This window comes from Spirosoma knui (genome assembly GCF_054780635.1).
In genome coordinates this window covers 1-57,671 of the sequence record NZ_BAAGVY010000023.1, presented here as the reverse complement: position 1 = coordinate 57,671, position 57,671 = coordinate 1, and the positions used below count along the sequence as shown (strand labels likewise).

Genomic DNA, 57,671 nt, shown 5'->3' with positions numbered 1-57,671 from the left:
ATCCGGCTTTGTTTGTCTAAATGCCATTTTTATACCAGTTAAAAAATACGCAAGAACCTACTCTAGGTACGTGAAGTTGACAGCATACATCTTCCGATTACAAAGTAATTACAAATTAAGTGTCACCTATAAGTATTCTACCTTCATGAATTATAGCTTGCCTGGCTATAAAGGAATTTGTTTAGCATAGTACTTCCAAATCGCAGTGATCCAAAGTGAATAAGCGGTAGATATAGCCAAAAGCCCTAACTCAAAAGTCGGGGCTTTTGGCTATATACACTTATGTATGCTCATAACTCGAACGTAATACCCTGCGCCAGGGGCATGGTGGTGCCGTAGTTGATGGTGTTGGTTTGTCGGCGCATGTAGGCTTTCCAGGCATCGGAGCCGGATTCACGGCCGCCACCTGTTTCTTTTTCGCCCCCAAACGCACCGCCTATTTCCGCACCAGACGTACCGATGTTGACGTTGGCAATGCCACAGTCGGAACCAACCATCGACAGGAAGCGCTCAGCCTCCCGCAGATTCAGCGTGAAAATGGCGGACGACAGACCCTGGGGCACGGCGTTCTGCTGCGCAATGGCGTCCTCTAACGTAGTGTACTTCAACAAATACAGAATTGGCGCGAACGTCTCCCGCTGCACTACCGGCCACTGGTTCTCGGCTTCGGCAATGCATGGCTTTACGTAACAGCCCGATTCAAACCCCAACCCATCTAGCACACCCGGCTCCACCACAAACCGCCCCCCCGCCTGCCTGATCTCGTCAACGGCCTGCTGGTAATTCCTGACCGCAGCCTGATCGATCAGCGGACCAACGTGGAAGGATTCATCCAGCGGATTGCCAATACGTAGCTGGGCGTAGGCTTTCGTGAGTCGATTCTTTACGTCGTCGTAAATACGTTCCTGCACAATCACCCGGCGGGTCGTGGTGCAGCGCTGCCCGGCCGTACCCACCGCCCCGAATACCATCGCCGGAATAGCCAGCTCCAGGTCGGCATGTTCCGAAACGATGATGGCGTTGTTACCGCCTAATTCCAGCAGACTCTTTCCCAGTCGACCGGCCACAGTTTCGGCAACCGCCTTCCCCATGCGCGTACTACCGGTAGCCGATACCAGCGCGATACGCGGGTCGCGGGCGAGCCATTCTCCCGCATCGCGCCCACCCGTAACCAGGCACGATACACCTTCGGGAATGTCGTTATTACGTAGTACGTCGCCAATAATCTGCTGACAGGCCAGGGCGGTCAGTGGCGTTTTTTCCGACGGTTTCCAGATGCAGACATCGCCACAGACCCAGGCAATCATGGCGTTCCACGACCAGACCGCTACGGGAAAATTAAAGGCTGAAATGATGCCGACGATCCCCAGCGGGTGCCACTGCTCGAGCATACGGTGGGCCGGACGTTCGGAGTGCATCGACAGGCCATACAACTGACGCGACTGCCCTACGGCAAAATCGCAGATGTCGATAATTTCCTGCACTTCGCCCAGACCTTCCTGTAGTGACTTACCCATTTCGTAGCTCACGAGTGTGCCTAGTTCGCGTTTGTAGCGCCGGAACTGATCGCCCATCTGCCGCACAATTTCACCCCGTCGCGGAGCCGGAACCTGCCGCCATTCGGCAAACGCGGCTTGCGCCGTTTCCACAACGCGGTCATAATCAGCCCGCGTCGATACGTGAACACGGGCAATCAACTGACCGTCGGCGGGTGAGTAGGAGTCAATTGTTTTTTTATCACCGGCCGATTCAAGCGGCCAGAACTGCTGACCGGTGCTGGTACCCGGTTTTACAGGTTGCGTTGGTAACGGAAGAATGGACTGCATATCGCCAAATTGAGGTTTGTTGAGAATCAGCAAATCTACCGGCTCAGCCGAAACTCTGCGCTTCTTATACTAAACTTTTTAGATAAAATGCGGTTAAACGAGGACAACTCAGTAGGCCACTAACGATACAACGTCATGAAAATCAAGCAAATTATTGTCCCACTAGCGCTACAGGTTGGCCTGTTTACAACAGTCAGCTGGGCGCAGACAACGCCACCCGGCACGGCAACGCCATCGAGTTACCCCATTGGTGCCGTAGCCCCAGATTCTGCATCCGGCGCAAAGGCATCCCGGAGTCAGAAACGAGCGATGAAACGCGAACAGAATCGTATGAAACAAAACGCACGGGGTACAAGTGCTTCCAGTACGTCCCCATCTGATGGTCAGTACCGAGAGAGTGCAACCAGCAATGGTACGGCCGTTAACAACAGCAATACAACGAATTATAACAGCAACAACGTCACCAATGCGCCAACGGGAGCGGGCAGTAACCCGAATGCTACGGCAACGCCAGGCGATAGCGGATCAGGTACCAGCGTTAGCACCTCGGGCACTACAACCCGAAGCGACATCAACAGCGGAGCCCCTAAAACTGGTACTGCCGCAGCCGTTACGGGTGCCCGCACGACCGAAGAACCTGCCGTTAAAGCGGGTACGACGGTACGTAACACAAGCATCGGCGACTTTATCGCGTCGTCGCCTAACTACGTAACGCTGCAAAACGCCCTGCAGTCGGCAGAGTTGGATCAAACGTTGAAGGGAACCGGTCCTTATACTTTGTTTGCCCCATCTAACAGTGCGTTCAAAAAGCTACCGGCCACCGTGCAGGGAGGTCTGCTGGAAGGCCGCAACCGCGACGCGTTGAAACAGTTGTTGTCGTATCATGTCGTGAATGGGATGGTGAGCGCAGCGGAGTTAACCCAGCAAATCAAAGCTGGCAATGGCAAAGCGCAGTTGAAAACGCTCGCGGGTACAACCTTAACGGCCCAACTCGGGTCTAACAATCGCGTTATGTTGACCGATGAGCAGGGTAACACCGCCACCGTTGAGGATACCGATCTAAAACAGATGAACGGCGTAGTACATGGTATAAGCAGTGTGCTGATGCCCAAGGGGGGCACTTCCGCTTTTCGTTAACCAACGAATTTGTTAACCAAGTAGACTGACACGTTGACGCTGTTTCTTCCGTACATGCAGCCCTTGTTCTAAACGGAGTGACCGATTGCGTGTTAGGCGCAAGTTACGGTCACTCCGAACTGGTTTATGAATTTCACGAAGTTATGTGTAGTATCGACTCCTCGTTATCTATCCAAATTGGGCGGCCATCGGGGTCGGCTTTTACTTCTTTGAATTTCTAGTATATTTGGCTCACTTAACACCGCCGTTTGCGTGAAACGCCAGTCTTCTCTAGTTTCGGAAAGTGTTCTGATCGAAAAGCTTCATCGGCGCGATCAACAGGCTTTTCAGTGGCTCTACGACCAATATTCACCCGCTCTTTACGGGGTTGTTCTGCGCATCGTCCGCGATGAAGAACAGGCCCAGGATCTGCTGCAGGATATTTTTGTTAAAATCTGGAAGAATCTGGATGCTTATGACTCCTCAAAAGGCCGTTTGTTTACCTGGATGCTCAATGTAGCCCGGAACACGGCTATCGATGCTTTACGCGCCCGCAAAACGCAACCCTCTGGTGCAATCCGAACCGACGAAGATAACGTACATATAGTTGACCGCCAGCATCACACTGAGCAACCCAACCCTGACCACATTGGCATTCAGGAAGTGGTTGGTCAGTTGAGGCCCGAACGGAAACAGCTAATTGATCTGGTTTATTTCGGAGGATACACCCACGAAGAGGCCGCCGAAGAGTTGAATCTGCCGCTGGGAACCGTAAAAACCCGGATTCGGGCCGCGTTGCAGGAGTTAAAGCAATTATTCAAATCATGAACGTAACAGAATATATAGCGTCTGGTATCTTAGAGTCCTACGTTATGGGAGCGGTGAGCGACCAAGAACGGCGGGAGGTCGAGTGCCTGTCGTCTATTTATCCTGACATACGGCACGAACTCGATCAGTTAGCAATAGCGCTCGAATCATATACTCAATTGTATAGCGTTGAGCCACCCGCATCCGTGAAAGAAAAGCTGTTGAAGCAACTCGACTTTCACGAGCCTGAGCAGACTGTTGTTCGGCCCATGCCAGTTAGTCTTCCTTCGTCCTCAACCTTCCGCACCACCTGGATGGTGGCGGCTTCGGTGGGATTATTGTTATTGATCTTCTCATTTTTCCTGCTTTCCCGACTGCGCAGCAGCCAGGAAACGCTGGCTACGCTTCGGACGGCCAACGGCTCGATGCAATCCGAGCTTCGTCAGATGCGCGATCGTCAGACCCAGACAGACCAGGCGCTGGCGCTGTTGAGTCAGCCCGGCACCCGTACTCTGGAATTGCACGGCAATGAAAAGGCACCCCAAGGCAACATGCTGGTCTTCTGGAACGCCCGTACGCACGAGGTAGCCGTTGAGGTTAAATCACTGCCTCCGCTGCCCGCAAACCAACAGTACCAGCTTTGGTCTCTAGTGGGCGGCAAGCCGGTAGATGCGGGTGTATTCGAAGCAAGCGCTGCCAATGCCTTGATTCAGCGGCTAAACCGACCGATCGACCACGCAGATGCGTTTGCGGTAACCATCGAAAAACGCGGTGGAAGCCCCACCCCTACGCTCTCGACCCTGCTAGCGATGGCTTCGGTCGACGCCTGAACGTAACCCCGATTTTTCTTGTTTTCATTACGTCGGCTGATCACTAAATAAAGCTGGTCAAATCTTCTGTATACGCTGGCAAATATGAATTGCCTGACCGATGTCATTAACATTCATTGAATTTTCTGAGACCAAACTATGAAACATACCCTGTTTTTGCTGTTGCCCGTCTGGTTAATTTCTGGTATTGCCTTGATGGGTGGCCGGCCTTCAACAGCGCCAGATCATGCTGTTGCTCCGTCAGAACGCATCACCGACGACACGCCCCCGAAGGGTCGGCGCGTGGTTAAAACCAATGCCGAGTGGAAGAAGATTTTGACCGCCGACCAATACGCTGTACTTCGCGAACATGGCACCGAACGGGCATTTACCAGCCCGCTGAACGATATTCATGAGCATGGCGTGTTTTACTGTGCCGGCTGTCGCAACCCGCTTTTCTCGTCAGATACTAAATTTAACTCGGGAACCGGCTGGCCAAGTTTCTACGCGCCGATCGCCAAGAATGCCGTTCGGGAAAACAGTGACAAATCCTACGGTATGGTACGCACCGAAGTTCTCTGCAATGTCTGCGGAGGTCACCTTGGTCATGTATTTGATGACGGTCCAAAACCGACGGGACTGCGCTACTGCATGAATGGCGTAGCAATGACCTTCGAGAAAAAATAGCAATGCGGATACGATTGAGAGGACCCTCCTGATCGTAAGTGGTTTTTACTTATTTTCTGTTGACCCAATCCGTATAATTTAAGAGCCGGGCAGTATACGCTGTCCGGCTTTTGTATATCAGATCGGCCGAAAATACGTTATATTTGACGCCCGGCGCATATTCGCCCGGTCAGTCAGCCAGGGGGCCATACCCATCAGGCTGATGCCACTGTGCTGATCACGGTGTTAACGTTGTATTCGCCGACAGTTAACTCCGCTGAGCAGTACCAGACGTAACGACTAAGATCTTGACTAAAAACGCATGAGTCAATACAGGGAGCGATTCCGCGCTGTCCGGCACGCTTTTGGAGCGTTTCGGCAACGAATCCGACAACGCCGAACGCAACTCGGCAGCGTTAGGCGCGGAGTTGGCCGACAAATCTATCGGCAAACCGCTCGAATCGCCGGTGAGGAACGCGTCAGTTCCTGGGCCCAGACGTACCAGCAGTACCGCAATCGTCTTCGCTCGTTTGTTCATCAGTACGTAGACCCCGAATCCTGGTACTACCCGTACCTCAAGAATGGCATTAAAGGTCTACTGTTTAGCTTGTTAGCTTTAGGCATTTATGTCTTTATTCTGAATAACAATTTCCTGTACCTAACCGGCGAAATGCCCAGCGTAGAGGAACTTCGTAATCCAAAACTCAATCAGTCTTCAGAAATTTACTCGCAGGATGGGGTAATGATTGGCAAGTTTTACGCGGAAAACCGAACGCCGATCAAGTACGAGAATATTCCAAAGCAGCTGATCAATGCGTTGATTGCGACCGAAGACGCCCGTTTCTACGAACACAATGGCGTTGATCCACGCGCCATCGGCCGGGCCGTCATTAACCTCGGCAGCGAAGGGGGCGGCTCAACCATCACGCAGCAGCTCGCCAAAAACCTGTTCAAAACTCGCCGTAAGAACAATTCCGGCCTGTTGAACCGAATTCCGTTCATTCGGAAAATCATCTATAAATCGAAGGAATGGCTTATGGCCATTAAACTGGAGCGCAACTTCTCGAAAGAAGAAATCATTACGTATTACTTCAATACCGTTGACTTCGGCAGTAATGCGTTCGGCTTAAAAACGGCGGCCCGGACGTTCTTCAACAAACTACCCGATAGTCTGAACATTCAGGAGGGGGCGGTACTCGTGGGTCTGCAAAAAGCAACCACGAACTACAATCCGCTGAAAAACCCCAAGCGGTCGAAAGAACGACGGAATGTGGTGTTAAGCCAGATGGCCAAGTATAAATTCCTGACGGCTGCTCAGGCTGATTCGATCAGCGCCTTACCGTTAGTCACCGAATTTACGCCCGAAAATCCGTACTCAGGTCCGGCCAGTTACCTGAAGAACGTAGTACAGGACTACGTTAAAAAATGGGGTGAAGAAAATGGCTACGACCTCTACACGGATGGTTTACGGATTGTAACGACTATCGACTCGCGGATGCAGACGTACGCCGAACAGGCTACCAGCGAGAAAATGAAGCAGCTTCAGCGGACATTTGATAACCACTGGCGCGGGCGTAACCCCTGGACCGACGAGGATGGCAACGAACTCCCCGGTTTTATTGATTCGGTTGCTCGTCGTACCGAACGCTATAAAACCCTGAGCCGCCGATTCTTACCACTTTACCCGGATTCGATCATGTACTACATGAAAAATGTCAAGTACAAGATGCGGGTGTTTAGCTGGACGAATAAGCGCGGCTACGATTCTACGCGCATGACGCCCTATGATTCAATTGCCTATTACAAGCACTTCCTGCAATCGGGTATGGTGGCGATGGACCCCCATACCGGCTATATCAGGGCCTGGGTCGGCGGTCTCAACTACGACTACTTTAAGTACGATCACGTTAAACAAGGTAAGCGACAGCCTGGATCAACGTTCAAACCCTTCGTATACACCGCAGCCATTGACGATAGCCTGGTAAACCTCAGCCCCTGCGACCGGATTCAGGATCGGCCATTCCGCAAAGAATACCGGGAGAACGGGGAAGATAAAGTTTGGGAACCCCGCAATTCAACCGGGTACTACTCCTACTCGAACATGACCCTGCGCCGGGCGCTGGCGCGGTCGGTTAACTCCATAACCGCCCAGTTGACTGACCGGGTTACGCCGGAACGCGTGGTCGAATACGCCCATCGTCTGGGCATTAAGAGTCGTCTGGATGCGGTTCCGTCCATTGGATTAGGGTCTTCGGACGTATCGCTTTATGAGTTGGTGGCGTCGTACTGCACCTTTGTTAACGACGGTGAAGCGATTGAACCGCTCATTGTACAACGTATCGAAGACCGCGATGGCAACGTAATCGAAACCTTTACGACGCAGCGTAAGCGGGCTATTAGCGCGGAAACCGCGTTTCTAATGCGCTACATGCTGCAGGGTGGCTTGCAGGAATCCGGTGGTACCTCCCAAAATCTGTGGTCGTTCAACCTGTTCAAGAACCGGCACGAAATGGGCGGTAAAACCGGAACAACCTCGAATAACTCCGACGGCTGGTTTGTGGGTGTATCGAACAACCTGGTGGTCGGGGCCTGGGTCGGTGGCGATGATCGGAGTATTCACTTCCGCTCAACGGACCTCGGCGAAGGGGCCAAAACAGCCCTGCCGATTGTCGGTACGTTCCTTGAAAAAGTATATGCCGACACTAAATTCAAAAACCTACAGGGTCCCTTTCCAAAACCGACGATTCCGATCAGCAAGGAATATTTAAACTGTGGTTATTCAGGCGATGAAGAAAGCAGCAGCGAATCGGATTCAACCGAAGTGTCGAGCGAAGTAGGTGATTCAACATTTGTTCCTACGGCACCGGCCCCAGATCCCACAACGCCCCCTGACACAACAAATACCCAGTAAATAATGGGTGCGGATATATAAAAAGCTCCTGGTCCGATAAACCAGGAGCTTTTTACGTTTTGTCTATTTGCCAGCGGCCTGTTTAATGGCCGCGACTTCAGCCGGATCGACCGGCGTTAGGTCCTGCTTAAATACTTCATGGAACCAGACGGATGGCTCACGGCCGTTGACATATGGCTTCTGCCAACTGTCCCAGGGCAGAAAGGTCTGCGTTTTTCCGGCCACAAAGCCCCAGTTAATCATACCTACTTTTGCTTTTTTCGCGATGGGCAAGTGCGTCTGAAACTTGCTGTTGACACCCCTGGCCATGTATTCCGTACAGATGACGGGACGACCCATTTTCTGTAATACCGGAATAACTGCTTCTAAATCCGTCGGCTTCGAGTACTGATGGAACGTAATAATGTCGGAGTTCTCAAACTGTGCCTTTTCCATCGGTGTCCACTTAGCCGGGTTGCCCCAGTCTTCGGGTCCCCGATAGATCCAGACGCCACACGTCAGCGGCTGGCTGGCACCGGCGGCTCTCGCCCACTGAAAAACCTGCGGCAATAGACTGGTTATTATGGCGATCTTCCGCTCCTTGGGCAATTCCGTTTTAATCGTATGGTTCTGCCCGTAGCTATTGTCATTCGCATTGTCGGGCTCATTCCAGATGTCCCAGGCCAAAATCCGCCGATCGTTTTTAAACGCACTCACCACACCCTTTACGTAGGCCTCCAACCGTGGGTACTGCGATACGTCCGACAAGGCATCAGCGCCGGGGCTTTGCAACCAGCCGGAATTATGGATTCCCGGAGTTGGCTCATGCTGTTTGCCCAGCTTCGGCAGCGGGTCCCAGCAGGAATCGAACAGAACGAGCATCGGCCGAATCTTGTGCTTCGCACAGATTGCCAGAAACTGATCGAGCCGTTTGGTGAAGCCGGTGGCATCCTGCCAGAGCAGATCGTGCAAAAACACGCGCATGGTGTTCATGCCAATGCTTTCGGCCAACGCCAATTCCTTATCAATAGCCTGCGGATCGAACGTATCGGCCTGAAACATTTCCAGCTCGTTAATCGCGTATGCGGGGGCGTAATTCGCTCCAATCAGGAATGGTTCTTTGGCGTACCAGGCATTGGCTTTAGCAGCCGACCAACGCCCATTTTGAGCGAAGGTATTCGGAATAATAAACGCAATGAGAAGCAGGCATAGCGCTGCACAGGATCGCAGTTGGGGTTTAGAAATCATAGATGAAAAACGTGAAATACGAACAAAACAACGAACGCCAGATTCGACGTAGCGGTACCAGGCGTCAACAAACTATGGACTGCAAATCAGAACTACTGAGCTAAGGCTTACTTGACAACCGAAAAGCGGTATTCTGTAGTCTGTCGATACGTTTGGCCCGGTTTCAGAATTGTATTTGGATAGGTTGGATGATTAGGCGCATCGGGATAGTGCTGGGCTTCGAGCGCGAAGGCTTCGCGGAAGTTGGTGGCTTTGCCATATTTTCCTATATCATTTCCTTTGAAAAAGTTACCGCCGTAAAACTGCAAAGCTGGTTCGGTGGTCAGAACTTCCATTTTAATACCCAACTTGTCGCCCGTTATTTCGGCTACCTTCGCCAGTCCATTTCCGCCCTTATTAAGGACCCAGTTGTGGTCGTATCCTCCACCAAAGGTTAACTGTTCGTTCTTCTCATCGACCCGTGCGCCAATCGCCGTGGGCTTCCGAAAATCGAATGGAGTCCCTGCTACGGAGGTCGGCTCTCCCTGCGGAATCAGCCCTTTATCCACAACCGAATACCGATCGGCGTTAATCATGAGCACGTGGTTGTTGATCGTTCCACTAGCCTCACCATTCAGGTTGAAGAAACCATGACTGGTCGGATTGTAGGGCGTAGCCTTATCCGTCGTCGCTGTATAATCGATTTTCAGCCCGCTATCATCGGTTAAGGTATACGTCACTTTCGTTGTTACGGTACCGGGAAACCCTCCTTCGCCATCTTTGGCTACATACGTTAATTCGAGGGTCTGGTCGTTCGTCTGGTTAGCGTCCCAAACCTGCGTATGAAAGCCCGTCGGGCCGCTGTGGAGTGTATTGCCGTTGTTGTTTAGTTCAAGTTGGTACGACTTACCATCGAGCATAAATTTTCCCTGCGCAATTCGATTACCGAACCGGCCAACGATGGGTCCGTAGAAAGGTTCATTCGCCTGCTCGTAGGCCTTGAGTGAAGTAAATCCTAGAGCTACGTCGGTTATTTTACCAGTTTTGTCGGGAACCAGCAGGCCAACGATACGAGCGCCATAGTTGGTGATTGCGACCTGAACGGTCTTATTTTTCAGTATATACAGCGCAGTTCGCTTGCCTTTAACCGTGCCTTCAAAGGCGGTCGGATCAGGCAGTTTCGCGGTTAGCATGGCTGTTGTATCCCCAGTTGCAACAGCAATTGAATCAGCGGCTTTCTGTTCGGTTTTATTGGCTTGCTTGCAGCCATTGAGACTAGCCAAAGCGGCCAGTCCGACCGAAAAAACAATAAATTTCAGCATTGACATGAAGGCGGTTAATAAACGGGTAACTAGACTGCTGACCGTTCGACCAGCGACTGATTAACTACGTAGCAGCAGCTTGTGTTATTCTTCGCCAGGAACTGGCATCGGCGTTTTAGGCATAGGCTTACCGAAGTTAGGTGATCCGTCGGCATTCCACGTAAACGGCTGAATGTGGGGTGCCCGCTTATTTCCGCATCCATCCGTCGCGGACGAATTGGCGTGATAAATCATCCAGTCTTGCCGACCGTCGGCAGAGCGAAAAAATCCTCCATGACCGGGTGCCCATACACCGTTTTCGGGTGCCTGTACAAACACCGGCTGCGGACTTTTTGTCCAGCTTTTTGGGTCAAGCAAATCGCCCCGCCCATTGTACGTAAGCAGGCCCAGGCAGTAATCCAGCCAGCAAGCATTGGCCGAATAGACAATAAACAGCTTACCATTATGCTGCAGGAATTGGGGGCCTTCGTTCACGTAAACTTTAGGGACCTCACCGTTACGTTGCCAGGCCTGAGGCACATCGCCGTGCATCTCCCAGGGCAGATCAGGTTTTGAGATTCGTACGCGATCGCCGTCCAGAGTCCAGGGATTTTTCAGCCGGGCCAGATAAATATCCTGCCGCCCGTTCGTGGTACCCTCCCACCCCGACCAAGCCGCATACAACTGCCCGTTATACTCCATCACCGACATATCGATTTCCCAGCGATCTGCTTTGTCCGCGACTTTTCCTTTTAGGGTCCATTCTCCCTGCATGGGGTCCGGGGATTCGTTTTCGATCACCCACACGCGATGCGACAGGTTGTTGAGCGAGTCGGCAGAAAAATACACGTACCAGTTTCCGTTGAACGAATGAATTTCGGGTGCCCATAAGTCCCTTGAATAGGCCTGTCCAGGTGGTGGTGTGTAGATGACCTTTTGTTCGGCGGTAGCCAGATCGGCCATATTCCGGGTTCGCCAGAGCGTCAGGTTTCTACCGGTCGTATTCATGTAGTAATACCAGCCATCTTTTTGCAATACCCACGGATCGGGACCTGATTCCTTAATGGGGTTTGTAAACAGCCGTTGTGCCCACAAAGCAGGGCTACCAATCAACCAGAAGAAAAGCAGGAAACGGATCATTCGATACGGCATACTACGCAGGATTGGGGAAGAGTAACGGATCAACAGTTACAAAACGTAAAGACTGAAACTATCAATTTTACCCTTATTTGGCCTCTTACAAGCTAAACAATCAAGTCAACAGAGCGGCTGTTACGTCCCCAAATACCGTTAACGGCTGCTCGTCGTGAACGTAGAAATGGTGTTGGGAGCGGGATCATCCGCCGATTTGGCTGGCGTTAAGCCAGGGGTGATCCGTTTGCCGCCAAAAAGCCGGTTGAACGAACGTGTGTAGAGAAAACTGAGCCCTCCACCAGTTGCAATGGTACTGTTGACGCTGTACTGACTCAGGATACTTTGCTGGTTCCGGTTATACACCTTGGCCCGGAACCGACCGTCGGACGTAATGAAATATTCGAGTGTCCACTCTCCCAGTAAACTAGCCGCATTATACTGACTTTGCCCGTACGTGAATCCACCATCGCGGCTAATCCGGAGCCGGTCGTTCAGCAGTCGATAAGAGAAACGCAGCTGCAAGTTATTGAGCAGATTTTCGTTTTGCGTGCCGCTGGTAAACCCACCGAACGAAACGCCGACATCCAGATTTTCATCCAGATTAGAAGCGACCCGGCTAATCTGATTCGACAACAGCTCACTCACGCTGTTGAACACGCCCGAGTTAACCTGGTTCTGATCGAAGAAGCTCGTCCCTTCCGAAAGCAGTTGGTTAAACAGCAGTACGCTGCTCACCTGCCGGGTCAGTTCCTGCTCATTACTTTGAATACGCGACTCAAACGCCGTTACTGCCTGCCGGAAATCCGACGAAGCCGGGTACTCTTTCACGTCCAGGTCGTAGCTGATTGCAGGTGAGGCCAGATCACCATTCAGCTTAATCAGCAAATCGACCGGGTACCGGCGCGACTGATCAGCCCGCGTGTTGGTGGTAGAGCCATTCATCGAGAGCAAAGGAGCCAGTGAGGTGTACTGCGTATAAGCCGCTGTTACGTCCAGCAGGGCTCCGTAAGGGTCACCAGTCCAGGTAATACGGCTGTTGGGGCGGATCTGGAAGCGTTTGTTGATGATATTCTGGAACGTAAAGGTGTAATCGCCTTTATCAATTTCGTAATTACCCGTCATCGTGAAGTCGCCTTTGGTGTCGACTTTCATAGCCAGACGTCCCTGCCCATACGCCTTGATAATATCACCGGTCTGGCGATCAAGCTGAATTTCGCAGTAGGCATCCGGAGTAATGTTAAAATTGAAATCCATCTGAATGCGTGACAGATCAATTTCGCCCAAGGTGTGATCGTTACGCTGATTGCCAGTCTGACTGGTCGGTTTGCCAGTAGCCACATCCGTCCGGTTTACGAATCGAATCTGATCGTCGGACGCTACCGTCGTGGCTCCGTCGAGCGGAATATAGATACGCGTTCCTTTATTGCTGGCGACGTTCGCCCGAATAATGAGGTTATCGATCGGCCCGGTCAGCTCGGCTTTACCGGTCACGAAGGCTTGGCCGTAGAACAGGTCATTATCTTTTACGGTTGTGTTCAGGATTCGGAAGTTTTTAAAATCGGCGTCGAAGCCAAACGTCAGATCGCGGAATCCGTTGTGATACACCCCCCCACGTACCAAAGCCGTATTGCCTTCCAGATCGCGAAGAGTCAACCGACGAGTAATAATCTCGTTCTCGCCGAAATAGATGTTATCATCAAACGTAAAGTCGGCTTTCAGGTAATCGAATCGGCCCCGGCCACCTTTTACCGCTACTTCGCCTTTCAGAACGGGCGCAGAGGGTGTTCCGGTGATGGCCACCGTACCACTGGTTACCCCACCCAGATTGGAAAACAACCCGGTTGTAAACGGCTCCAGAATCTTCAGGTCGGCACCGTTCAGATCCGCAGCCAGCGTCAGCGGGCTTTTCGGTTTCGTAGGTACGTAATTGCCCAACAGTTTCAGCACATCAACACCCTGCCGATTGATATTGGCCGTCGCATTCAGCCGCTGGGCTAGTTGATCCCATTCCACCTGGCCCCGTACGTCCCCAATGAGCGCATCCTGGTACGATAACGCGCTGAGCGAAAGGGTGCTCTCTACGATTGGTGTTTGGTAGACATTCCGGACGGCGAGCGTGCCATTCAATGTACCGCCAAGCGTTGTACTTAAAACGGGATTCAGCGAAGCGAGCAAAAAGTTATTGGCTTCTATCGACAGCATTTCCAAAGAATCGGGCGACAGCTTACCCGACGCACGAATTAACTGATCCTGATTCCGTACTGATAAATTTCGGATGGTGTAGTCATCGCCCACCTTCCGGATCAAACTCTGCGGATTCAGGATCCAGTCACCATCCAGTACCCGCAGCTTCGATTCGCGGAAGGTTAAATCGATTGCGTCGCCTTTGAAGCGGAGTTCGCCCGTCAGATTCGCGTGATTCAGGCTGCCAGCCTGGTCGATGCTTCCGGTAAAATCGATGTGATCGACGTCCCACGACGCTTCAGCCTGCAAATTCCGGGTTGGGAACTGGGCGCTGAATGCCTGCCGTTGCGACGTAACAATTGCCGAAGCCAGCACCTCTTCGCCGTAGGTAAACTTAGACGTCGTCAGATCCAGATCACTCGGGCCAAATCCCAGGGTGCCGATACGTAACGAATCAGTTTTGGCATTAGCCGTCAGGAATGACGTATTATCGACCGTGAACCGACCTTCTATCCGGGTAGCCGGGGCGATATAAACGCTGGGGCTCAGGAAATTCAGGAGCGGACCGATGTTCTTGCTGATCAGTTGGTAGTCGATGCTATAGCGCTGACCAGCTCCCGCATATTGCTTTGCTGACCGATTTGCCTGTTGGCGTTTCCGATCGTAGTACGCACGCATACCAGCGGCATCACTGGCAAAATAAAGCTGGTATTCGCGGGCAAGCTGCGCCAGGTCGTCAATCGTACGCTGCGGCTGGAAATCGCCCTGAAGCCGGGTAGTCAGAAAGTCAGATTCGAGATCGAAATAGCGCTGGTTACCTACCGAATCCCGTCGCTCTACCGACGACACAACCGTGAGTTGGTCAATATCCAGGCTACGGCGATTTAGTGTGAGCGTAGCATTGCTAAAAGCTGCGTTTCCAACAATATCGTCGAGTTTACTACCTTCCAGCCTGACATCTAACTTTGTTTTGACAACCAAAGAGTCACGCAGGTAGCCCAGCGCCCGGAAATCGGCGTGCTGTATGGTACCCCGTAAATCGTAGCGGTCGCGAGGACCGGTCAGGTCAAATTCACCATCGAGGGCAAACGCCAGATTCGGGTCCCGAATGTCGACCTGCCCGTGAAAAAAAGCTTTCTGTAAGTTACCACGGGCGGTGATATTCTGATACTCGTAGCCCTGCCAGCCAAAGCGCCCAAACTGTCCGTCCAGATCGAGATTGGCCCGTTCTACATTCGTCCCCTGCCCGGTGATACGTCCCTGACCGTCTATTTTCCCGAACTGATCCGCCTGATCGATTAACTGACCCAGGTCAAGGTTTTCGGCCTGCAACGTAGCGGTATAGGTCGTTTGATCGGAGTTGGCGGCTAATTTCAGCGCCAGGTCACCCGTTACGTTCCCGATGCCCGTCTGGAATGTTCCTTTGGTCTTGAAGTTGTCAAAAGCTCCGGCAAAGGTGGCGTCGAACGCTACGGTTCCGAGCTTCTGAATGGTTTGGTTGAACGACGAATCGGGGTAATACTGACGGATGTCAGCCATGTTCACCACGGAAGGCGTAAACGCAAAGTCAACCGTCGTTTTGTCCATATCGGGCAGCCCTTTCCAGGCAATGTCGCCTTTCAACTGACTGCGACCGTTTGCGCCAAAGTGCAGATCCGTGTTGCTCAGCTTGAAATCGTTCACCGTACCGGCAAAGAGACCCGTAAGCAGCCAGGTTTCGTCTAAACCGCGCAGGTATTCCGAGAAGTAACCTAAGTCTTTCGAGCGGACTTCGCTGTCGCGAAAACGGGCGACCATCCGTACGCGGCTGTTAAAATCGCCAAATGCCGACGGTTTATCGTAGTAGAACGTCAGTTCGTTCCGAATGATGGAGTTGCCAATATGCGCGTATAGATTCGCCAGCTCCATTTTGGTATTGCAGTACAGAAACCGCGTATCGAGTTGCCGAATCTTAATGCGCGAATCCCTGTCAACACCCGTCAGACCTTTGATGTTCAAAGCAATCGTATCGCCCAGAATGAGCAGATTACTCACATCAGCGTTCAGGTGCTGCAACGTAAAGTGATCGTAGTCGAACCGCTTCCGGTCGTTCATCAGGGGCTCGCGGGGGTCGTAGAGCGTATAGGAGCCATCGGCCAACGTAACGCGAGCCACCGTAAACGGAACGTTCTGATTGGGGATGCTGGGTTTGGTTGGATCAGCGGTTAACTCTTCAATCCGAGCAATGAAATCATCCAGATTGGTATCGCCGTTCGCGGGATTTTTAACCATCTGAACATTGGGCTTGTACAGCACAACCTCGTCGAGATGGATGTTATGCGCTGACGAATCGATCAGGTTGCGCAGGTTATAATCCGCATCCAGGCGCCCCACCGTAATCATGGGGCGGCCTTGACGATCTTTAATGGTTATGCCTTCGAGCGTCAGCGAATCGAACCACTTGATGGAAACACCCTTGAGCGTAACAGGAAATAAAAGCTTATCGGAGAGCCATTTAGCGCCTTCCTGAGCCAGGCGCGTCTGCACTTCCGGAAGTTGCAGACTCAGCAAAATGCCCAACGTCAAACCGACTACCGTAAGACACAGGTAGAGCAGCGTTTTAAGGAATATTGCAAAAAACTGACGCATCCGGGGCGGAAATGCCTAATGTACAATGAATAACGGAAAACTAGCGCACCTTAGAGTTCTAAAAGAGGGAACGGTTTAAGAGCAACTTCCATTATACATTCTACAAGAATCATTATCCATTAGTTTTGTACGGTGAATATATTAGCTATTGAGTCTTCCTGTGATGAAACGTCGGCCGCTGTTTTAGCCAACGGTCATATCGTATCGAACGTGATTGCGACCCAATTAATTCACGAAAAATACGGGGGCGTCGTGCCGGAATTGGCCTCACGCGCGCACCAGCAACATATTCTGCCCGTGGTGGAGCGCGCCTTGGCGGACGCAAATTTATCCAAAAAGGAATTATCAGCCATTGCGTTTACGCGCGGCCCCGGCTTGTTGGGCTCATTGCTGGTCGGTACGTCGTTCGCTAAAGCACTGGCCCTGGGGCTCGGCATTCCGCTCATTGAGGTCAATCACATGCAGGCGCACGTATTGGCTCACTTCATCGACGATCGGAAGCCCGCCTTTCCCTTCCTGTGCTTGACCGTTAGCGGAGGCCATACGCAGATTGTGCGCGTGGATGGTCCGCTCGACATGACCGTGATTGGCCAAACGCAGGACGATGCCGTCGGCGAAGCATTCGACAAATCGGCTAAACTGCTGGGGCTTCCGTATCCCGGCGGTCCGCTTATCGACAAATACGCCAAAGAAGGCAATCCGCTGGCTTTTCGGTTTCCGATGGGTGAAATGCCGGAACTGAACTTCTCGTTCAGTGGCATCAAAACGGCGATTATGTATTTCCTGCGCGACAACACGAAGACCAACCCAGATTTCGTTGCGCAGAATCTGGCTGATATTTGCGCCAGCATCCAGCATACGCTGGTACAAATGCTGCTAACGAAGCTCAAACGAGCGGCTCGTGAGACAGGCATTCGGGAAATCGCCGTTGCGGGGGGCGTATCGGCCAACAGTGGCCTGCGCACTGCCATTACGCAGCTTGGCGAAGATCTTAACTGGAATGTATACATCCCCCGTTTTGAGTACTGTACCGACAATGCAGCGATGATTGCCATGGCCGCTCAGTTCAAATACGAGCAGGCCGACTTTACCGATCAGCGGGTAAGTCCCCTGCCCAGGATGGCGTTTTAACCCCCTATTCCGATTACTAACCATTTCTCGTAACGACGATGACAATTTCCGAGCTACGTATTTATCCCGTCAAATCACTCGGCGGCATTTCGGTTACCAAAGCCGTAGTGGAAGAAAAGGGGCTACAGTATGACCGGCGGTTTATGCTGGTCCAGCCCGGCCGCGGGGGCGACGATTCATGGACGTTTATGACCCAACGTACCAATCACCACATGGCCCTGATTGACGTAGCGATTGAGGGTGATACGTTACGGGTATGGCACCGGCATATGCCGGATGATGGGCTGGCACTTCCGCTTGCCGGACCAACTACCAACGACGGTGCCGTCTTGCGGGTTACGATCTGGGACAGTGTGGGCGTGCCAGCGGTGAGCGTTAGTTCGGCGGCCGATCGCTGGTTTACAAAAACGCTCGGTACCGACTGCCGACTGGTGTTTATGCCTCCTGCAACCCGCCGGGAAGTTGAGCCGGCTTACGCCCGCCAGCACGATGTCGTTAGTTTTGCCGACGGCTATCCGTTTCTGCTTATCGGCCAGGCTTCGCTGGATTATCTCAATCAGCGCCTACCCGTCGGTAGTTCGCAAATGAGCATGACCCGGTTTCGGCCGAATATTATTGTCAGTGGAACCCCACCCTACGACGAAGACGCCTGGGATCAGTTTCGCGTGGAGGATATGAAATTTTACGGCGTAAAACCCTGCGCTCGATGCGTCTTGACCACCATTGATCCGGCCACCGGTCAGAAAGGCAGTGAACCACTGAAGACCCTGGCTACGTATCGCCAATGGAAACACAAGATTCTGTTTGGTCAGAACGTATTACCCGACCTTAAGGCGCGTGGTGTTTTACGGGTCGGTCAGACGATCGAGGTTATTAGTCGCCGACAACCCTGGCTAATGGCTCCTGCACCGCTTGCCGCGAATCTGGCCAACCCCCAAAACCTATAAGCCTGTATACGGTTATCTGGCTACAATTTTGTCCACTATCTATTTTGCTTACACCACTACGTACCGCTTATTATTTGAGTTTCCCTGTCGTGATGGGTGCCGTACTGTCGAACCGGATGGCCGCGCGCTTATCAGACGTTGAGCCCATTCACTGGGCTACCCCCATCGTGCTGGCCTTGGCTGTCTTTATCATTTATACGGTCGATCGCCTGCTGGATATTCGGAAAGGCGTAGTACGTACCGCTCGACACACGTTTCATCGTCAGCACGCGGCATTACTCTGGCAAGTTGTAGCCGTTGCTGGTGTGCTGGCTGTAATTCTGGTGTTTTTCCTTCCGGGCAGCGTAGTCAAGTTTGGCATCCTGCTGGGTGGTGTTTGTGCGGCCTACGTGGGGGCCGTGTTTAAGCTCCCGGCCCGCCATCCGGCTCTGCTGCTCAAAGAGCCCCTGGTCGCTACGTTGTATTCAGCGGGTATCTGGGGCAGTGTTTGGGTACAACGGCCTTCAATACAGGGTATCGAGATCGCCGAATTTCTGATGTTTACCGGAATCGCCTTTCAAAATCTGCTTCTGTTTGCAGTTATGGAACAGCAGGAAGCCCCCACGCGGACTGAGCCTTCACTGGCCGTAGCCTGGGGGCAGGAACGAGCCGATGTTGTGCTGCGCGGGTTAACGTTTGCCATCGTTGCAACGGGGTTTGCGCTTTGTTTCTTTACCGAAGATCGTTTTGCGCAGCGGTCAGCCATTATGCTGGGACTAATGAGCCTGACCCTGTACGGCATTCAGCGCTATCCGGCTTATTTCATCAAGCATGAGCGCTACCGCTGGCTGGGCGACAGCGTATTCTGGATGCCCGCATTAGTACTGTAAGCGGGAATCGGCGCATACCGTAGTAGTTCTTGTTAATACAGACGTAGCGATGCACGCTCCAGGCACCGATTTTTGTGCCATGTATATCGAACATCTTGCGATTTGGGTACGTGATCTGGAACGGATGCGTACGTTCTACGAAACATACTTTGGAGCAACGGCTAACAACAAATATGTCAATGCCCAAAAGGGCTTTTCCTCGTATTTTCTGACGTTCCCGCAAAAAGGCGCCCGGCTGGAACTGATGCAAATGACCGGTATCCCCGATTCACAGAACGATGCTCTCACCCAGTTCACGGGCCTGATTCATTTTGCGGTTTCAGTGGGCAGCGAAGCCGCTGTGGATACGCTAACGGAGCGGTTGCGAATAGACGGATACCCAGTCGTTGGTGAACCCCGCCGAACGGGTGATGGCTATTACGAAAGCGTAATTCTTGACCCTGAGCAGAATCGAATTGAATTAGTAGCTTAACAGGGATTAAACTCTATCACTTCACAGCCATTGCTTTCGTTTGGCCATTCTCCTGTACGTCTCGCCGGTTCAAGATATCGAGGATGATCTCCGTCATGTACTCCCGCTTATTGAACACGATATCGTGCCGATTTTCGGGGAGCAGAAACTGCTTTACACGGGCATTGACCAGGTGTTCCTGCGCAAACGATACGTTGGTTGGATACACCAGTTCGTCACGCTGCCCATGAAGCATAGTAATACTAGCCCGAATTTTTGGCCAGTCTGGCAAAATAGCTTCCAGGGCTTCCCGGTGCGCCAGCTTCTCATCGTTCGCCAGACGTAACAACGTCGGAATTCCCCAACGTAACAAAGGCGTGTCAACCCAGTGACTGATTGGATACGTTCGCTCTAATCCCGGCCCCAGTGCCGACGAGACAAATACAACATGATTAACCCGACTCGGATTGTTCATGGCCAGCCGGGCCGACACCGACCCGCCATACGACGAGCCCACAACCATCAAATACGGTGCGTTCCGGTAACGGTTAATCAGCGGCTGAAGCAGTTCTGCCTGCCGGACGACCGATGTTTCGACCCGTCCGAAATCAGAATACCCATACCCTGGACGATCGACAGCTACTAACCGAGCCCGATTGAGCAGCATTGTATCTTTAAAAAACGCATTGAAGAACGATAATGAACTCGGCGCACCATGGACAAACAACACGACCGGCTTTTCATCGCCGGTAGACAGAGTATTCGAGCTAGGTTCGGTTTCCATAAACCGAATGGTCCGCTTATTTCCATCCTGATCGTCAACCTGATAATAATGGACCACAGGACGAATCGCCTGCCCACTAAACTCTTCGGCCAGTTCTTCATCGGTTTGCCGGGAATCAACGAACCAGGCTACGAGTAGCGTTCCCATAGCCAGCACAAGCAGCGAAAAAAATGCCCAGCGGAGGGCACGTAAAAACCGTTTCATAGCAGTGTCATGTATAGGTATAACTGCAAATCTGCGGCCAAAGGTTTTAAAATCTCCGAAAGCTGTGTAAGTGGCAAACATTTAGCCAGTCGTCCCGTTTGGTTGAGAAGACCAAAACCACAATACGTTATGAAAGAAAAAGCCGATGCCCCCGCCCAAATTAGCGAAATTGACCTCGACCGCCCTAACCCGGATACCCCCGGCGATACAGGCATCAGTTCGTTTGCTACGCGCGAAGAGACGTTACAGGCGCTCCAGGCCAATGATGCCGAGAAGATGACGCCGGACGAAGCGAATGAGTTAAGTACTGACGAAGGCAAGCAGGAATAACGACAAACTCCCGACCAGGAATCGACGTAGTACGTTCCTAGTCGGGAGTTTCGTTTACAGTAAAACTTCGTTTTCGACCGCCAGAAAATGCGTTAGTTCGCCCTGGTTGTTGTAGAGAGGGTCAATTTGTACCCGGCAGATATAGGGCTCTCCGCTTTTGCGGTAGTTCAACAGGTCCGCCTTGACCGAATCGGCCCGGCTGAGCGAATCCCGCACCAGCCTTACAGTCGACAGATCAGTCGCTGGGCCTTGCAGCATAGCAGGCGTTTGCCCCACCGCTTCAACGTGCGAATACCCCGTCATTGTCATAAAGCTGCGGCTGGTCCATAGAATCGTTTTGGCCAGGTCGGTCAGGACAAGTGTAGAGCCGGCATTTAGTTTTTTTACGTAGTTGTTCCGTTGCCGGCGCGACAAGTTCCAATCGAAAATGTCGCCAAGCTGGCGGAACAGATTCGCTTCTTTCCGCTGCGCCCGTTCCTGCGCCTGCCGAAGCATGAATATTTCATAACAGGCAACAGGGTATGGTCGGCAGCCATCCTGTTGGGACCGGCTATAAACCCGGTTCACCAGTTCAACGTATGACTCCGACGTAACCATAGTTTAGGGCGTTAAAGAGGAAAGGTACTGCTCATGATTCACAAAACCTAACCGCATAGTGTCAGGAAATAGACCCAGAGACTAAAAATTTTTGCTTCTCAAACCAGTTGATTTCCAAAGAAAAGCTTCGCTATCAGACGGAGATTACAAACTTTTTTTAGCGGGCCTCTTGTGTGTAACACCAAAACCGCCTACTTTTGTGCCACGATCAAGGAAAACAATAACGGTTGACCGGAAATCAAAAATGGTTCGGTAGTTCAGTTGGTTAGAATACCTGCCTGTCACGCAGGGGGTCGCGGGTTCGAGCCCCGTCCGGACCGCCAACAAAAAAAGCCTCGCAGTTAGCGGGGCTTTTTGCATTAAATCTGACCCGGATATGCCCCAAATCCGCGAACTGACTACGTATCTCGAAACGCTGGCTCCCCTAACGTATCAGGAATCTTACGATAACGCTGGCTTACTCGTTGGCGATCCTTCAACCGACATCACGGGCGTTCTGGTCACGCTCGATGCTACCGAAGCCGTAATCGACGAAGCCATTGCCAAAGGCTGTAACGTTGTGGTGGCTCACCACCCTATTGTCTTCAAAGGGTTAAAGAAGTTCACTGGGAAGAACTACGTAGAACGGGCGGTGATCAAAGCGATCAAAAACGACATAGCGCTGTATGCCGCCCATACCAACCTCGACAACGTAGCGGGTGGTGTGAATTTTACCATTGCTGCGAAAATTGGGCTCCATAACGTTCGGATCCTGGCACCTAAATCGCAGGTGCTCAGCAAGCTCGTTACGTTCGTGCCGGTTAGCCATACCCAACAGGTACTTGACGCTTTATACGCGGCTGGAGCGGGTCGGATCGGTAACTACAAAAATTGCAGCTTCCGCGTGGCGGGCACCGGTACGTATCAGGCTGGCGAGGGGGCCAACCCTACGCTGGGCGAGGTAGGCGAGTACCACGAAGAACCCGAGAATCGCCTTGAGGTGATCGTACCCACTCACCAGCAGGATCAGTTGCTCAACGCCCTCAGACAAGCGCATCCCTATGAAGAAGTAGCCTATTATCTGACCACTTTAACTAATCAGAACCAAGAAGTTGGCTCAGGAGCCGTAGGTGAATTACCGGAGCCTTTGGGCGGTCAGGCCTGGTTATCGCACCTCAAGCAGGCCATGAACCTGGATCTGATTCGCTATACCCCCCTGCCCGATCGACCCATACAGCGCGTGGCCGTTTGTGGTGGAGTTGGTAGTTTTTTGCTGCCCGATGCCATTCGGGCCGGAGCTGATGTCTTTGTGACGGCCGATTATAAGTACCACGAGTTTTTCGACGCAGACGGACGTATTGGAATCTGCGATATTGGCCATTATGAAAGTGAAGTCTTTACGAAAGAGTTGATTAGTCAGTATTTGGCGAAAAAATTCACTACTTTTGCGGTAATTTTGTCTGAAACGAACACAAATCCGGTTCGGTATTTTTAATAGTCAATGTATAGTGAATAATATACAATTTCTGAGGAGCTTTTAGGCCGATCAACTTGTTTATCTGTTCAGATACATTCAACCGCATCAGGCGGTCTCCATACATTATTATACATTAACTAACTTCCGAATGGAACTAACGATTGCGCAAAAATTAGACGCTCTTCTGAAACTGCAATCTCTTGATTCTCAATTAGACGAACTCATCAAAATTCGCGGTGGTCTGCCTGAAGAGGTGCGCGACCTGGAAGACGACATCGCCGGCTTCGAAACGCGGATTGGTAAGTTTCAAGCCGAAATCAAGACGCTTGAGGAAGAAATCGAACGCAATCGCGTGGCGAAGAAGGACGCCGAAAAGCTGATTACCAAGTACAAGGATCAGCAAATGAACGTTCGTAATAACCGCGAATTCGACGCTATATCGAAAGAGATTGAATTGCAATCGCTTGAAATTGAACTGGCGGATAAGCGGATCAACGAAGCTCAATTCCGGGTTCGTGGTAAAGAAGAAGAGATCAAAACCACGCAGAACGCTCTGAACGAGCGTAAGGAAGATCTTAAGGCAAAGAAACAGGAACTTGACCAGATCACGGCGGAGAGCCAGGAGGAGGAAAAAGCGATCATCGACCAGCGCGATGAACAGGCTACGACTATCGAATCGCGCCTTCTGAACTCGTACAACAAGATCCGGAGCAATGCGCTCAATGGCTTAGCCGTCGTAATGGTAAAACGGGGTGCTTGTGGCGGCTGCTTCAACGTAGTGCCTCCCCAGCGTCAGGCCGACATCAAAGACAAAAAGAAAATTATTGTCTGCGAACACTGCGGCCGGATTTTCGCCGATGTTGAAGGCGTCCCCGAACCTGCTCCAGTTGGCCGGGGCCGGTAAGCCAGCGCTTTTGAACAAATACATTTTATAAAAGGTCGTCAAATAGGCGACCTTTTATGCGTTTATCAGTGCGCAAAATCTGTCTGGAGATTCATGCTACGTTGCTTTGTCTTACTTCTGTTCACTTCTCAACTGGCGCTGGCGCAGGATTTTGCCTGGACGCCGGGGTTGCAACGCGCTTATGCCGACCTCCAGAAGCTAAAGGTTCAACCCGCCCGTCAGACCCTGACAACCGAACCCGCCAACGGCGTTCGTATTTTTCTGGATGATTACGTGGATATGCTGTCGCTTGTTACGTCCGATGATGACCGGGCCTTCGCCAAGCTAAGCAACCGGGAAGACGAACGGCTCGATGCACTCAAGAAATTAGACGCAAACTCCCCGTGGCAACGGGTTTTCATGGCGGAGGTCCGGCTGCATTGGGCCTTTGCAAAACTTAAATTTGGGAAGGAAATCAGTGCCAGTTGGGATGTGATTCGGGCCTATAAACTCTTGGTAGAGAATCAGAAGCGATTCCCGGATTTTCTACCCACTTATAAATCGCTCGGCACCCTGCACATCATGATTGGTTCAGTACCCGAGAATTATGTCTGGGTGGCAAATCTGCTTGGTCTGCGCGGCAGCGTTCGGCAAGGCCAGCAGGAGTTATTACGGGCTCAACAAGATCCGCTCTTCGGTCTGGAAGCACGACTGATCGATCTGATGGTACGGGCTTACGTGCTTAGTTTCACCGACGCGGACGGACGATCGTTAGAACGGTTAGTCGCTGATCATCCGGATAACCTACTACTCCATTTTTTCGGTGCCACCATTGAACAGAAAAATGGGCATAGTCAGCAGGCGCTTACTTATCTGACCACGCGTCCACTTGATCCGACATATCAGCCCTTGCCTATTATTGAAAACATTCTCGGCGACATTTACATACAAAAAGGTCAGTACGGTACAGCCACAGCACATTTTCAAAAATTCCTGGCTGTATATAAAGGACAGAATTTCATAAAAGACTCGTATTGCAAATTATTCCTGTGTAACTGGTTAGCCAATGAAGCCGACGCTAAATCACGGTTCTATTTAGAAAAAGTTGTATCCGCAGGAAGAACAACCGTTGAATCGGACAAGACGGCCCAGAAATTTGCTGAAGCGTATTTGAAACAGAGTACATCACCCAATCAAAAAGTGCTGATGCGAGCCCGACTAGCCTCCGACGGCGGATTCACGGACAGTGCACTCGCGTACCTCCGCCCCTACCCCGAAAGTAGGTTTTCGCTAACCGTTGAAAAAGCGGAATACAACTACCGAATGGGGCGCATTTACCAGCGCCGGAACGACGCTGACGCAGCTATTCCTTACCTAAGTCGCGCTTTAGCGTTAAGCGAAGCTGAACAACTTTCGTTTGGGGCAACAGCTGCTTTACAACTTGGCTACATTTACAAACAAAAAAACGACCGCCTTAAAGCACGGTCGTTTTTTCAGAAGGCACTCAGTTTTAAGCGTCACGAATATAAAAACAGCGTAGACAACAAAGCCAAAGCCGCTATGAGTCAGTTATAAAGTTATAGCGTCATATAGTTGTAGAGTTAACAAACTAACTACTTTCCAACTATATGACGCTATAACTTTATAACTATCTAATTCAGTTAGTCAAGAGCGGCTACGCCGGGGAGGACTTTACCTTCCATATATTCGAGCAGAGCACCACCACCAGTTGATACGTAGCTTACACGGTTGCCGTAGCCTGCCTGATTTACAGCCGAAGCCGAATCCCCACCGCCGATAAGCGAGAAAGCGCCGTTTTCTTCAGTAGCTTTCACAACGGCTTCCGCAATCGCGTTCGTTCCGGTCGCAAAATTCGGGAACTCAAATACGCCCATCGGACCGTTCCAGAGAATCGTTTTTGACTGTAACACTACGTCCGTAAACAGCTTGATGGTCTCTGGACCAATGTCCAGGCCCTCCCAACCGTCAGGAATTTCACCTTTGTTTACGGTCTGGCGATTGGCGTCATTCGAGAAATCGTCCGCGCAGACATTGTCGACGGGCATGTAAATTTTTACGCCTTTTTCTTCGGCTTTTTTCAACAGCTCCAGCGCTAAATCCTGCTTATCCGCTTCGAGCAGCGACTTACCAATCTGACCACCCTGCGCCTTAGTGAACGTATACGTCATACCTCCGCCGATAATCAGGTTATCGACGTTATCGAGTAGTTTCTCGATGATGAGAATTTTGTCAGAGATTTTGGCACCGCCCATAATAGCCGTAAATGGCCGTTCGGCGTCGTCAAGCACTTTTTTGGCGTTGTCTAACTCCGCCTGCATGACGTAACCCGCTACCCGGTCCGTAAAAAACTGCCCCATAACGGCCGTACTGGCGTGCGCACGGTGTGCTGTACCGAAGGCGTCGTTCACCCATACATCGCCAAGTTTCGATAGCTTTTCGGCAAACGCTACGTCTCCTTTTTCTTCTTCCTTGTAAAAACGAAGATTTTCGAGCAACAGGATTTCGCCGGGTTGCAGACTCGCGGCTAAGTCGGTAGCTGACTGGCCGATGCAGTCGTCAGCGAATTTCACCTCCCGCCCGAACGCTTCCTTCAAGGCCGGAATGATGTGTTTGAGCGAATATTTCTCTTCGGGTCCCCCCTTTGGCCGACCCAGGTGCGACATAAGAATAGCTGAGCCACCGTCATTGACAATTTTCATGACAGTTGGAATGGTGGCTTTAATGCGCGTATCGTCGGTGATGTTGTACTCTTTGTCGAGCGGAACGTTGAAGTCCACCCGAACGAGGGCTTTTTTACCAGCGAAGTTGTAGGAATCTACGGTTTTCATGCGACTGCGTATGGTCGTTGGTTTGCGAGGCCAAACTTAGCAGTTTTTCGGCAGACGCGGTTGGTGAAGTTTGCCTTTACTACTCACGGTGTAACCAGGCGCAGTGCTGTAAAACGAGCGATCTGATCAAAATCAGCGTCGTTATGCAAAATCGGTATGTTATGGAAGATAGCGTAGTGAGCAATCAGACAATCATTCGGCTTACGGATTGTTACGCCTTTTTTGCGAAGGAAACGATACAACTCAGCAGCGCCAATAGCCGCTTCGATAGGATCTAATGTAAGTATGGTATGGGCTAGCATACCTTCCTTGATCTGGCTGTATCGATTGTCGTCCCTTACACCCTGTAGTACTTCTTGCAAAATCGTTGGTGTAACATAAATGGGTTGATCGGCAATGGTGTATTCTACAATAGTACTAGTGTATGTATTCTTCACACCCCGAAACGCATCAACCCAAATGGATGTATCAACGATCATTGATCCCATTCATTTGGGGTTAAATCGGTTCTCATCTTTTCCAAATCACCATCCCACTCAACTTTCCCGAATAAAGACAGTAAGTTCTGACGAGCCTGTCGATTTATGTATTCTTGAAGAGCTAGCTCTACTATAGCTTTCTTTGTCTTCAGATGACTTAAGGCCATAGCTCTCTGAAGCAGTTGATCATCGATATCGATATTGGTCCGCATAGAGTCAAATTCGTTTATACACAAATATAACGAAATCTATACACATTAATACTGCCCTTCGCTGCCGCCACCGCCGAAGTTGCCTCCGCCAAAGCGTAGGTTATCCTTCGGTGTTTGTTGCGCTCCGGCCGTGGCCTGAATGGCACCTATTGTTTCAGCATTGACAAAAAAACTGTCGGGCGAGTCGTCATCAGGAGCATCCGTAAAACCGCTTCGTGGCTGACTAAAAAATCGAATACCGGCTACGGCTATACCAATCAGAGCGAGTCCGGAAACGGCCAGAAAAACATTGAGCGAGAGCCAGCCTACATATTCGTGTACTGTCGCTACGGCGGCCATGATTCCAATACTACCCAGAATGATCAGCATCCGGTTCTTCTTCGTAAAGCCTTGCCAGAGGTAAATCGTCGGGATTAGAAATGTCAGCAACCAGAACAGCCAGGGCAGGTTGATCTCAGGTGCGTCGGGCAAACCTGAACCCAACAATACTCCGTTCATTTCCCGAACTACATAATAGTTTCCACCAGCAGCTAACACGATTAGGGCAATCCACTGAATGAGGTTCACTGGATCGGCGTAGTAGGGTGAAACTACGAACCTATTGACAGATTGTCGGGTAATGGCGTACAGGATTCCTGATACACCCATCATCACAAATGGGAGTACATCTTTCCCCCACGTAACGTCCAGCAGGCTATCAAAAATAAAGGTATAGAACGTGGCTAAAGTCAGAAACGCGATTAATGTATCGCCATAGTACCACAGTATGAGGAGCAGCAACGGCAGTGTAAACAAACAATTGGCCCAGAGGGGTAACGTAGCAGGCAGAAACTGGTTGAACCCCATGGCTAAAAAGCCAGTGAGCGTAACCACAAACGCATTGTCGACACCGTTGCGGTATAGTGATCCGCGATTAATAATCAGATGGTTACCAACGACCAATGCCAATCCGAATATGAGATTGAACAATCCATACGTATGTCGGTCGTCGAGCCCACTCGATACAATGGTTGTCAGCAGCAGATACGTACCCAGAATTGCTACTGTCGTAAACAGGAAGAGACCAATCTCAATAAAACCATTAGTCCGTCGAAATTCGACGGGATACGTTTTGCGAACAACCGCCATTTGGTCATCCGTCAATAGTTGTTGCCGGTGCCACGGCTCGGCCTGGACTAACACGGCCCGGTTATAAATCCCTTGTTCGTTATAAGCTTTCATTGGCTGCGTTTCCTTTGGGCAGTTGTCTCATCAAGTAAGCGACCAGGCCAATGCCCGTCAGGATAAAATACCAGTAATAGGCACCATCATCCCATTGGGCTGCGTGCAGGTAATGAAAAAATATGTACGTAACGCCGATGTAGCCATATATTGCGCTCATCAGCAGAAACAGAAACGACCCTTCGCTGGACCGGTTCGCTTTCCGTTCGCGCCGGGCGTACCGATCGAGGGCGAAACAGGCGCCCGCCAACCCCACCGCAAACCATACCACCGACTCTTCGAAGTTGAACAGACCGCCCAGTAAGGCCACTAGCAACAGGTTTCCGGCAATGGATATATAAGTGAACGTGAAGTGTGCTTTAATACGGCGCTGTTCTAAGCCAAGCCCCACCCCGATCAGCACAAAAGCGAGCAGAATGGCTGAGAGAACGGTTCGCTGGTCGAAGAAATTCGTTTTAAAGTACAGTTCCAGCGGCCGAACCGTTACGCCAACCCAGGAAATCAGGGCCGTCAACGCCATACCGAGTATGCCCCGGTGATCAAACCGATACGCTAGTGGTAAAAAAAGCAGCGCAGGCAGTAGGGTCACCAGCCCATAGCGCGTACCAAATACGTTGTAGGCGTACTGCGCGTATCCTTCCAGCGTCAGGAACAACAGGCAGGCCATAATCAGGGCGTAATCGCCGAAAGTCGACCGACTCCTTGTCTGGTCAGGTGTCCAGGCCGGTCGGTTGCGCCAGGCGAAGATAAAGCAGGCCCCGCAGCCTACGGCCATAGCCAGCAGCAGCGCCCCATGACCGATCTGATCGAAGTTATCGTAAACCAGCAGCCCTAACCCGCCACTCAGCAACAGGATACCAATGTATAACGTCGAACGCAGTTCCCAATGCAGCGAAAACAGCTTCTGCTGCTCCGTCTGAGCAATTCGGTTCTGTTGGTCCAACGGTAGAATACCTTGTTTACTTAACTCGTTCAGGACATCGGTTGGGGACATAAACGGCAATTTTGGTGTTCTATTTATGCAGAGAAATCAACAAAAAGTTGTACAATATTGCGGTTTTACTCCGCCTTACCCATGATTGGACGTCAAAAGGCTTTACTCACCCCGCGCTACTACCTCGACAACTTCCGCTACGTGCTCGATTTTGTCAAACGCCTGTACGGTAGCCTGTTAAACGACGCTGAATGGACGTTCATCCGGCAGTTCGAAGCGCTTAGCCTCGACGCTCAGTGCTTGTACGTGCGGTTCAGCAACCGGAAAGGGTTCTTCTTTCGCATCAACAAGCTACAGTATAACGAAATTAACGACCTTCCGGCCGCAGTTGGCGAGTTATTGCTGGCCGGATTTATCGAACGACTCTCGGCGCATCATGAAATTATGGGCGAAGAAGCGCTGGGCATCTTTACAAAACCCGAACTTCTGGAGTTGTTGCCCCTGGAGCCCGAGGAGGTTCGTCCTTTGAACAAAGAGAAGAAAGAAGGCGTCGTTCGCTACGCGTTGCAGGAGTTGAACTTTGCCGAAGTGGTGACGAGTCTGACCACCCGCGAAACGGTTGTCAAGATGAACTTTGAAGCCGAAGGTATGATGATTAAATACCTCTTCTTCGGCAACCGGGGTAGCAACATGACCGAATTCGTCGTACGCGATCTGGGCATGGTTAACTTTGAGCGCTACGATGAAAGCAAGCTAACCGCTCGGTTCCGGTCCCGTAAAGAAGTCGAAGACAAGCTCCTGATTTCGCTTACGAACGAGGAGTTTTATGAGCTTAAAGAAGCTGAAACACCTGCCGAAGACATTTATAACTGGTTTCTCAACTGGAACGAAACCCGACCCGAATTAACCGAAATCGCCATTCCGGGTTACCAGCGGCTGGTTTGTAAGGTCGGAGCTTATCTGGAACGCCAGAAATTGCCCGAACAAGCGCTGGCTGTTTACGAGTTGTCGGACCGGGTACCCGCGCGCGAACGGCGCGTTCGGCTGTTGTATAAAAACGGATCAGTAGATGAAGCGCTCGCCCTCTGCGATGAGATTGCCGTAAATCCCTTGAACGCTGAGGAACGGTACTTTGCCAGTGACTTTCGGGAGAAGATTCTAAGTGCCGGGGCAAAAAAACGATCGCGAAAAGCGACCACTCGTTTTTTGTCGGATGCCGAAAGCCTCAACATTCCTGCAGCTTATCGCCATCACGTTGAAGCCGGGGTTATGAATCACTATCTGGAGCAGGGGTACGACGCAGCATTTACCGAAAATTATCCCTGGCGCGGGCTGTTCGGACTGGTATTCTGGGACATTATCTACGATGCGAACGTATCGGCGATTCACCATCCGCTGCAACGTGCACCGTCTGACTTTTACCTGCCCGATTTTTACCATAAGCGGGAAGAACTGCTCAGAAAAAGGCTTGTCGAACTTGAAACCAAAGATGATTGGCGACGCCATACCGGCCGGATGTTCAATGCTAAATACGGAATCACCAACGTACTGGTCGATTGGTCGGACGAGCTATTGACGTTGGTACACCGGATGATTGAACTAATGGACACCGAGCAGCTACGCCTGATCCTGCTGGAGATGGCACGTAACGTTCGCGAACATACCCGTGGTTTTCCTGACCTCCTGGTCTGGAACGAGCAAGGGTACTACGAGTTCGTTGAGGTCAAATCCCCAACCGACCACCTGGGTCCGCAACAGTTACACTGGCTGGAATTTTTCCAGACGATCGGCGTTCATGGCAGGGTCGTTCGGGTGATTTGGGAGTTGTAACTGATGAGATTCACCTTTCTTCGGTAGTTGCTGACGCTAGGCCCCGCCACGCGTCAGCCATTAACATCAATTCATACTAATTGCTACTGCGCCAGCCAACCGCCCGAAAACCCAGCTTTGATCAGGCCACGGCGAATGTGCGGATTTGTCTTCATTAGATTCCAGACAAAGTTCGAGCGTAGGTTCTCGGCCATAATAAGAATTGGTCCCTGATCGATACCCAGATAATCAATATCGAACCAGCCGTCTTTGGTTGAACCATTGGCGAAGGTGGATGGGTACCGATACGTTGGATTAAAGGCGTCGCGGAAGCCGTAGTTTCCATAGAGTTTGCTGCCGTATTTTGCTTTCATAGCTCGTAAGGCTGGCACGCAAATCTCCGGAGCAAAAGCCATTGACCCGCCAGCGGCCGTAGGAGCAATCGTGCCGTCGTCGACAATCTGTGTACTGGCTGCTCCGCGAGCGCGGTACGAAAAAAACTGCTTTCCGGTAACCGTTGTATCTTTTGGGCCGTCGCAGGCCGTAAGTCCCCAAATCGTTGGCCCATAATCCTGCCACTTCCCAGGATTGGCTATGCAATACGCCCGGTTGGCGTACGTCGCCCGACGCGAATTCTCAAAATAATCGATGCCTTTGCCGCGCATGTATTCATCCCGAATGCCCCGAAAGTCGATCCAGCAGTGCGAATATTGATGCCCAAACAGAGGATCAAAGTTGACGTGGGTCTGGTCGTAGAAAGTAGCCCAAGGGTATGACTTCGTCCAGGCCGACCACACTTCATTATCAACCGGATGCGTAGGCGAACCCAAGGCCAGTACGTAGAGCAGCATGGCTTCGTTATAGCCGGTCCAGTCGCTTTTAATAAATCCGGTTTCGGGGTGCCAGCCCATCGAAACAAACGGCCGGGATGCCGGACCGTTTTTACCCTGAATCCAGGTCCAGTCTACCCGATTGTAGATCTGGTCGGCCAGTTGTCGGATTTCGGTTTCAGCGGGTGTGTTCTGGTCAAAGTACGTTTGAGCGCTCAAGATTCCGCCTAGTAGCAAAGCTGTGTCAATAGTCGACAATTCCACCTGCTTAAATCGCTCACCCGTTTTCATATCCAGAAAGTGGTAGAAGAAGCCTTTGTAGCCCACAACACCCGTGGCCTTGTCCGACTGTGGAGCTTTCGCGAAAAAACGTAACGTTCGCAAGGTTCGGTCGGCGGCCTGTACGCGTGTGATATACCCCCGCTCAACCCCGATCAGATACGACGTCAGGCCGAAACCAACGGCGGCTATACTGGCAAATGAAGGAGTTGGCGCCCGATCAGGTACAAGTCCATTATCAGAATTTGTCATTTCCCAGAAATACCGAAACGTATCGCGTTGCAGACTGTCCAAGAACGTCTGATCCGAAGCAGATAAACCGGTTGGGGTTTGCCTTGCCGGTTGGGGCTGTGCTTTGGGCTCGCAACAAATTAGAAAAAGTGAGCAGGTGAGAAGAATCGTCAGGACCAGTTTCATACGCGAGAGTCAATAAAAACGGTGGTCAACGACCCATGCTGAGCCGTTGACCACCCGATATATCTACAACTAATACCCTGGATTTTGCGTCAGTTGGCCACCGCTCAACTGAATCTGCGGTTGCGGAATCGGGAATACTTCGTGCTTTCCGGCCACAAAGTTCTTTCCATGCGCCCGAAGCACTTCAGCAGCCCGCCCTTGACGTACTAGGTCAAAATACCGGTCGTGTTCAAAAGCCAGCTCCGCACGACGTTCGCGCCAGATTGCCTGCCGTAACGTAGTCTGATCGGTTGCCGTTACGTTCGGTAATACGCCCGTCTGAGCGCCCCTGGCCCGCGCCCGAACTAAATTCAGCGAGGTGACCGCTTTGGCAGACTGCCCTAATTCATTGGCCGCTTCGGCGTTCATGAGCAGTACTTCGGCGTAACGTAACACCCGGATGTTTTTGTTGGTCTCCCACGTATTGCCGTTATACGTTTCTTTCGTCCGGCTCACGTAGGCTTTGTAGTTGTACCTCGGATTTTCAACGTCTGCGCTGACAACCTGTCCATCCCAGAGGGTATCGCCCCGCTCAATGATTGTAGCGCTCCTGCGCGTATCGCCTGCTTCATAAAAACGAGACAAATCTTCGGTGGGCGTATTGAAGCCCCAACCCCAGCCGGTGGTACCACCCCGCGCACCCTGCGATTCAAAATACCCCTGAACACCCCGGTTTGGCGTAGTACCACGGCCCTGGATTTCAAAAACCGATTCGGGTCCGTTCTCCGACGATTCACGCCAGAGTTCAGCATAATTCGGCAACAACGAATACTGCCCCGACGTAATGATTTCGTCGGTTAGCTGCTGCACGACATTCCATTTTTTCTGGTACATCGAGACTTTAGCCAGCAAGGCTTTTGCTGCGCCTTTCGAAGCCCGGCCGAGGTCATTCGCATTGTACTGCGATTTTTCGGGCAGACTAGCCACGGCGGTTTGCAAGTCAGCTTCAATCAGGGCGTAGACCTGTTCCCGCGTAGCCCGAACCCGCCCCAGCTGAATGTCCGTTTGATTGGTCGGGTCGACAACTTTGGTGATCAGCGGAACGCCCCCGAAACAACGTACCAGATTGAAATAAAAGTAAGCACGCAGAAAACTAGCTTCGCCAATGAGCCGGTTCTTCAACGTATCGTTGATCGTCAGCGAAGGCAGGTTCTGCAAGGCCTGATTCGCGCGTGCGACCCCTTCGTACTGCCCGGTCCAGACTTCGTTGAACGACAGGCTCGATGGTGTAAACGTAAAGTTATCCAGTTGATCTTTATCGGTTCCCGTATCGCCCGGTGAGCTTCCTTTGTCGGCATCATCGGAGGTCATACTGGTGACTCCATTCCAGGAAAAGGAATGAAAATTCCAGTCGAGCATTTTAGCGTATACGGCATTGACCAGGCTAGTGGCCGCATCCGTATTGCTCGAAAAAAAGTCGGTTGGCGTCTGCTGTCCCTGTGGGGGCACATCCAGAAACTTCTGCGAACAACCGCTGGCCAGCATTAAGCTGCCAACAAACAGGTAGGTAATTGCTTTATGAAACGTTTTCATGTTGAGTCGTTCGATTAAAATCCAATGTTTAAACCAGCCAGATACGCCGACGTAACGGGGTACGTGCTTAGCTCGATACCCGCGTTGAGCGGGTTACTGCCCGGCAACTCCGGTGTGTAGCCAGAGAAGGCTTTGATGGTTACCGCATTTTGGGCCGTAACGTAGAAACGCACCCGATTCAGCTTGATCCGCGACGTAACGTCTTTGGGCAGCGTATAACCCAGCGTAATGTTGTTTATGCGGAAAAACGAGCCTGATTCAATGTAATACGTCGACGAAATGGGAACGGCATTACTGGCGCGGGGCTCGGTGTTGCTGGGATTCGTAGAAGTCCAGCGGTTGGCGCGGGAGGCTTCGATGTTTTCGTTACCAAAACGCTGCGCCTTCTTTCCGTTGTAAACTTTGTTTCCAAAATTGGCGTACCAGTCGGTCGAGAAATCGAATGCCCGGTAGGTCAACCCGCCGTTTACGCCGAAATACAGTTTAGGCTGGTATGAACCGACAAATACCCGGTCGTTATCGTCAATGATGCCATCACCGTTCTGGTCGACATACCGGAAATCGCCGGGCTTCGTGCCTTCGATACGGGGCGCTGCATTGATCTGATCCTGGCTCTGGAAAATGCCGTTTGTTTGCCACACCCAGAAGCTGCCAACCGGTTGCCCGATAGCCGTTCGGGTTGTGTACTGCCCGTTTCCAATACCGCCTTCGTTAATAGGCAAACCGCCCTGTACGTCTTCCAGTCGGTTTCGGTTGATGGTTACGTTGGCCCCGACATTGTACTGAAAATCAGCGCTCGGACTGTTTCGCCAACTTAGAGCAGCTTCGAAGCCCCGGTTCCGGACACTGGCGGCATTGGTCAGGAAAGAAGCGTCAGCGTCCCCAAATATGGCATCAATTGGCCGCGTGAACAGCGCATCGCGTGTCAGCTTGTTATAATACGCGACTTCGCCGGTCAGTCGGTTGTTGGCCAGCGCAAACTCTAAACCGATATCCGTACCCGTCGTTACTTCCCAGTGCAAGTTCGGGTCGATCAGGTTCGTGATGGTACGTCCCTGCTGCAAGGTCTGATTAGGTCCCAACGCATAATCCTGTCCACTGGCAATGGTGTACAAAAATGCGCTCGGGTCGATGCGGTCGTTACCGGTCTTACCCCAACTCACGCGGGCTTTCAGGACATCAAACGGGGTTTTGTTTTTTAGAAACGATTCCTCACTCAGTACCCAGCCGACACCGATCGATGGAAAAAATCCCCAGCGGTTATTCGCCGGAAACTTGCTCGATCCGTCGTAACGGGCTGTAGCCGTCAGGAGGTAGCGATCGGCGAAGTTGTAGTTTACCCGGCCGATGTACGACTGGCGGGTTTGAATACTGCCCGTTTCGCTATTGGTTGCCGACGAGGCATTACCAGTGTTCAGGTAAAAATAATTTGACTGGGGTGGCACGTCCTGCCGTCCGCCCGTTAAGACGTTATCCTGGAACCGCTCAGCTACGTAACCCGCCAGCACTTTTACGTTATGTCGTTCCGCAAACGTATTGGCATATTCGGCGGTGTTGGTCCAAATCCAGCGCGTGTTGTTCACCCGGCCCGACGTCAACGCACTCGTCTGGTTAAACTGGTTGGCCGATACGCGGTACACCGGATTGTAGTTAAACGACCGGTTCATGTTCGACTCAATGCCGAAGTTCGACAGCAGCGTTACCTTTTTGAGTACGGTCAGGTTGCCGTAAAACGAACCTTGCAGCCGTAATCCACGCGACTTATAGTTCGTGTAATCCAGTTGAGCTACCGGGTTAGCGACGTTGTTGCGCGAGGTGAACCCATACGTACCATCTGGGTTGCGAGCGGGTACCGTTGGTGCCTGCTTGTAGGCATTCGTAAAGGCCGAAAAGATGCCCGAACTGTTCGGAATGGCCGGATCGTTTGCACTCGACAGGTTTGAGTTGTCGTTTGCCAGACTAAGGTTGTGGCCCAGTTTTAACACCGGCGATAAGGTGTATTCGTTGTTCAGACGTAGCGTCAGCCGGTTGTACTCAGTGCCTTGGAGAATCCCCTTCTCACTGAAATAACCTGCGCTGAACAGGTACGTCGTTTTGTCGGTGCCTCCGCTTACCGACAGCGCGTGGTTATGCTGAAAGCCGGTCCGGGTAATGGCCTTAAACCAGTCCGTATTGGCTGTAATCGCACTCGGGTCGAACGGCAAGGCTGCATTCGGATCATCGTAGCGAACGGCTTCGTTGTTATACTGCGCAAACAACTGCGCGTCGGCCAGTTGTACCCGATTCGTCGGCGTGCGAATCCCTACGTAGCCATCGTACGTAACACTAGGCGCGCCCGTCCGACCGCGTTTGGTCGTAATCAACACAACACCATTGGCAGCTCGCACGCCATAAATAGCCGTTGCCGACGCATCTTTCAGCACATCGACCGACGTAATGTCTGACGTATTGATGTTCCGGATGTCTTCGGTAATGATTCCGTCGACAACATATAACGGATCAGCACCGCCCAGCAACGTACCGGTTCCGCGTATGCGCACAGTAGGAGCCTGTCCCGGAGCCCCTGAGTTGATGATCTGAACACCGGCAACCTTGCTTTGCAGCGCCTGCGTCGCCGACAATACCGGCTGACGAACCAGCTCCTCCCCTTTCACCTGAGCCACGGCACCCGTTACGTCTATTTTTCGTTGAGTACCGTAGCCGACCACTAACACTTCCGTCAGCGAGCGGGCGTCGGAGGCCAACTGAACATTCAACTGCGACCGGCCGTTAAGGTTTTGCTCCTGCGTGGTCATGCCCACCATCGAGAAAACAAGGGTTGCGTTGTTGTCCGCAACCGATAGCGAGTAGTTACCGTTCGCATCGGTAACCGTGCCCGTTGTGGTGCCTTTGATCAGCACACTAACACCGGGTAATACAGAGTTATCGCCTTGGTCGGTGACTCGCCCTGTAACCGTCAGGTTCTGAGCCTGACACAGGTTTGAGATGGCCAGACAGGCCATTATAAGTACGTAGCCTAACTTTTTCATACGTGAGTATTAGTTTGAATCTATCGGACAAATATACCTTTAAGCAAAAATTAATACAATTGTTACCCGGCATAATGCCAAGTGACTGACTGGTTACTTACTCAGCAACGATTTTCCCCATACGCAGAAACACCGGAAACTGCACAATCCGCTCCTCAGTAGACCATCTGACAGCCAGTTGCTCTTGCAGGGCCTTTACCGGATCTTCTTCATTTTCGTGGATATATTGCCGAACAGCCGACCACGTTCGCAGGTAATTCAGAAACCGATCAAGCGGCCAGGTACGCTGCACCGTAAACTCACCCCATCGTACGTCGGCAAACGGAAAGGGCAGCGTTTTATAACCATCGTCGATGTATTTGCGCTGGGGGTCCCAGTACGGCCCAACCCGGTTGCGGTAAAAATCGAGCAGGGCCGGATCGAGATCAACTCCAATCTGCGCCAGTCCGTACCCCCACTCAGCAATGACCGCCCCCGGCTTAGCCACCCGACGAACTTCCCGATGAAACGCCCGGACATCGAACCAGTGGAGCGCCTGCGCAACCGTGATCAGATCGAACGTAGCGTCGGCAAAGGGCGTTTGCTCCGCCGGACTGACCTGGTACCGTATGTGGTCGTGTGGCGTAGCGCGGGCCAGTTGGTTCTCGCTGATGTCGGTAGCCTCCACAATTGGAAAGAAATCGGCCAGCGACCGGGCAACCTGTCCGTTACCCGTCGCGCAGTCCCAGGCCCGTTGTCGCTCGGGAACATCGGCCAGGATAAACTCGTATAACTCCGTGGGGTAGTCGATGCGGTACTGCGCATACAGATCAGCATGTCCGGAAAAACGATCAATTGGTGTCATCAGTCTACAATTACAAGAAAATCAAAAATCAGTTAAAATGGCCTTTCGGGACTATTTACAGCGAACAGGCTGTTCGTGTGTGGACCAATCCTGGCAAAATTATTCCTGCGTATTAAACTATTTAGGGAAAGAATTGTCGAACAATTGTTATAGTGATAATCACAGTGCTATTGTGTATGTGCAGGCGATAGTCGCTTCGATCGACGAGGACGAAAGTCTAGAATAAGAAAAAGCAAAGTCGAAATTGGCTTATCGCCCGAAACGTCTATTTTTGTGAGGTTCACTACAACCTGTGGTTCAGTTTTACTAAACAATTGCTTACCTAATTCACATGAAAAAACCGTTTGGCTTTTTAATCGCTGCGGCATCGTTAGTCCTGGCTTCTTTCAACGCTAACGCACAGGCTCCAACGGCCGACATTCCGGCGGATATGAATGCTTTGATGAGCAAATACACATGCATTGCCTGCCACCGCCCTAATCAGCGCTTAGTTGGCCCGGCCTATGTAGATGTAGCTAAGAAGAAGTATTCGAACGAAGAAATCGTTAACCTCATTTATAATCCAGTGCCTAGCCACTGGCCAGGTTATCCGCCAATGGCACCGATGAAGCAGGTGCCGAAAGAAGACGCTATGAAACTGGCGGTCTGGATTAACTCGCTGGACAAAACCCCTGCGAAAAAAGCGAGCACCAGCAAAAGCAAATCCAAGAAATCGTAATCCGCTTTCCTGGTTCGATAATCTGAAAAACAAAAACGCTCCAACCCGTCACGGGCTGGAGCGTTTTTGCGTTAAACGGCTCAGGGTACGAACTGACCAGACTACGGTGGCCTCAGGCTGATACAGGGAATCTCGTATATTTAGTAGGTAGCGGTCATAGCAAGCTATTCGGCAAACCATTCGCAACTGATTTTAATCGTGAGCAGAAACAGATGATTAAGCAGTATTCGGTTCTTATATGCGTATCGACTTCTGTGGTTTTGCTATTTATTTCCGTCTTTCTTTATCCGGGCGGCTCAATCCTTGACAGTAACTCCACTGGGTTTGACTGGTCGAAAAATTTTATAAGCAATTTGTTCGCAGCAAAAGCGATAAATGGTCAGGAAAACCCTTCCAGAATTTGGGCAATCATTGGCATCGCTTTCCACTCGGTTGGTTACGGTGTTTTTTTCACCAACACGTCAAAAAAAATAGCTCACCCACATGCAGCCCCTGTTCTCTACTACGTAGGTGTGTCGAATATATTCTTTACGTTCTTAATCGCTACGCCCCTGCATGATCTAATGGTAATCGTTTCAGGGACTTTGTCGATGGTTGGCTTCTTTTACATTACCGTATTCACACGCAGGACAAAACTTCGTGTACTCAGATTCTGCTGTATTCTTTGCTTATTGATTTTTTACTATACTTTTTTCTTATACGGATTCGGCAATTGGGGCTTGCTGGCAATCATGCAGAAAGTTTCCTTTATCAGTTCAACCCTGTTAGTTCTAGGAATAGAGTATTTCACCAAAGTAGAAGACTTCCAACAGATCACACTCCACAGACAGAAATTATAAGTAAGGTGCTGATGCTGCATCGTGGCAAGTTTGCGGATCTGCTACAGGGTGCAAAATGTATGAGTAAGTCTCTCCAATGGTGCGAATTGACAAACATTATGTGTGAGCATTTACAACCCTTGGAGAACTATCTGAAAACTAAGGGCATTTCAGAAACCTTTCGTGGAAAGGCATGGTCTGACCACTGTAGAGAGTGGGTCTACTTCGATTGCGTATTGGAAACAGAACGGTTGAGGGCAAAACTTCAGCTTCCTTCTTTTGTGACGACACACGAAAACACAGATTTAAAGTCTGGAACGGAATTGGGGCTGGTTTGTACCAAATGTAATGACGCAATTATGGGGCTGCATCCAACCCTCTCTTCGTCGACCAAAAAGGTAGTGGTGGATTAAATCCCTGCTGGGAACATCGGTTTTGCATCAGATAGGCTGACGAACATGGACGAAACAGATGATTTCATTGAAGCAATGTATCTTTATACAAGGCTGAACATTCTTTGAATACTCCATGAACGCCAAGCCCCGAATCGAAATACGTTCTGCTTCTCTCGCTATGCTTGTTCAGCGTTCCTGCCTGATTGTGCTATTGCTGATGGGCGGTCTGTTCAGCTACGCCCAGTCACCATCCAATCCAACCGATACCAGTTACGTCAACGAACTGCTGCGAAAGGCCGAAGCCATTGAGACCCGGCAGAGCCAGACCGCGCTGGTAACGTATCAGAAAGCGTATCAGCTTGCCGAAAAAATTGGCTATACGAAAGGCTATTTCGACAGCGTCCGGCTCCTGGCTTATCTGCTCAATAACCTCGGCCGACATACCGAAGCGTACGCCGTTGCCCAAAAAGCTCTCCAGCTTGCCAAAAAAGATACCTCCCGACGTAACCTGAGCATCAGCTACTTTGCGTTGGCGAACACAAGCCTACACGCGGGTCAGTTGAAGCAGGCTGTTCCTTACTACCAGCAGGCGGCCTATTACATGAAGCAGATCGGTAAGCTAAAAAACGTAGCCGTCATCAACCAGAATTTGGGATATATCTACGAGCAGCAGCGCTTGTTTCCCCAGGCGCTGGTCTATTACCAACGGTCGCTGGCCTTTAACCTCACCGATTCAGCCGACCGGCGATCCATTGCCATCGATTACTTCAGCATTGCTAATGTGCTCAGCAAGCAAAATAAAACCAGCGAATCCCGGCGCTACTACCAGAAGGCCGAACACTGGATTGACGCCAACAATGACCTTGATTTCGTCATTAACTTATACAACAACATGGGTTACGACTACAGCGCCGAAGCCCGTTATGATTCGGCACTGTATTACCAGCGTCGAGCCCTGCAACTAAGCCGACAGGTAGGCAACCCGCGCCACGAACTTCACATGCTCATGGCGCTGGCGCAGACGAACAGTCGCATGAAACGGTTTCGGGAAGCTAAAGCCTTATTGGATCAATCGTATAAGCTGGCGGTAACGAGCCAGTCGGGGTTGACCGAACTACGTAACATCTACCGCGAATACGCCGTAGCGACGAACGCACTACGCGACTACCGAGCCGCGGCACAGTGGCTCGATAAGTATATCGGCGTGGACGATTCTCTCGATAACCAGGAAACAAAGGCACTATTGCAGGATTACGAACTTCAACTGAAACGAACGGAATCCCGACAGAAGCTGCTCGAAAAACAGCGCCAGATCGACCAGCTCGAAGCCGATCGAAAGCGGCAGAACCTGTGGCTGCTGGTGGCTATTCTAACCGCCGGGCTGGTTGCTCTGGGAGCTGTATTGGGTTACCTTTACTATCGGCAGCGACAGCGATCAGCCGCCAATGCGCTGTTAGCGGCCGAACGCGAACGCGAACTAGCCGTCGTTCAGTCGGAACTACAGGGGCAGCAAAAAGAGCGGTTGCGCATCTCAAAAGAGATGCACGACGACCTCGGAGCGTCACTGACGGCGATTGGCCTGCTCAGCGAAGTGGTAAAAACCCGGATGGGAACAGCCACCTCACCGGAGGTAGAAAAAATTTCGGTGATTTCGGCGGAAATGGTGACCAGCATGAACGAAATTATCTGGTCGCTCAATACCCGGAACGATAGTCTGAATGGGCTGATTGCCTATACCCGAGCCTACGCCAGTGAGTTCATCGAAAACACCTCGCTTAGCCTACGGACCGAAGTGGCCGAATCGCCCCACGAGATTTCTATACGGGGCGCTGACCGCCGGAATGTGTTTCTGACGGTTAAGGAAGCGTTGAATAATGTAGTGAAACACGCGCAGGCTACGCAGGTGATGCTACGTATCCAGCCCGACGCGGAGCAGTTGACCATTCAGGTATGCGACAACGGTCGTGGTTTCGAACCCAGTGAACTGCCCGGTAACCGCAACGGCCTTACCAACATGCAGAATCGGATGGCCGAGTCGGGCGGGCACTGCCATATTGTATCGACGCCGAGTGGTACCTGCGTCGAAATTGTGTACCCGTACCCGTCGGTACCCGTGCGTAAAATACCGCAAATGTAGTATGGCGTAACCCAGAAAATTCGCTGAATATTGCCTGATGAAACTCCCCATAACCGTTGCCATCGTTGAGGATCAGGAAGCGATCCGGCAGTCACTGGCCATTCTGATTGACGGAGCAGAGGGCTTTTCCTGTCAAGCCACCTTCGAAACGGCCGAAGCTGCGCTGGCCGAGCTGCCCAGCCACTGCGTCAACGTAGTACTGATGGACATCAACTTACCGGGTATGAACGGGATCGAATGCGTTCGCCAGCTCAAGTCCCTGTGTCCTCAGACGCAGTTCATGATGTGTACCATGTACGACGAAGACGAAACTGTTTTCGACGCCCTGAAAGCAGGCGCTAATGCTTATATTCTTAAGCGCAGCCCTCCCCACAAGCTCCTGGAAGCCATTACCGAACTTCACGAAGGCGGAGCGCCCATGAGCAGTACCATCGCCCGCAAAATTGCCAGTTCGTTTCATGTACGTTCGTCGCAGCCGGATGAGTTAATTGTATTGACGCCCCGCGAACGGGAAATTCTGGATCGGCTGGCCAAGGGATTCAGCCACAAGGAAGTAGCTGAAGAACTCTTTGTTAGCCCGACCACGGTACGCAAGCACATCTTCAATATTTACGAAAAGTTACAGGTACACTCCAAAGTCGAAGCGGTGAACAAGTACCTGGGTCGCCGGTAGGCAGGTGCTACTACGAGATCGTATCTTCCTCTTCTCACACCAACAGAGGAGCTAGGTGTAAGAAGCAAACAAAATTCAACACGTAACATTCATCGGATTCAGCTCGAAAAACTGCCAATAACGACCGCTAAAAATCATACAAATGACGTATTGATGAGCGGCATACAGCCCGGTAGTTTTGCCTCAGCGATTGACGGTAATCGCCTGTAAACCAACGCTGATCCATGAAAACGCTTTTTCTCCTTCTCGTTGTAACGTTCACGATCACAGCCTGTAAGAAAGATGCCGACGACGTTAAACCCCAGGGCACGGCGGGGGCAGTTATTGGTACGTATACGCTGAGTTCCTTCCGGTACCAGACCCAGGATGACGAACTGAACATTCCTACCCTACCCGTCGTCCAGAACGGCAAAAAGACATATCACGGTACGGTTGAATTGACCGAATCGACGGATCCCAACAAAGCCCAGATGACGCTACAGTTGACCTTTGATAGCAAGGCCCTTGACGCTATTGACTTTGAAGAGATTGACGTAGAGAAAAACGGGTCACGGTATGAACTGGTATACGATGGTGAAACCCTCGCCACCATCAGCGGCAACACGCTCAAATTTGACGTGCAGACGCAGGAAGCCCGAATGGCATTTACGGCGAGCCGATGAGAACGTATCAACTCGTTTGGGTACTAACTGGCCTGCTGGTACTGGGCCAGCTAACCCTAGCCGTTGGTCAGGCCAACGATAAGCTAGTCTACCTGGGCGCTAATCTGCTGGCGGGTATCGGTCGATACAATGGCATCAAGTACGGAGCCGGGGTTAGCGGCCGGTTTCAATACCCACTTACGACCAACGTAGCCCTAACCGCCAAAGTGGGCCTGGAGGTGTACCGGGTCAGCAGCGCGTTTCTGGTTCCGAACTCGTACTTGGGTTATGGCTATAGTCCCATCTCAGGCTTTGGCTTCAATACGTTGTATTACAACTTCTATTCGTACGAATCCGTAGCCATGGGTCTTGCCATACCGATTTGTTTCGGGCCGCGGGTCTACCTGAACGACCGGGCTCACGTTGATCTGAACGTCGGAGTCGATATTGCCGCTAACGCCAGTATGGTGTCTTCGTTGCACGTCGAGCCGAGCGCTGGTTACCTGCTTCCCCTACCGAACGGTGGCAAACTAGATCTGAACGCCGGGTATTTCACCAGCTTTGCCAAGGGCAGCGGAGTATTTACCATTGGTGCGGCCTTCGGTCTCTCCCTAAAGAACAACTAAGTACGATCATGAACCAAACGCATAATCGTCGGCTTAATACCCTGCTCGTCGGGTGGCTACTTGGTCTGAGCACGCTTTTTTCGGGACGCTGTCTCGCACAGGACAATCAGCAGGTATTATTTGCAGGCATTACGCCCGGTTTAGGTATCGGCCTCTATAATGGGGTCGGACTAAGTGGTGGTCTGGACATACGGTACCAGCGTCCGTGGCGTGACCAATGGGCATTTACGGCCAAAACGGGTCTGGAAGTACTCCTGATTAAAGGCCGTTACGCCGAGCAGTTCCGAAAAACCTATCAAACCAGCGCCGGGCTAAGTATACCCGCCACCGTAGGTATTCGGCGGTATTGGTTGAAAGGAATACATACCGACCTAAACGTCGGAGTCGATGTGGGCATCAGTACCATCACCGTGACGGCTTTTCGATTCGAGCCGATGGTTGGTATGATGATCCCCCTTTCGACGGGTGGTTACTTGGATATTGGTTCGAGCGTGACCACGAATTTTGAACTCGGCAGCGGCATTTACGCCTTTACGTTCGCCTACGGCTTACCCCTGCACTAACTATTGTTAACGTAACATCGCCCGATAAGCGCATAAAAAAGCCACGCCGAACGTAGCGTGGCTTTTTTATGATTCTATATCTGTACGTTACGGTTCTTGTGGAGTTCGCAGCGCCCGCTGCCGGACGACTTCATACAACACCACGCCCGTAGCCACCGATACGTTGAGTGAGCCCACCGCACCCAGTAACGGAATCTTAACATGATTGTCCGCCATACGTAACAACTCCGGCGAGATTCCGTCTTCTTCCGATCCCATCACAACGGCAATCGGTCCCGATAAGTCGGTTGTTCGCTCGTATAGGTCACGATTCGATTTTTCAGTACAGGCAACGACTGTAATACCGGAGTCCTGTAAGTATTTTATGGTTTCGGTCAGATCGGGCTCCCGGCAAACGGATATGTGGTTCAGCGCCCCCGACGATGTTTTCATGGCATCGGAGTTAATGGCAGCCGCGCCCCGCCCCGGAATCACGATGCACTGTACACCAGTACATTCGGCGGTACGGGCAATGGCGCCGAAATTTCGGACGTCCGTAATCCGGTCCAGCAGCAGGAAAAACGGTGTTTCGCCCCGCTCAAATACGTCGGCCACCACATTCGACAGCTTCACGTACTGAATGGCCGATACCAGGCAAACGACGCCTTGGTGGTTTTTGCGGGTTAATCGGTCTAGTTTCTCGACCGGTACGCGCTGAATGGTTACCCGGTTCTGAAAGGCAAGATTCTGAATATCGGGGTTGCTTAACCCTTTCTCCATATACAGCTTGTCAATCTGCTGATCGGACCGCAGGGTCTCGATAACGGACTGAATGCCAAACACCATTTCGTCGGGCTGAGGCCGAAATTGCGGGCGTGCGCCACCCGGTCTGGATTGATTTCGTTGATGACTGGGGCGATTTACTCGCGGATTGCGCCGGTTCTCCATGCTTCGACTATCGGGTACCAAATTGGCTGATACTCAATATAGCGTACCAGTTCGTAGTGATCCTCGACAAATTGATTTGGTTTTTTGGTAAACGTAAAATTAATCTCTGAGACATTCGCCCGGCGGTTATACACCCACACTTCCCGTTCGCGGTTGCGTTGCACCCGGTCGGGCGGACCGAGCACGATGTAAATCATGCCCTTGTCGGTTTTCCAGCCTTCTTTATACGACGTGAACAGCCGGTTTGCTTCTTCCACGCGGTCGAAATACGCTTTTAACGTTTTCCGGGCGACTTCTTCATTGCCTGACATCAGGCTGAGCCAGTATCGGTCAAACGCCTTTTTTGTATCCTGCGCCTGATTCAGTTCGTTGATCTCGCTGCTCGTACTCATGTACAGCACCGGCTTGATCAGCTTTTCGGGGCGCGTCAGTTTCGGGAATCGCTTATCCGTAACCACCAGTCCAATACCAGCGGCATCGGCGGTATCTTCCATAAAATAGTACAGGCCTTCTTTGGGCAGCACGAAGGGTTTGTTAGTGCTGATGGTCAGCGTGGTATCGACGTTCAGCGACTTGGGCGTTGGCCGGGACGAGGTGTTCATCGGCGACGAAGCCGCGTCGAAATCGTGCTTATAGTGAAACCCGTACAACGGCTTGCTGGTGCCATTCACATCGCGGATCATCACCGTATCGCCCGCGTTTACGTAATTGCGGAGCTGCGGCTGCTGGCCGGTCTTATCAAACAGGGTAAACCGATCGCTCAACTTCGGCGCTCTGAACCGCAGCGACAAATCGTTACGTGCCTTTGTGCCCGTATTGATCTCGGTAATCTCGGTCAGGAGAACCGCATTCACTGCATCTTTAGGACGCTTTACGTCGAAGGTAAGGGTCAACTGATCGCCATCCCGCCGTACGTTCTGCGCAGATAAGGGCACAGTTCCGTACCCAAGTCGCTCGCGGTTGTTGTAGTCGGGATACATGACATAGGCAATCTGAAAGTGTTCGCTGAACTGAGCCGGATCGAGCAGCGGGTCGCCGGTGGGCGTGCGGGCCGTCAGGTTCATATACACGCGAACATTGGTGGTGTCAGTTGCCAGAAATTTCCCTTTGATAGACGTAACGGTCCATTCGCTGGCCGACTTCGACGAGGTGGTCACCGTCGACGTCGCTACTGGCCCCTCCGATGATCTGGCAGACGTAGCTGACCGCGTATCGTCGCGGGTTTCGGGTTTTTGGACCTGGTTACGCTGCGCTTCCGTGCGGGCATCATAAGCCGCATTGATGCGGGCCTGCTGCGCTTTTTTACTGGACGAACAGGCCGATAGGAAAACAATAAGTAATAAAGCAGACAGTATACGCATAAACAACGGCAATCTCAGGCGTTTTTAAGATAACCTATTCTGAACAAGTTTTGACCCATTGCTGGTAAGCTCATTGGCTTGTTTTACCCGCAACCGATCACTGTTCGTTTATAACGAAAAAACAACAACGTTCGAGTTATCCGGGCGGTTCATTTTTCTTTGCCTCCGCAAAAGAGTAATTTTACGGTACGAATTGCAAGCGTATGTACAAAACCACTGAAATCACCTCAGCCGAAATCGCGTCCGACAATCCCGTTCACCAACGGCTTTTGTTTCCCTACGTCGAAGCGGCTGCCCTCGTCAACGGCAACGTACTCGAAATAGGCTGCGGCTGGGGCCGTGGTTTAGAGCTGCTGACCAAAGCTGCTGACCAGTACACGGGCATCGACAAGAACCAGGAGCTGATTGCCGCTTTACAGGCTGAGTATCCAAAATCGACGTTTATAGCCGCCAATATTCCCCCTCTCGCGGGTCTGGCCGATAATACGTTCGATTATATTGTTACGTTCCAGGTGATTGAGCACATCGAGAACGATGATCTGTTCATTAAGGAAGCGCACCGCGTTCTGAAGCCGGGTGGCAAACTGTTGCTGACAACCGTTAACAAGCAGTTTTCGCTGACGCGCAATCCCTGGCACGTTCGCGAGTACTACGCCGACGGTCTGAAATCGCTGATCACCAACTATTTCTCATCTATCGAGACGCGGGGTATTCACGGCAACGACAAGGTGATGATGTATTACGAGCAGAACAAAGAGTCAGTTCGTAAATTGACGCGCTTCGACATTTTTAATCTGCAGTACCGCCTGCCCCGCCGACTACTGCAAGTACCGTATGACCTGATGAATCGGCTGAACCGGAACCGCCTGCTTCAGGCGGATGGACTCGCGGCCCAGATTAATTACACGGATTACCTCGTCAGCAACGACCCGGCTGGCAGTCTGGACTTCTTTTATATTGCCACCAAGTAGGTGCTCAATTCTTAGTTGATCATCAACCGTGGCCCGAAGCTAGCTTCGGGCCACGGTTCGTTAAGAAGGGACTAAGCCGATAGTTACGGAGTGACCTTTAGCTTCCTCGCTATGGGCAAAATAGCAGCAGTGCACACCCACGGCTTCGATGCGCTGGAGAATCTCACGCGTTTTGGGTTGGTTTTGCCGATGCACCTGACGGATGTACACGCAATGAATCTGCTTCGGGAAGTGCTCTACTACCGACGCATAAATGGTCGGGTCCTCCTGCGTGTCGTCGCCGAGTAAAATAACCTGCTGATCCGGAAACGCTTCGACAATCCGCACAATGCGCGAAAACTTGGTCATGTGTTTATTCTGACCGGTTTTCAGGACCTGTCCCAGTCGTTTCAGTTGACTGAGCATGAACACTCCATTGGGCAGTTGATTCTTCAGCGAGAAGTCCAGTATATAATCGTACAGATTCCATTCGCTGCTCGATACGTAGAAGAACGGGTTCGTCATCGTTGGACCGCTGTCGGCCTGGGCCAGCAGTTGGTAGTGAGCCACTACACCTTCGAACGGTTGTCGGCTGTGCGCGTTCTGCGTCAATAAAACCATCAATCGTTTCGCAATGGTAGCTGAATGCGACACGAGAAACGTATCGTCAATATCGGAGATACAGATGAACTGAGTTGGGTCGGGCACCAGAACTTGCCCTTCTCCCCTTGCCAATACAGTTTCCGTGGCCAATGTCTGGCTGATTAACGATGCCGTTACCGGATGCCAGCCTGGTGCCAGTGGATTCGTGACCGGCACCTCCACGCGAAAGTAGCCATCGGCATCGGCCTGGGTATCGGCTTCATAACCTGCTACGTTGATCCGGACTAAAGCATGCGGATGGGGAGCCACCAGAAAAAGCCGCAGAACGCCGAGCAGATTAATAATTGCACTATCGCGGTAGTTTTTGCGGGGCAGTGCCGACCGTCTGAACACCGTCCCCTGCACCGTCAGCCGCGCATCATTCCCGTAGCCCCGATACAGCTTTACGGTTGGTTCATCGGTCAGGCGCAGCCAATACCGGAGCCGACGAGTCAGTCTGGCTTTCAGGCTTAGGTTTTGTGTAGCGGTTGATGTAGGTTGCAGCGTATCCATAGCCAATGCTCGATTCGTGCTCTTAATAACACATAAATCGCCGGTAAGTTGATCTTTTTATTTGCTATCAATCCTGTTTCTGGTGGCCGGGACAAGTCCGTTTGGGTAGAAAACATCCAAACGTATTTCGCGAACCAGCCGCATACCGCCCACCTATTTTACCTCAACGGCAAAACTGACGATGCGCTGATCCGGGAACACATCGATCGTCATCGGCCAGACTGTGTAGTGGCGGTAGGTGGTGATGGAACCATTAAATGCGTGGCAACCCAACTGCTGGGCACTGACATTACTTTGGGCGTGCTGCCCGCTGGCTCTGCGAACGGCATGGCCCGCGAACTGGGTATTCCGGCCGACGTAACGGAGAGTTTGGCTGTCCTGGTCAACGGCACGTCGAAACCCATTGATGTAATTCAGGTGAACGACGGCGACATCTGCCTCCATCTGAGCGACATTGGCCTCAACGCCCACCTAGTAAAGTATTACGCGCAAAATAATTTCAGGGGTAAGTTCGGTTACCTGCGCAGCGTAATCAACGTATTACAAAAACGGCGGCTACTCCGCGTGGAAATCCAAATCGGTGAGGAGTGCGTGCAGCGGGCCGCCCTGATGATTGTTCTGGCGAATGCGCGTATGTACGGTACCGGTGCCATCATTAACCCTGATGGTGATCTTTCCGACGGTCAGTTTGAGGTCGTTATTTTTCGGCGGTTAGTGTTCTGGGAAATTCTGAAATTATTCTGGCGTTATAAGCCGTTCGATCCAAAAAAGATCGAAATTTTACCCGCAACATCGGTTACGATTGAAACGCACCGGAAGGCTTACTTTCAGGTTGATGGCGAGTACCGGGGCCGCATCACAAAACTTAAGGCCAGAATTCAGTCCAAAGCATTAACGATCATGGTGCCCCAGGACGTAACGCCTTAAGCTAGTTGCTCAAGCCGCACGCGCTCGGGTTTCGAATACAGATTAAACCGCTCGTTCCGCACAAAACCGGCCAGGGTAATCTGGGCTTCGTGTGCCATCTGTACGGCCAGACTCGACGGTGCTCCGACTGCGGCCAGGAACGGAACGCCAGCCCGCCAGCTTTTCTGTACCAGCTCCACGCCGATCCGGCCACTCAGCAAGATACCCGCGCTATGGAGCGGTAACCAGTTTTGCCAGAAAGCCGCTCCTATCAGCTTGTCCAGCGCGTTGTGCCGACCGATGTCTTCCCGAACGAGCAAGAGTTTGCCGCTTTCGTCGAACAGAGCAGCCGCGTGAATACCGCCGGTATAGGCAAAGGCACGCTGGGTTTCCCGAACCCGCTCAGGCAACTGATGCAGTACGGCTGGTTCAAGCGTAAACTCAGAGTATATCGGGCCTTCTGCGTGCGCCATCGCGGCTTCAATGGTGGTTTTGCCGCACAGTCCACAACTCGCCGACGTAACGGTGTTCCGTTCCAGCCGGGTCCAATCTACCACTACGTCAGGCTGAAGCTCCACCCGAATGACATTGCCCTCTTTGGCCGATTCCTGCACGCAATGCCGACAAGAAACAATATCGGACGGCGACTGAATGATGCCTTCGGCGAACAAAAAGCCCATAGCCAGTTCTTCGTCGTGACCCGGTGTACGCATCGTAACGGATACCGGCCGTTGCTGGCGGTCGCCGACTGGTCCGTAGCCCAACCGAATTTCCAGTGGCTCTTCAACGGCCAGCAGGTCGGGGGATTCGGTCTGGTTTTCGCCGGTTACTTTCTGAATAACGACAGGAGCGACAAGGGCCATAAAAACACAATGGTTGATAAGTGAATCTCACTTATCAACCATTGTGACCGTCAAAAAGATTACGGTTCTGATTAAAAACTAATGGAAGCTGCCGCCTTGACAACGAACCGATCGACCGGTATGCCGTTACGTCCCGTATCCAGATACGTTAAGCGGTGAATGCCCTGGATGCGGAAGATTTTAAAGATATTGTCGATACCATAACCGAGTTCAACATAAGGCGTAGCGCTGTTAAGTGAGCCAAAATGAATCGGTTTAAACCCATCGGGCAGCGGCTTGAAGGTTTCGACGGCTTTGTTCTCGCGCGACATACTCCCCCAGAGTACGTCCGCATTGGCGACCAGCCGCCAGTTCAACTTACGAATACCGGGTAGCCGGTTAAACAGCAATCCTTCGAATTTGTGCTGAATGTGAACCGCAACGAACCGATCGCTTACAAACTCGTAAAACTGCATCCGGTTGAACGTATTGGTGGTCAGCAAGGGCGTTGGGTTACCGATGTGCGGAAACAACAGCGGAGCTGGCAACGTGGATGGGGTGAATCCGGCCGACAGCAGGTACGACATGCGCCCGAGTGGACCAAGCCGGAAGGTTTGCTGCGCCCGCGCCGTAATCCGATCGTAGTTGTAATCACTGCCAATCGAACGGGAGCCGTGCGTGTACCGGATCGTCAGCACGGGTGCTCGCTTGGTGCCGAGTGTGATGCGCTCGTTGCCGTCCATGATGTATTTTTCTTTGCGCGACAGCCGGGCTTCAACCGACCAGTAGGCATCCAGTATCTCGGATTTTAACGGCGATTGATCTTCCATCTCCGGGTGAACCCGGTAGTGAAACGGAAACAGCGGATCGAAACTGCGGCTTCCCAACGTAGCGGTAATCAGAACACCTTTTATCGGCTCAGTCCGGAAGAACGCTTCTTTCTGCAGGTTACGATAGGCACCTCGGTACTTACCGAAACGGCTTAGGGCGTAAAACATCCGGTTTCCTCCGATCAGCTCGGGCGTTAATCCCAACCGCTCCAGATCGTTCGCCATGCGCACTCCAATCATGGTCCAGCGCCGACGCGAGACGATATAATCGATCTCAGCACCGTACTTGAATTGCTGGTCAAGCGTGCCGTACGCTACGTATCCACGTAACACCCAGGTTCGGCTTAGTTGCTCGTTCGTGCGGAAACCGATGCGCGTACGTAACCCTTCTACGGTATTATAGGCAAACAGATACGGGTACGGACCAATGTCAAACCCACCGACTTTGTAGAAGCCCGTAACGGCAATCTGACCAATGGCCTCAGCTGCCCGTACTACAGGCACCTTCCGTAGCGAGTCAATTAACGTACGTGCCTTTTTATCTTCTTTGCTGAGGGAGTCCGTTCCGGCTAACGTTTGCTGCACAGTCTGCCAATAGGCATCGTTTGCGGTGGCGACCGTATCGTGTTGCTCAATGGGCTGGTCGTAGAAGCCAACTGGTTTGGGTCGATTGACAACTACGTTACTATTATGCAAGGTCACCTTGGCACGCATTCCCAGCGACTGCTTCCCCACACCCGTTAAGTCGGCGGTCAGGCGTAGGCTCGTTGGTAGCCAGCCGGTAGTTGCTCCCGAGCCCGAAGCGGTATCGAGTGTCGGCTCCAGTTCCTGTTCAATCACCAGCCGCCGAACGTAGTTGAGGTTAGCTCCGCTCCCAATGTTGGCTTCAATCTGGCACAGGGCAAACGAAGTCGTATCGATCCAGGCCTTACCCGTGAACGCCAGATCCTCGGGTCGCTTGGGCTCGAACTGAATCTCGTAACAGATTCGGTCGCCAATCTGCGTAGTGTCGGCCAGAAAGAACTCGTACCAGTTTTTCCAGTTATCGCCGATGGGCGACGCAAAGTCTTTACCCAGAATAGGAATGTAATTATCGTAAAAATTCTGACTGACCAGGCTTGTACCACCCAACAACTGAGAACTCAGGCCAGCGTCGTCGACAGCTACGCCTTTAATCCGTGTTTTCTTAACCTCTTCGCGTCGGCGTTGGGGATTATCCCGAAAGTAGTAGCGTGACACCGATTCAGACGCTAGCATGGGCACTAGCCGATGCCCCTGATCGTCCACCAGCGAATCATAGCGGCTCATGGCTTCATTGATCCGTTTAATCAGTGGGTTCCGACGGACTTTATCCGATACGTGGCTTAAGGCGATCTCTGTTTTTACGTAGCTGTCACACTCGTAGGCTGACAACCGGTTACGGTCGTTGAGCAGCCGGTTTTTGCGAACCTGACGTAACACTTTAAACGCTGGATTTTCGCCCGCCCGAACCACCACTTCCTGCAAGGAATTCCCGGCGGCAACCAGCTTAAAGTCGATGGCCTGCGAAATCCGTTCGCGGTCGATGACCCGGCGTAAAGTTGCGTAGCCCAGCGAACTAACCGCCAGCGAATCAGACAAATTTTTTGTCGTCAGAGAATATCGGCCTTTCTCGTCGGTCAACGTCCCGACTCGACGACCGGTGAGCGCAACGCTGGCAAACGGCACAGGTTCGCCAGTTTGGGCGTCCGTCACCATTCCGGTTACCGTATAAACAGTTTGCGCCCGAACCGAGGTACCAATAGTTGCTAAAACTACCCATAACAACCCAAACGCTACTCGATGTAAAAATGTCTTCATGCCAAATTAGATGGTTGGCGAAATTACGCAATCCTACGTGATTTGTAACCATCTATGTCGGCTGACTTGCACGGAATTAATCCTGAATTGTAATAAATTGGAACTCAACTGTATAGTACTTTCTACTCAACCAACCAGATCCGATCGGCATCGGCCCCTTGTTCCGTCCATTCCACCAGCACCCGTTGCGATTGCAGGGTATTTACGCGTTTGCCTGTGTAATCAGGCTTAATTGGCAGATCGCGATTATACCGGCGATCAATTAAAACCAGGAGTTCAACCTTGCGGGGGCGACCAAATGCGGTCATGGCATCGAGCGCGGCCCGAACCATACGTCCTGTAGCCAGCACATCATCGACCAGAATCACCCGCTTATCTTCAATGATGAATGGTACGTGGGTTGTATTCGGCCGTAGGGGAGTATTCCGCCGTTTAAAATCATCGCGGTAGAAGGTGGCGTCCAGATAACCCAGTGGCACCGTATAGCCCAGCGCACGGTTCAGTTCGCGCCCCACTCGCTCGGCGAAATAGATACCCCGGGGTTGCATTCCCAGGATAACAGTATCCGAGAAATTCTGATGCTCTTCGATAAGTTGCTGAGCCAGCCGACTGATAACGATTTCAAGCAGTGGGCTGGCTAAAATCAGGCGTTGTTGATTCATAAAGTAAAAGTACGTTTTCAGTTTTCAGTTTTGCGCTGCGGGCTTACTTTTTTGGCTGAACACTTTCGCTGAACTTTGCCGTTACGTATAAAAACGAAAATTAACGCACTACGAACTGTGAAATTTTTACTGGTTGGCCTCGGCAACATCGGCCCCGAGTACGCACTTACCCGACACAACGCTGGCTTTATGGTACTCGATCGGCTGGCCGCGCAATACGCATTCGACTTCAGCATGACGCGCTTAGCCTACACGGCAAAATGGCAGCACAAAGGCAAGCAGATTCTTCTGGTGAAACCAACGACCTATATGAACCTGAGCGGACGGGCAGTTCTGTATTATATGAAGCAGGAGAACATTCCGGTTGAGAATTTGCTCGTGATCACCGACGATAAAGATTTACCCTTCGGAAAACTTCGGCTAAAACCCAAAGGCTCAGCGGGTGGACACAACGGATTACGTAACATTGACGAAGTGCTGAACACCCAGGAATACGCCCGACTTCGGGTTGGTATCGGTAATAATTTTTCCAAAGGACGACAAGTTGACTTCGTTTTGGGGCAGTTTCCGGAGGATGAATTAATTCAATTACCGGACTATCTGGACCGCGCTGGTGACGCAGCCCTCAGTTTTTGTACTATGGGCATACAGATGGCTATGAATAATTACAACCAATGATATAATTTTTTAAAGAATTTTGCATTTTTCCGTAACAAATATTTATAGCAACAAAAGAGCCACTGACACAAATAATATTTTTACAAATTTATTTATACATCTAATTTATAATTAAATTAACCATTTAACCGCATTTTATTCAGAATAATATTTTGTCTTGATCGTTGAGTACACTTGTATTCTGCAAACTTCGTAGTACATTTGTGCGTTCAATAATTGAAAACAAAATAGAACAAAACAATGAAATCGCGTGTTATCTTTGCGTCGTTGATTCTTGGATTAGGATTAGTGACATTCGGAGCAACCGCGGCTACCACCACCAACACTGATGATAGCCCGGCAGCCAACAAGCCGGCAAGTGCTATGCTTGTTAACGGTTCAGAAAAGCAGTTCGCTGCTTACGTTGAGCAATACGTTATCAAGTCGAAACACAACACCAACTGGCAAAACTTTATGAGTGTTGTTTCGTTGTACAACCAGAGTCCGGCGAATGTGCTGCAACTTACCGCCACCGACCGGGCCAAATTCAACGAAGCCGCTGTCCAGGTAAATAACGTACTGGCAAAGCAGAAATCAGCCGAAGCCAACCGTTGGATGACGCAGGCCAATCATACGGCTCGCATGATTAACTTCCTCTGGGATGTTGATCGGTCAAACAGCGAATCGCTTGACAACCAGTAGTTTAAAATAAATACTGATTTAGTCAAGTATTTGGAACAGAAAAGGGTAAAAGTTAGTTTTTCATGTAGAAAAGGTTAAGGGTTTAGGAATAGTCAGTATAAGGTTCTCCGCTCAGATCGGGGAACCTTATCTTTTTTAGGCCTATCTAATACGTTAAAGTAAGTCAGCGAACCGCCCAATAAAATTGTCTGACCGTTATTTAACGTCGGGAAGCTCTGAAGGGTCTACTAATAAATAGCCAGGATTTATACAGGCTCCGTGCCAACGGACGCCGAAGTGTAAGTGGGGACCGGTTACCCGCCCCGTTTCTCCAACGACACCGATCTTCTCTCCTTTTTTAACCGTTTGATTCGGCTTTACTGTATAACTTTTCAGGTGAAAGTATTCGGTTATCAGGCCGCTACCATGGTCTATAAATACGGCATTACCGCTATAAAATAGGTTCGCAGCCAGCACCACCCGTCCGTTACCAGCGCTCAGCACCGATTTTCCCGCAGTTACGGGATAGTCCTGACCCGTATGCCGGTCGCGAGGTTGCCCGTCAAACGTACGGCAGGCTCCAAAATTCCCCTCGCCTTTGGGTAATGGGTCAGCGGGTTTACCAATGGGCAAATCAAAGACAGCAGGACGCACATCCGCTTTATACGCAATGATTGGATTCACGACAGCAGCTTCCTTAACGGCCCTGGCCTGATTCTGCGCTGATACGTTTACGTACTCCTTCTTGGGAAAATCTTTAATATCCTCTTGTTTACAAGGTTTCCCTGTGACAGTTAGCTTTGCACTTTCGAGCTTACCACCCGTCGTCCGGCGTGAGATTGTGTACGTTCCCGCTTTCATATCCATATCGATGGGGTAATAGCAGGTACCGTTGACTGCCGCCCAGGCACGCTTCTCGAAACTGCACCGCAGGCAATTTCCGGCCCAGCGGGCGACTTCGCCCTGCGCTGCACTTACAGATTTTGACGACGTAGTACTCTCGGTTTTGGCCGATTGCGCGAACGTAGTTAAGGACGTAGCAAAACAGAGAATAACCGGTAAGAATAAGGTTTTCATGGTAAGTTGAGGCTAGATGTTGGTTGAATCGTGTAGACTTAACTGGAATACTCCTTATCCGGTTTTCCGAAATCAGCCCACAAAAAAAGCCAGCCCTTAAAGTGGGACTGGCTTTCACGTTTTCCAGACGTAAATACCCATAGAAGATTTTTTATTCACTCATACTGTAAACCTCTATGGAACATAATTTACGGTACCCGCAGTGGTTTTGCAGTTCTAAATGCAAACAGCTGGATGGCTAAGCTGAGCTGTTTGTATCTCCACTTTCAGTAGCTCATTACGGCTTAACGACCTTTACGCTCAGCCGCCGGGGAGCCACTCGTCAGCACCGCTTATAGTCTGTAATACATACCGCCTGAATTATGACTTTGCACGTCCTAGTCAACAAACTGCTCTGTCTTAGAGACTGTCTAAAATTAAAATCGTCGGATCATAATGCGAATCATGGCCAGTTGAATCATCGCTTCCGATACTTTTACTGACCGTTCATAATCCACA

48 protein-coding genes and 1 tRNA gene (1 of these 49 running past the window's edge) are annotated in these 57,671 nt (G+C 51.4%); 25 read left to right on the top strand and 24 right to left on the bottom strand.

All coding sequences use genetic code 11. The features are described 5' to 3' along the window. Both ACYVIY_RS28160 and amaB read right to left on the bottom strand, forming a co-directional pair. On the bottom strand, positions 1-27 hold the 5' end (the start) of the coding sequence (locus ACYVIY_RS28160; protein WP_460979999.1) for a hypothetical protein. It extends 237 nt beyond the left edge of the window; the window shows 27 of its 264 coding nt (coding positions 1-27); it begins with the start codon at positions 25-27; its stop codon lies beyond the left edge, outside the window. A 263-nt stretch (positions 28-290) separates the two neighbouring features. Further along, positions 291-1,826, bottom strand: a complete 1,536-nt coding sequence (gene amaB, locus ACYVIY_RS28155; protein ID WP_460979998.1) for an L-piperidine-6-carboxylate dehydrogenase — start codon at positions 1,824-1,826, stop codon at positions 291-293. Positions 1,827-1,961: 135 nt separating this feature from the next. On the opposite strand from amaB, the gene ACYVIY_RS28150 reads away from it, so the two are divergent. The 5 genes from ACYVIY_RS28150 to ACYVIY_RS28130 all read left to right on the top strand — a co-directional run bounded on the left by ACYVIY_RS28150 (position 1,962) and on the right by ACYVIY_RS28130 (position 8,135). Then, positions 1,962-2,963 carry a fasciclin domain-containing protein gene (locus ACYVIY_RS28150; protein ID WP_460979997.1) on the top strand — a complete coding sequence of 334 codons (1,002 nt, stop codon included), beginning with the start codon at positions 1,962-1,964 and terminating at the stop codon, positions 2,961-2,963. Positions 2,964-3,215: 252 nt separating this feature from the next. Further along, positions 3,216-3,770 carry an RNA polymerase sigma factor gene (locus ACYVIY_RS28145; RefSeq protein WP_460979996.1) on the top strand — a complete coding sequence of 185 codons (555 nt, stop codon included), beginning with the start codon at positions 3,216-3,218 and terminating at the stop codon, positions 3,768-3,770. Beyond that, positions 3,767-4,579 (top strand): anti-sigma factor, encoded by an 813-nt coding sequence (locus ACYVIY_RS28140; RefSeq protein WP_460979995.1) that lies wholly within the window; start codon positions 3,767-3,769, stop codon positions 4,577-4,579. Before ACYVIY_RS28145 ends, ACYVIY_RS28140 begins: the two co-directional genes overlap by 4 nt. A gap of 138 nt (positions 4,580-4,717) precedes the next feature. Continuing rightward, positions 4,718-5,245, top strand: a complete 528-nt coding sequence (msrB, locus tag ACYVIY_RS28135) for a peptide-methionine (R)-S-oxide reductase MsrB (protein ID WP_460979994.1) — start codon at positions 4,718-4,720, stop codon at positions 5,243-5,245. A 301-nt stretch (positions 5,246-5,546) separates the two neighbouring features. Beyond that, a complete protein-coding gene (locus ACYVIY_RS28130; protein ID WP_460979993.1) occupies positions 5,547-8,135 on the top strand; it encodes a penicillin-binding protein 1A in 2,589 nt (862 codons plus the stop codon). 63 nt (positions 8,136-8,198) lie between these two features. Here ACYVIY_RS28130 and ACYVIY_RS28125 read toward each other — a convergent pair whose 3' ends face one another. The 4 genes from ACYVIY_RS28125 to ACYVIY_RS28110 form a co-directional block, all read right to left on the bottom strand. Continuing rightward, complete coding sequence (locus tag ACYVIY_RS28125; RefSeq protein ID WP_460979992.1) at positions 8,199-9,362, bottom strand: cellulase family glycosylhydrolase; 1,164 nt, start codon at positions 9,360-9,362, stop codon at positions 8,199-8,201. 107 nt (positions 9,363-9,469) lie between these two features. Next, complete coding sequence (locus ACYVIY_RS28120; protein ID WP_460979991.1) at positions 9,470-10,663, bottom strand: aldose epimerase family protein; 1,194 nt, start codon at positions 10,661-10,663, stop codon at positions 9,470-9,472. Between the two features lie 84 nt (positions 10,664-10,747). After that, positions 10,748-11,794 (bottom strand): glycoside hydrolase family 43 protein, encoded by a 1,047-nt coding sequence (locus tag ACYVIY_RS28115; protein WP_460979989.1) that lies wholly within the window; start codon positions 11,792-11,794, stop codon positions 10,748-10,750. A gap of 138 nt (positions 11,795-11,932) precedes the next feature. Continuing rightward, positions 11,933-16,588 carry a translocation/assembly module TamB domain-containing protein gene (locus tag ACYVIY_RS28110; RefSeq protein ID WP_460979988.1) on the bottom strand — a complete coding sequence of 1,552 codons (4,656 nt, stop codon included), beginning with the start codon at positions 16,586-16,588 and terminating at the stop codon, positions 11,933-11,935. Between the two features lie 132 nt (positions 16,589-16,720). On the opposite strand from ACYVIY_RS28110, the gene tsaD reads away from it, so the two are divergent. The 4 genes from tsaD (at position 16,721) to ACYVIY_RS28090 (ending at position 20,007) form a co-directional block, all read left to right on the top strand. Beyond that, positions 16,721-17,719: a tRNA (adenosine(37)-N6)-threonylcarbamoyltransferase complex transferase subunit TsaD gene (tsaD, locus tag ACYVIY_RS28105; protein WP_460979986.1), complete on the top strand. Its 999-nt coding sequence runs from the start codon at positions 16,721-16,723 to the stop codon at positions 17,717-17,719. 38 nt (positions 17,720-17,757) lie between these two features. After that, positions 17,758-18,666: an MOSC domain-containing protein gene (locus tag ACYVIY_RS28100; protein WP_460979985.1), complete on the top strand. Its 909-nt coding sequence runs from the start codon at positions 17,758-17,760 to the stop codon at positions 18,664-18,666. A 74-nt stretch (positions 18,667-18,740) separates the two neighbouring features. Further along, complete coding sequence (locus ACYVIY_RS28095) at positions 18,741-19,535, top strand: hypothetical protein (protein WP_460979983.1); 795 nt, start codon at positions 18,741-18,743, stop codon at positions 19,533-19,535. A gap of 79 nt (positions 19,536-19,614) precedes the next feature. After that, positions 19,615-20,007 (top strand): VOC family protein, encoded by a 393-nt coding sequence (locus tag ACYVIY_RS28090; RefSeq protein WP_460979981.1) that lies wholly within the window; start codon positions 19,615-19,617, stop codon positions 20,005-20,007. 16 nt (positions 20,008-20,023) lie between these two features. Here ACYVIY_RS28090 and ACYVIY_RS28085 read toward each other — a convergent pair whose 3' ends face one another. Further along, positions 20,024-20,974 carry an alpha/beta fold hydrolase gene (locus tag ACYVIY_RS28085; RefSeq protein ID WP_460979980.1) on the bottom strand — a complete coding sequence of 317 codons (951 nt, stop codon included), beginning with the start codon at positions 20,972-20,974 and terminating at the stop codon, positions 20,024-20,026. 129 nt (positions 20,975-21,103) lie between these two features. Between ACYVIY_RS28085 and ACYVIY_RS28080 the strand changes: the two genes are divergently transcribed. Next, positions 21,104-21,304, top strand: coding sequence for a hypothetical protein (locus ACYVIY_RS28080; RefSeq protein WP_460979979.1), 201 nt, complete (start codon positions 21,104-21,106; stop codon positions 21,302-21,304). Between the two features lie 54 nt (positions 21,305-21,358). On the opposite strand, the gene ACYVIY_RS28075 is transcribed toward ACYVIY_RS28080, so the two are convergent. Then, positions 21,359-21,901: a PAS domain-containing protein gene (locus tag ACYVIY_RS28075; RefSeq protein ID WP_460979978.1), complete on the bottom strand. Its 543-nt coding sequence runs from the start codon at positions 21,899-21,901 to the stop codon at positions 21,359-21,361. Positions 21,902-22,147: 246 nt separating this feature from the next. Here ACYVIY_RS28075 and ACYVIY_RS28070 point away from each other — a divergent pair. The 4 genes from ACYVIY_RS28070 (at position 22,148) to ACYVIY_RS28055 (ending at position 25,815) form a co-directional block, all read left to right on the top strand. Next, positions 22,148-22,224 (top strand) — tRNA-Asp (locus ACYVIY_RS28070). 53 nt (positions 22,225-22,277) lie between these two features. Further along, a complete protein-coding gene (locus ACYVIY_RS28065) occupies positions 22,278-23,375 on the top strand; it encodes a Nif3-like dinuclear metal center hexameric protein (protein ID WP_460979977.1) in 1,098 nt (365 codons plus the stop codon). Positions 23,376-23,505: 130 nt separating this feature from the next. Further along, positions 23,506-24,261, top strand: coding sequence for a zinc ribbon domain-containing protein (locus tag ACYVIY_RS28060; protein WP_460979976.1), 756 nt, complete (start codon positions 23,506-23,508; stop codon positions 24,259-24,261). 93 nt (positions 24,262-24,354) lie between these two features. Beyond that, the gene (locus tag ACYVIY_RS28055) at positions 24,355-25,815 is read left to right on the top strand and encodes a tetratricopeptide repeat protein (RefSeq protein WP_460979974.1); all 1,461 of its coding nucleotides are present in this window, start codon (positions 24,355-24,357) and stop codon (positions 25,813-25,815) included. Positions 25,816-25,901: 86 nt separating this feature from the next. Here ACYVIY_RS28055 and ACYVIY_RS28050 read toward each other — a convergent pair whose 3' ends face one another. From ACYVIY_RS28050 to ACYVIY_RS28030, 5 genes are all read right to left on the bottom strand, one after another. Continuing rightward, positions 25,902-27,089, bottom strand: coding sequence for a phosphoglycerate kinase (locus ACYVIY_RS28050; RefSeq protein ID WP_460979973.1), 1,188 nt, complete (start codon positions 27,087-27,089; stop codon positions 25,902-25,904). A gap of 83 nt (positions 27,090-27,172) precedes the next feature. Then, a complete protein-coding gene (gene vapC, locus ACYVIY_RS28045) occupies positions 27,173-27,577 on the bottom strand; it encodes a type II toxin-antitoxin system VapC family toxin (protein ID WP_460979972.1) in 405 nt (134 codons plus the stop codon). Then, the gene (locus ACYVIY_RS28040) at positions 27,565-27,780 is read right to left on the bottom strand and encodes a type II toxin-antitoxin system VapB family antitoxin (protein ID WP_460979971.1); all 216 of its coding nucleotides are present in this window, start codon (positions 27,778-27,780) and stop codon (positions 27,565-27,567) included. Before ACYVIY_RS28040 ends, vapC begins: the two co-directional genes overlap by 13 nt. A gap of 45 nt (positions 27,781-27,825) precedes the next feature. Beyond that, positions 27,826-29,001 (bottom strand): hypothetical protein, encoded by a 1,176-nt coding sequence (locus ACYVIY_RS28035; RefSeq protein ID WP_460979970.1) that lies wholly within the window; start codon positions 28,999-29,001, stop codon positions 27,826-27,828. Next, complete coding sequence (locus ACYVIY_RS28030; RefSeq protein ID WP_460979968.1) at positions 28,988-29,995, bottom strand: DUF2157 domain-containing protein; 1,008 nt, start codon at positions 29,993-29,995, stop codon at positions 28,988-28,990. Before ACYVIY_RS28030 ends, ACYVIY_RS28035 begins: the two co-directional genes overlap by 14 nt. An 81-nt stretch (positions 29,996-30,076) precedes the next feature. On the opposite strand from ACYVIY_RS28030, the gene ACYVIY_RS28025 reads away from it, so the two are divergent. After that, a complete protein-coding gene (locus ACYVIY_RS28025) occupies positions 30,077-31,765 on the top strand; it encodes a VRR-NUC domain-containing protein (RefSeq protein ID WP_460979966.1) in 1,689 nt (562 codons plus the stop codon). Positions 31,766-31,848: 83 nt separating this feature from the next. Here ACYVIY_RS28025 and ACYVIY_RS28020 read toward each other — a convergent pair whose 3' ends face one another. From ACYVIY_RS28020 to ACYVIY_RS28005, 4 genes are all read right to left on the bottom strand, one after another. Further along, positions 31,849-33,270, bottom strand: coding sequence for a glucoamylase family protein (locus ACYVIY_RS28020; RefSeq protein WP_460979963.1), 1,422 nt, complete (start codon positions 33,268-33,270; stop codon positions 31,849-31,851). 69 nt (positions 33,271-33,339) lie between these two features. Further along, a complete protein-coding gene (locus tag ACYVIY_RS28015; protein WP_460979962.1) occupies positions 33,340-34,842 on the bottom strand; it encodes a RagB/SusD family nutrient uptake outer membrane protein in 1,503 nt (500 codons plus the stop codon). A 14-nt stretch (positions 34,843-34,856) separates the two neighbouring features. Beyond that, complete coding sequence (locus tag ACYVIY_RS28010; RefSeq protein WP_460979961.1) at positions 34,857-37,871, bottom strand: SusC/RagA family TonB-linked outer membrane protein; 3,015 nt, start codon at positions 37,869-37,871, stop codon at positions 34,857-34,859. 97 nt (positions 37,872-37,968) lie between these two features. After that, positions 37,969-38,715, bottom strand: coding sequence for a class I SAM-dependent methyltransferase (locus tag ACYVIY_RS28005; protein WP_460979959.1), 747 nt, complete (start codon positions 38,713-38,715; stop codon positions 37,969-37,971). Between the two features lie 331 nt (positions 38,716-39,046). Here ACYVIY_RS28005 and ACYVIY_RS28000 point away from each other — a divergent pair, with 331 nt between their 5' ends. From ACYVIY_RS28000 to ACYVIY_RS27975, 6 genes are all read left to right on the top strand, one after another. Further along, complete coding sequence (locus tag ACYVIY_RS28000; RefSeq protein WP_460979958.1) at positions 39,047-39,433, top strand: c-type cytochrome; 387 nt, start codon at positions 39,047-39,049, stop codon at positions 39,431-39,433. A 1,346-nt stretch (positions 39,434-40,779) separates the two neighbouring features. Continuing rightward, positions 40,780-42,783, top strand: coding sequence for an ATP-binding protein (locus ACYVIY_RS27995; protein WP_460979957.1), 2,004 nt, complete (start codon positions 40,780-40,782; stop codon positions 42,781-42,783). A gap of 37 nt (positions 42,784-42,820) precedes the next feature. Continuing rightward, the gene (locus ACYVIY_RS27990) at positions 42,821-43,456 is read left to right on the top strand and encodes a response regulator transcription factor (protein ID WP_460979956.1); all 636 of its coding nucleotides are present in this window, start codon (positions 42,821-42,823) and stop codon (positions 43,454-43,456) included. 224 nt (positions 43,457-43,680) lie between these two features. Further along, positions 43,681-44,118 (top strand): hypothetical protein, encoded by a 438-nt coding sequence (locus ACYVIY_RS27985; RefSeq protein WP_460979955.1) that lies wholly within the window; start codon positions 43,681-43,683, stop codon positions 44,116-44,118. Beyond that, positions 44,115-44,723, top strand: coding sequence for a hypothetical protein (locus tag ACYVIY_RS27980; RefSeq protein WP_460979954.1), 609 nt, complete (start codon positions 44,115-44,117; stop codon positions 44,721-44,723). The genes ACYVIY_RS27985 and ACYVIY_RS27980 overlap by 4 nt, the downstream gene beginning before the upstream one ends. A gap of 8 nt (positions 44,724-44,731) precedes the next feature. Next, a complete protein-coding gene (locus ACYVIY_RS27975) occupies positions 44,732-45,286 on the top strand; it encodes a hypothetical protein (RefSeq protein WP_460979953.1) in 555 nt (184 codons plus the stop codon). A gap of 87 nt (positions 45,287-45,373) precedes the next feature. Here the strand turns inward: ACYVIY_RS27975 and rlmB are convergent, their stop codons facing one another. Both rlmB and ACYVIY_RS27965 read right to left on the bottom strand, forming a co-directional pair. Beyond that, positions 45,374-46,213, bottom strand: a complete 840-nt coding sequence (gene rlmB / locus ACYVIY_RS27970) for a 23S rRNA (guanosine(2251)-2'-O)-methyltransferase RlmB (protein WP_460979952.1) — start codon at positions 46,211-46,213, stop codon at positions 45,374-45,376. After that, a complete protein-coding gene (locus tag ACYVIY_RS27965) occupies positions 46,186-47,574 on the bottom strand; it encodes a GWxTD domain-containing protein (RefSeq protein WP_460979951.1) in 1,389 nt (462 codons plus the stop codon). Before ACYVIY_RS27965 ends, rlmB begins: the two co-directional genes overlap by 28 nt. 203 nt (positions 47,575-47,777) lie before the next feature. Between ACYVIY_RS27965 and ACYVIY_RS27960 the strand changes: the two genes are divergently transcribed. Continuing rightward, positions 47,778-48,545: a class I SAM-dependent methyltransferase gene (locus ACYVIY_RS27960; RefSeq protein WP_460979950.1), complete on the top strand. Its 768-nt coding sequence runs from the start codon at positions 47,778-47,780 to the stop codon at positions 48,543-48,545. Positions 48,546-48,605: 60 nt separating this feature from the next. Here ACYVIY_RS27960 and ACYVIY_RS27955 read toward each other — a convergent pair whose 3' ends face one another. Further along, the gene (locus ACYVIY_RS27955) at positions 48,606-49,679 is read right to left on the bottom strand and encodes an App1 family protein (protein WP_460979949.1); all 1,074 of its coding nucleotides are present in this window, start codon (positions 49,677-49,679) and stop codon (positions 48,606-48,608) included. A 48-nt stretch (positions 49,680-49,727) separates the two neighbouring features. Here ACYVIY_RS27955 and ACYVIY_RS27950 point away from each other — a divergent pair, with 48 nt between their 5' ends. Further along, positions 49,728-50,606 carry a diacylglycerol/lipid kinase family protein gene (locus ACYVIY_RS27950; protein WP_460979948.1) on the top strand — a complete coding sequence of 293 codons (879 nt, stop codon included), beginning with the start codon at positions 49,728-49,730 and terminating at the stop codon, positions 50,604-50,606. On the opposite strand, the gene fdhD is transcribed toward ACYVIY_RS27950, so the two are convergent. The 3 genes from fdhD to pyrR form a co-directional block, all read right to left on the bottom strand. Then, complete coding sequence (gene fdhD, locus ACYVIY_RS27945) at positions 50,603-51,448, bottom strand: formate dehydrogenase accessory sulfurtransferase FdhD (protein ID WP_460979946.1); 846 nt, start codon at positions 51,446-51,448, stop codon at positions 50,603-50,605. The genes ACYVIY_RS27950 and fdhD overlap by 4 nt on opposite strands. 71 nt (positions 51,449-51,519) lie before the next feature. Further along, a complete protein-coding gene (locus tag ACYVIY_RS27940; RefSeq protein ID WP_460979945.1) occupies positions 51,520-54,096 on the bottom strand; it encodes a DUF5686 and carboxypeptidase-like regulatory domain-containing protein in 2,577 nt (858 codons plus the stop codon). A 122-nt stretch (positions 54,097-54,218) separates the two neighbouring features. Next, positions 54,219-54,758 (bottom strand): bifunctional pyr operon transcriptional regulator/uracil phosphoribosyltransferase PyrR, encoded by a 540-nt coding sequence (pyrR, locus tag ACYVIY_RS27935; RefSeq protein WP_460979944.1) that lies wholly within the window; start codon positions 54,756-54,758, stop codon positions 54,219-54,221. A gap of 117 nt (positions 54,759-54,875) precedes the next feature. Between pyrR and pth the strand changes: the two genes are divergently transcribed. Beyond that, positions 54,876-55,436 carry an aminoacyl-tRNA hydrolase gene (gene pth / locus ACYVIY_RS27930; RefSeq protein WP_460979943.1) on the top strand — a complete coding sequence of 187 codons (561 nt, stop codon included), beginning with the start codon at positions 54,876-54,878 and terminating at the stop codon, positions 55,434-55,436. Between the two features lie 240 nt (positions 55,437-55,676). Next, on the top strand, positions 55,677-56,117 hold the full coding sequence (locus tag ACYVIY_RS27925) for a hypothetical protein (RefSeq protein ID WP_460979942.1): 441 nt from the start codon (positions 55,677-55,679) through the stop codon (positions 56,115-56,117). Positions 56,118-56,312: 195 nt separating this feature from the next. Here the strand turns inward: ACYVIY_RS27925 and ACYVIY_RS27920 are convergent, their stop codons facing one another. Continuing rightward, positions 56,313-57,173: a M23 family metallopeptidase gene (locus ACYVIY_RS27920; RefSeq protein ID WP_460979941.1), complete on the bottom strand. Its 861-nt coding sequence runs from the start codon at positions 57,171-57,173 to the stop codon at positions 56,313-56,315. Positions 57,174-57,671: the final 498 nt, after the last annotated feature.

What these genes read in the sequence shown, in the direction of transcription:
- amaB (WP_460979998.1), bottom strand. Translation starts at nt 1,826, where the DNA reads ATGCAGTCCATTCTTCCGTTACCAACGCAACCTGTAAAACCGGGTACC.
- ACYVIY_RS28150 (WP_460979997.1), top strand. Translation starts at nt 1,962, where the DNA reads ATGAAAATCAAGCAAATTATTGTCCCACTAGCGCTACAGGTTGGCCTG.
- ACYVIY_RS28140 (WP_460979995.1), top strand. Translation starts at nt 3,767, where the DNA reads ATGAACGTAACAGAATATATAGCGTCTGGTATCTTAGAGTCCTACGTT.
- msrB (WP_460979994.1), top strand. Translation starts at nt 4,718, where the DNA reads ATGAAACATACCCTGTTTTTGCTGTTGCCCGTCTGGTTAATTTCTGGT.
- ACYVIY_RS28130 (WP_460979993.1), top strand. Translation starts at nt 5,547, where the DNA reads ATGAGTCAATACAGGGAGCGATTCCGCGCTGTCCGGCACGCTTTTGGA.
- ACYVIY_RS28125 (WP_460979992.1), bottom strand. Translation starts at nt 9,362, where the DNA reads ATGATTTCTAAACCCCAACTGCGATCCTGTGCAGCGCTATGCCTGCTT.
- ACYVIY_RS28120 (WP_460979991.1), bottom strand. Translation starts at nt 10,663, where the DNA reads ATGCTGAAATTTATTGTTTTTTCGGTCGGACTGGCCGCTTTGGCTAGT.
- ACYVIY_RS28115 (WP_460979989.1), bottom strand. Translation starts at nt 11,794, where the DNA reads ATGCCGTATCGAATGATCCGTTTCCTGCTTTTCTTCTGGTTGATTGGT.
- ACYVIY_RS28110 (WP_460979988.1), bottom strand. Translation starts at nt 16,588, where the DNA reads ATGCGTCAGTTTTTTGCAATATTCCTTAAAACGCTGCTCTACCTGTGT.
- ACYVIY_RS28100 (WP_460979985.1), top strand. Translation starts at nt 17,758, where the DNA reads ATGACAATTTCCGAGCTACGTATTTATCCCGTCAAATCACTCGGCGGC.
- ACYVIY_RS28090 (WP_460979981.1), top strand. Translation starts at nt 19,615, where the DNA reads ATGTATATCGAACATCTTGCGATTTGGGTACGTGATCTGGAACGGATG.
- ACYVIY_RS28085 (WP_460979980.1), bottom strand. Translation starts at nt 20,974, where the DNA reads ATGAAACGGTTTTTACGTGCCCTCCGCTGGGCATTTTTTTCGCTGCTT.
- ACYVIY_RS28080 (WP_460979979.1), top strand. Translation starts at nt 21,104, where the DNA reads ATGAAAGAAAAAGCCGATGCCCCCGCCCAAATTAGCGAAATTGACCTC.
- ACYVIY_RS28075 (WP_460979978.1), bottom strand. Translation starts at nt 21,901, where the DNA reads ATGGTTACGTCGGAGTCATACGTTGAACTGGTGAACCGGGTTTATAGC.
- ACYVIY_RS28065 (WP_460979977.1), top strand. Translation starts at nt 22,278, where the DNA reads ATGCCCCAAATCCGCGAACTGACTACGTATCTCGAAACGCTGGCTCCC.
- ACYVIY_RS28060 (WP_460979976.1), top strand. Translation starts at nt 23,506, where the DNA reads ATGGAACTAACGATTGCGCAAAAATTAGACGCTCTTCTGAAACTGCAA.
- ACYVIY_RS28055 (WP_460979974.1), top strand. Translation starts at nt 24,355, where the DNA reads ATGCTACGTTGCTTTGTCTTACTTCTGTTCACTTCTCAACTGGCGCTG.
- ACYVIY_RS28050 (WP_460979973.1), bottom strand. Translation starts at nt 27,089, where the DNA reads ATGAAAACCGTAGATTCCTACAACTTCGCTGGTAAAAAAGCCCTCGTT.
- vapC (WP_460979972.1), bottom strand. Translation starts at nt 27,577, where the DNA reads ATGGGATCAATGATCGTTGATACATCCATTTGGGTTGATGCGTTTCGG.
- ACYVIY_RS28040 (WP_460979971.1), bottom strand. Translation starts at nt 27,780, where the DNA reads ATGCGGACCAATATCGATATCGATGATCAACTGCTTCAGAGAGCTATG.
- ACYVIY_RS28035 (WP_460979970.1), bottom strand. Translation starts at nt 29,001, where the DNA reads ATGAAAGCTTATAACGAACAAGGGATTTATAACCGGGCCGTGTTAGTC.
- ACYVIY_RS28030 (WP_460979968.1), bottom strand. Translation starts at nt 29,995, where the DNA reads ATGTCCCCAACCGATGTCCTGAACGAGTTAAGTAAACAAGGTATTCTA.
- ACYVIY_RS28025 (WP_460979966.1), top strand. Translation starts at nt 30,077, where the DNA reads ATGATTGGACGTCAAAAGGCTTTACTCACCCCGCGCTACTACCTCGAC.
- ACYVIY_RS28020 (WP_460979963.1), bottom strand. Translation starts at nt 33,270, where the DNA reads ATGAAACTGGTCCTGACGATTCTTCTCACCTGCTCACTTTTTCTAATT.
- ACYVIY_RS28015 (WP_460979962.1), bottom strand. Translation starts at nt 34,842, where the DNA reads ATGAAAACGTTTCATAAAGCAATTACCTACCTGTTTGTTGGCAGCTTA.
- ACYVIY_RS28010 (WP_460979961.1), bottom strand. Translation starts at nt 37,871, where the DNA reads ATGAAAAAGTTAGGCTACGTACTTATAATGGCCTGTCTGGCCATCTCA.
- ACYVIY_RS28005 (WP_460979959.1), bottom strand. Translation starts at nt 38,715, where the DNA reads ATGACACCAATTGATCGTTTTTCCGGACATGCTGATCTGTATGCGCAG.
- ACYVIY_RS28000 (WP_460979958.1), top strand. Translation starts at nt 39,047, where the DNA reads ATGAAAAAACCGTTTGGCTTTTTAATCGCTGCGGCATCGTTAGTCCTG.
- ACYVIY_RS27995 (WP_460979957.1), top strand. Translation starts at nt 40,780, where the DNA reads ATGAACGCCAAGCCCCGAATCGAAATACGTTCTGCTTCTCTCGCTATG.
- ACYVIY_RS27990 (WP_460979956.1), top strand. Translation starts at nt 42,821, where the DNA reads ATGAAACTCCCCATAACCGTTGCCATCGTTGAGGATCAGGAAGCGATC.
- ACYVIY_RS27985 (WP_460979955.1), top strand. Translation starts at nt 43,681, where the DNA reads ATGAAAACGCTTTTTCTCCTTCTCGTTGTAACGTTCACGATCACAGCC.
- ACYVIY_RS27980 (WP_460979954.1), top strand. Translation starts at nt 44,115, where the DNA reads ATGAGAACGTATCAACTCGTTTGGGTACTAACTGGCCTGCTGGTACTG.
- ACYVIY_RS27975 (WP_460979953.1), top strand. Translation starts at nt 44,732, where the DNA reads ATGAACCAAACGCATAATCGTCGGCTTAATACCCTGCTCGTCGGGTGG.
- rlmB (WP_460979952.1), bottom strand. Translation starts at nt 46,213, where the DNA reads ATGGAGAACCGGCGCAATCCGCGAGTAAATCGCCCCAGTCATCAACGA.
- ACYVIY_RS27965 (WP_460979951.1), bottom strand. Translation starts at nt 47,574, where the DNA reads ATGCGTATACTGTCTGCTTTATTACTTATTGTTTTCCTATCGGCCTGT.
- ACYVIY_RS27960 (WP_460979950.1), top strand. Translation starts at nt 47,778, where the DNA reads ATGTACAAAACCACTGAAATCACCTCAGCCGAAATCGCGTCCGACAAT.
- ACYVIY_RS27955 (WP_460979949.1), bottom strand. Translation starts at nt 49,679, where the DNA reads ATGGATACGCTGCAACCTACATCAACCGCTACACAAAACCTAAGCCTG.
- fdhD (WP_460979946.1), bottom strand. Translation starts at nt 51,448, where the DNA reads ATGGCCCTTGTCGCTCCTGTCGTTATTCAGAAAGTAACCGGCGAAAAC.
- ACYVIY_RS27940 (WP_460979945.1), bottom strand. Translation starts at nt 54,096, where the DNA reads ATGAAGACATTTTTACATCGAGTAGCGTTTGGGTTGTTATGGGTAGTT.
- pyrR (WP_460979944.1), bottom strand. Translation starts at nt 54,758, where the DNA reads ATGAATCAACAACGCCTGATTTTAGCCAGCCCACTGCTTGAAATCGTT.
- ACYVIY_RS27925 (WP_460979942.1), top strand. Translation starts at nt 55,677, where the DNA reads ATGAAATCGCGTGTTATCTTTGCGTCGTTGATTCTTGGATTAGGATTA.
- ACYVIY_RS27920 (WP_460979941.1), bottom strand. Translation starts at nt 57,173, where the DNA reads ATGAAAACCTTATTCTTACCGGTTATTCTCTGTTTTGCTACGTCCTTA.